Genomic DNA, 57381 nt, shown 5'->3' on the forward strand with positions numbered 1-57381 from the left:
CAACTACTGGGCGAACCGCCTCGTCTGCGAAGCCGCCGACCGCGCGATGCAGGTCCATGGCGGCATCGGCTACTCGCGCCATAAACCCTTCGAACATATCTACCGACACCACCGCCGCTATCGCATCACCGAAGGCGCCGAGGAAATACAGATGCGCAAAGTCGCCGCTTTCCTCTTCGGATATATGGGGCCGAGAAAAGAAACGTTGGGGATGCTGTGACGCGGCCCCGCACGCTCTACGACAAGATTTGGGATGCGCATGCCGTTGCCGAGGATGATGGCGAGACGCTTCTCTACATCGATCTGCACCTGCTGCACGAGGTGACCTCGCCGCAGGCCTTCGCCGGGCTCACGTCCGCCGGCCGTGCGGTGCGGCGGCCCGAGCGCGCGCTCGCGCTGTCCGACCATAATGTCCCGACGACGGGACAGAGGGCAGGCCCCGCGGGCGTTGCGGACGCCGAAGCACGCGCGCAGCTCGAAGCGCTGGTCGAGAATACGGGGCGCTTCGGGATCGAGAATTTCCCGATGGGCGATCCGCGCGGCGGCATCGTCCATGTCGTCGGGCCCGAGCAGGGGCGCTCGCAGCCGGGGATGACGATCGTCTGCGGCGACAGCCACACCTCGACCCACGGCGCTTTCGGGGCGCTCGCCTTCGGGATCGGGACGTCGGAGGTCGAACATGTGCTGGCGACGCAGACGATCCGTCAGCGCCGCTCGCGCAACATGCGCGTGACCGTCGACGGCGCGCTGACGCCGCATGTCCACGCCAAGGATCTCGCGCTTCATTTGCTCGGGATGATCGGCGTCGACGGCGCGGGAGGGCATGTCATCGAATATGCGGGCGACGCCGTGCGCGCTCTGTCGATGGAGGCGCGGATGACGCTCTGCAACCTCAGTATCGAGATGGGCGCGCGCGCTGGGCTGGTCGCGCCCGATGCGACGACGCTCGCCTATCTGAAGGGCCGTCCGGCCGCGCCGCGCGGCGAAGCATGGGAGGCGGCCGCGGCGCGCTGGGCGGCGCTGGCCAGCGACGCTGGCGCGGCATTCGACCGCGAACTGAAATTCGATGCGCGGGACGTGCGGCCGATGGTGAGCTGGGGGAACAACCCGTCGCAGGTCGTCGCGATCGACGGTCATATTCCCGATCCCGCGACGCTGGGCGATCCCGACGCGCGTGCCGCTGCGGCGCGGGCGCTCGCCTATATGGACCTGGCCCCCGGCGCGGCGATCGCCGGGCAGCGGCTCGACCGAATCTTCATCGGCAGCTGCACCAACAGCCGGATCGAGGATTTGCGCGTCGCCGCCGACATCGTGCGCGGCCGCCATGTCGCGCCGCACATCCGGGCGATGGTCGTGCCGGGATCGGGGCTGGTCAAAAGACAGGCCGAGGCGGAGGGCATTGCCGACACGCTGCGCGCCGCGGGGTTCGACTGGCGCGAGCCCGGCTGTTCGATGTGCGTCGGGATGAACGCCGACCGGCTCAACCCCGGCGAACGCTGCGCGGCGACCTCGAACCGCAATTTCGAAAATCGCCAGGGGCGCGGCGGACGCACCCATCTGATGAGCCCGGCGCTCGCGGCGGCGAGCGCGATAGCGGGATGTATCGCGTCGCCGGCGATGCTCGACTAGATCGCCGCCTCGAACCGCGCGATCGCGTCGGCGTGGCGCAGCGTGCGGTCGATATCGTCGAGCCCCTCCATCAAGATGCGGCGGTCGCCCGGATCGAAGTCGAAAGCGATCGTTTCGCCCGAGGCGAGGCGGATGCGCTGCGCTTCGAGATCGACCTCGATGGGCGCATATTGCGCCGCCTCGATCTCGCTGCGAAGCCGGGCGCAGTCTTCATCGGGCAAGCGAATCAGCAGCAGGCCGTTCTTGCGCGCATTGCCCGCGAAGATGTCGCCGAAACTCGGCGCGATGACGCAGCGGACCCCGAAGTCGGTGAGCGCCCACACCGCATGTTCGCGCGACGAACCGCAACCGAAATTGCGGTCGGCGACCAGAATCCGCGCATCGCGGCAGGCGGGCCGGTTGAGGATGAAATCCGCGCGTTCGCGGCCGTCCGTATCATAGCGCAACGCGCGGAACAGATGGCGGCCGAGCCCCGAACGCGTCAGCGCCTTCATATATTCGGCGGGAATGATCATGTCGGTGTCGACATTGGTGAGCGGCAAGGGCGCCGCGACCGCTTTCACCCGGATGAATTTTTGCACATCGCCTCCATTAACTTAGTATGCTAAGTATATTGATAAGCGAATCTTGTCCAACATTATCGCGGGGTTGGAACGGCGACGGGGCGGGAAGCGACGACGAAGATGGTTGCCGCGCGAACCTTCGCGTCCTAAGATTCAACCCGGCGCGGGGCGGGCACCCGACGCTGCGACAGGGGAGCAGGATTTTGGTCAAGAAAACAAAAGATTACCGGCATCCGGCCGAATATTATACCGATCCTGAAAACAGCATCGGCTACCTCGCGCGCGTCGTCTTCCGCTCCTTTTCGCGGTTGCTCGAACGCCGCACGCTGACGCACGACGTTTCGGCGGGGCAGTGGCGTTTCCTGCGCCAGCTGTGGCGCGAGGACGGGATTACCCAGCGCGAACTCAGCGAACGCGTCGGGATGCGCGAGCCGACCACCGTCGTCGCGCTGAAAGGGCTGGAAAAGGCGGGGCTGATCACGCGCAAGAAGACCGCCGACGACCGGCGCAAGACCTTCATCCATCTGACCCCGCACGCCAAGAAGCTCGAATTGATCCTCGCGCCGATGAACGCCGAGATTCACGAGATCGCCACCAAGGGCATGAGCGACGAGGAGGTCGAGGTGTTGCAGGGGCTGATGCGCCGCGTGATCGACAATCTCGCCGATGAAACGCGCAAGCTCGCGGTGCTTTCGGACATCAAGGCCTGACCGCTTGATCTTGCCGCGACCGGACAATAAGTTAGTATTCTAATCATATTGTCCGGGAGGAAAAATGACCAGCATCGCCGTCATCGTCGGGAGCATTCGCGAGGGATCCTATAACCGCGCGTTGGGCGAACTCGCCGCCGCCAGCCTCGAAGCGCAGGGCGCAAGCGTCACGCGCGTCGATCTCGCGACGTTCGACCTGCCGCTCTATTCGGCCGCGCTCGAGGCCGGTACCTTCCCGCCCGATGCGCTGAAACTCAAAACGCTGTTCGCCGCGCAAGACGGCCTGTTGTTCGTGTCGCCCGAATATAATGGTTCGCTTCCGCCGCTGCTCAAGAATGCGATCGACTGGGCGTCGCGGCCGACCGGCGACGAGAGCCTTGTCGCGCTCTCCGCCTATCGCGGCAAGGCGGCGGCGATCATGTCGGCGTCGATCAGCCCGTTCGGGGGGCTGCGCGGGCTGATGCATCTGCGCCAGATCCTGTCGACGATCCAGATGCTGGTGATCCCCGAACAGGTGCTCGTGCCGAATGCGCACGCGGCCTTTGCCGAGGACGGCAGTCTGAAGGAGCCGTTGCCCGCGTCGCTGGTGGATATGACCGCCGCGCGGCTGGTCGCGGTTGCGAAGGCGCTTGCAGCTTAGCGGTTGCGCGAAGTGGCCGGCGCGCGCACGATATTGTCGCCCCAATCGGCTTCAAGCGCTGCGAGCAGCGCGTCGAACTTGTCCTGCCCCAGCCGGTCGGCGATCTGCGCGGTGAGCGCGTCCATTGATCGCTGCGCATCCTTGCGCATGCGCGCGCCAAGGTCGGTCAGCGAGACGATCATGTGGCGGCGATCGTCGGGATCGACGTCGAGCCGAACGATGCCGAGCTTTACCATCTGGTTGATCGTGCTGTGGATCGCCTGCCGCGACACGCCGAGATTGCGCGCGATGTCCGACGGGCGCACGACGCCGCTGACGATATTGGTCATGATCATCGACTGCGGGCGATTGACGTCGGGCCAGCCATGATCGTGAAGCCGCGCCTGCAGTCCTTCGTCGAGCCAGCAGAAGCGTTGAAAAAGCGCGATGATAAGCTGGTTTGTGCGCATATGACGCTATGCTGTGCCCCTGTTGCCGGCGGGGTGCCGACGCGATCACGCTAGAAGAGCGATGCGGGCGAAGCAAGGCTGGCTGGCGTTGCAAAGGCAAAATACTTAGTATACTACCTATTGTAACGACAAGGGAGAGAGGGCCGCATGGACGGGTTGATGCAGAATGTGCCGCTGACGGTCGACCGGATCATCGACCATGCGGCGAACTGGCATGGCGCGCGCGAGGTGGTGTCGCGCGATGCCGAGGGACGCGTCACCCGCTCGACCTATGCCGACATTCATGCCGATGCGAAGCGCGTGTCGAATGCGCTCGCCGCCGAAGGGATCAAGCCCGGCGACCGCGTTGCGACGATGGCGTGGAACGGATCGCGGCACCTCGCGGCATGGTATGGCGCGGCGGGCATGGGCGCGGTGCTCCACACGCTCAACCCGCGGCTGTTCCTCGAACAGATCGCCTATATCGCGAACCATGCCGGCGACCGGCTTCTGATCGCCGACCCGGCGACCGCCGATCTGGTGGAAGAGTTGCTGCCACTAGTCCCGTCGATCGAGAAGGTGATCTTCTTTTGCGACCGCGCTTCGCTCCCCGACACCAGCTTTCCGGCGGCCGCGTTCGACGATTGGATCGCCGGCCAGCCCGCCGAATATGATTGGGGCGGCTTCGACGAGAATGCCGCGTGCGGGCTGTGCTACACCAGCGGCACGACGGGCAATCCGAAGGGCGTGCTTTATTCGCACCGCTCCAACTATATCCACGCGCTGATGACGCTCCAGCGCGATGCGCTCGCCTTGTCGGCGCGCGATACGGTGCTCCTCGTTGTGCCGATGTATCACGCCAATGCGTGGGGCGTCGTCTATTCGGCGCCGGCGGTCGGCGCGAAGCTCGTGCTGCCCGGGCAGCGGATGGACGGCGAATCGATCTATAATCTGATCGAAGAGGAAGGCGTGACTTACTCTGCCGCGGTGCCGACGGTGTGGCAGATGCTGCTCACCTATATGCAGGAGAATGGGAAGCGTTTCACGACGCTCGAGCGCGTGACGATCGGCGGTTCGGCGTGCCCCGAATCGATCATCCGCGCCTTTCGCGACGATTATGGCGTCGATGTCATCCAGGGCTGGGGCATGACCGAGACCTCGCCGCTCGGCACGGTGTCGGTGCCCAATGCGTCGGTCGACGCGAAATCCGATGACGAGCAGATGGCGTATAAGCTGAAGCAGGGGCGGCTGCTCTGCGGGCTCGAAATGAAGCTGATAGACGATGCCGGCAATCGCCTGCCGCACGACGGCAAGACCCCCGGGCGGCTGATGATCAAGGGGCCGACGATCGCGGGCGCCTATTATGGCGGCGAGGGTGGCGAGGTGCTCGACGACGAGGGCTTTTTCGACACCGGCGACGTCAGCACGATCGACGCCGAAGGCTATATGCAGATCACCGACCGCGCCAAGGATGTCGTGAAGTCGGGCGGCGAGTGGATCAGCTCGATCGAGATCGAGAATATCGCGATGGGGCACGAGGCGGTCGCCAACGCCGCGGTCGTCGGTATCGCGCATCCCAAATGGGACGAGCGGCCGATCCTTCTCTGTCAGCTCAAGCCTGGCTGCGCAGCCTCGGCCGACGATCTGAAATCCTTTCTCGACGGCAAGATCGCGCGCTGGTGGATGCCCGACGACGTGCTGTTCGTCGATGAAATCCCGCTCGGCCCGACGGGCAAGATCGACAAGAAGGCGATCCGTGCGGGGCTGGAGGGGTATAAATTGCCTTTCGAAGTCATCCGCTGACACAATCGACAATTAGGAGAGACGATGATGGACCCGAATGGGATCGAAGGATTGGACGCGCAATTTATCGGGCGCGTGTCGCCGACCGCGCCGCGCATTCAGGCGGGCGGGCGTCCGTGCCAGGGCATCTACTGGACCGAAAGCGGCAAGCGGCCGAAGGTCGCGATCATCGCGACGCATTACAACGTCGATTTCTCCGAACATTATATCGCGCCTTATTTCGCGCGCCAGGGCTTCGGCTTCCTCGGCTGGAACACGCGCTATCGCGGGGTCGAGGATCAGTTCCTGCTCGAACATGCGGTGCTCGATATCGGCGTCGGCATGAAGTGGCTGAAAGAGGAAGCGGGTGTCGAGCAGATCGTCATCCTCGGCAATTCGGGCGGCGGCTCGCTGATGGGCGCCTATCAGGCCGAGGCGATCGCGCCGACCTTGACCGACCGCCTGCCGTCGGTCGGGCAGGATGCGATCGCGCAACTCGTCAAAGGCGACCTCTATATCAGCTTCAACGCGCATCAGGGGCGTCCCGAAGTGCTCACCGACTGGATGGATGCGTCGGTGATCGACGAGAATGATCCGGTCGCCACCGACCCCGAACTCGACCCGTTCAACCCCGACAACGGTCCGCCCTATTCGGAAGATTTCATCGCCAAATATCGTGCCGCCCAGCGCGCGCGCAACCAGCGGATCACCGATTGGGCGAAGGCCGAACTGAAGCGCCTCAACGAGGCCGGCATCCCCGACCGTATCTTCCCGATGTTTCGCTGCTGGGGCGATATCCGCTGCGTCGACCCCGCGATCGACCCGTCGGATCGCAAGCCCAATTGGTGCTATCGCGGCGATCCCGCCATCGCCAACCGCACGCCGAGCATCGGGCGCGCGAATACGATCAAGACCTGGCTCAACATGTGGAGCCTCGAAACCTCGCCGTGCCAGGGGCAGCCGCACCTCGCCAAGCACGACACGCCCGCGCTGGTCGTGCAGGGCACCGCCGACACCGGCGTTTTTCCGAGCGACGCGCGCAAGATCTTCGATTTCCTTGGGAGCGGTGACAAGAAGCTCGAACTCATCCCCGGCGCGCATTATTTCGAGGACTCGATCGAAGAGCGCCAGAATGCCGCCGACCTTGTCGGCGCATGGATTCGGGAGAAGCTGTGAGGTGGCGACAGACGCCGACATCGTCGCGGACCTGCGCGCCGCCGGGCTGGTGGGCGAGGGCGATGTCGTCCTCGAACCGCTGACCGGCGGCGTGTCGTGCGACGTGTGGAAGGTTGAGACGCCGTCCGGGCCGATCGTCGTCAAGCGCCCGCTGCCGCAGCTTCGCGTCGCCGCCGAATGGCATGCGCCGGTCGAGCGCGGGACGAGCGAGGTGCGCTGGCTGCGGCGGGCCCGGGGCGTGGACGCGCGCATCGCACCCGAAGTGCTCGCCGAACTGCCCGGCCATGCTTTCGCGATGCGCTTTCTTCCCGGTTGCCCTGTGTGGAAGGATGAGCTGATGGCGGGGCGCGTCGACCGCGCTTTCGCTGCACAGGTCGGGACCGGCATCGCCGCGGTCCACGCCGAGACCGCGCACAAGGACGGCGACCGCGCCGATTTTCCCAACGACGAGATGTTCCGCGCGCTGCGCGTCGATCCCTTCCTGCTCTACGTTGCGCAGCACGACGCCGAACTCGCGCCCGCGCTGACCGCGCTCGCTGCCGACCTGTCGGGGCGCAAGATCGCGCTCGTCCATGGCGACGTCAGCCCCAAGAATATCCTCGTCAGCGGCGATGGCCCGGTGTTCCTCGACGCCGAATGCGCCGTCTATGGCGACCCGGCTTTCGATCTGGCCTTCTGCACGACGCACCTGTTGCTGAAAGCGGTGTGGTCGGGCGATGCCCGAATGAACGAGGCGGCGACTGCGCTCGTTGTCGCCTATCGCGCCGGTATCGATTGGGAGGATGCCGACGGTCTGCTGCTCCGCACGGGCAAGCTCACCGCGACGCTGCTCCTCGCGCGCGTCGAGGGCAAATCGCCCGCACCCTATCTTACCGACCCCGAACACAAGCGCATCGTGCGCGATCAGGCGCGCGTGCTCATCCTCGCGCCGCAACCGATCGACGCGCTCGTCGCCAACTGGAAAAGGAAGTTTGCATGACCTCGCGTATCGCCTCCGTCACCGGCCGCCAGCTTTGGGATTCGCGCGGCCGGCCCACCGTCGAGGCCGAGGTCGTGCTCGAATCGGGCGCGGTCGGGCGTGCGATCGCGCCTGCCGGCGCCTCGCGCGGCGCGCATGAGGCGATCGACCTGCGCGATGGCGGCGAAGCGTTCGGCGGCTTCGGTGTCAACCGCGCGGTCGCGGGGATCGGGTCGGAGATTGCGGGCGCGATCGCCGGGATGGACGCGCGCGATCAGGCGGCGGTCGACGCGGCGCTGTGCGACCTCGACGGTTCGCCGAACAAGGCGCGGCTCGGCGCGAACGCCATCGTCGCGGTGTCGATGGCGGTGCTTCATGCCGCCGCTGCCGATGCGCGCGAGCCGCTGTGGCGCTATCTCGCGGGCGGGCGCAAGGTGCGCGTCCCGCTACCCGAGATCCAGATTTTCGGCGGCGGAGCGCACGCGGGACGGCGCACCGACGTGCAGGATTTCATGGTGATGTGCCCGAAAGCGGGCAGCTTTCGCCGCGCACTCGAGATCACCGACGATGTCTATCGCGCCGCGGGCAGGCTGATGGAGGCGAAGGGACCGCTGTCGGGCGTCGCCGACGAGGGCGGCTGGTGGCCCAACTTCGCGTCGAACGAAGACGCGCTCGATACGCTGACCAAGGCGATCGAGGCGAGCGGGCACCGCGCGGGCGAGGAGGTGTTTATCTCGCTCGACATCGCCGCGAACGAGCTCGGCGATGCGGGCGGCTATGATCTCGCGCTCGACGACGGACGGCTGTCGGGCGAGGAAATGGCGGCGCGGATCGTCGAATGGGCGAAACGCTATCCGATCCTATCGATCGAGGACCCCGCCGGGCAGGACGACTGGACGACGATGGCGGCGGTGACCGCGGCGATCGGCGATACGGTCCAGATCATCGGCGACGATGTGCTCGTCACCAATGCCGAACGCGTCGCCCGCGCGGGCGAGGCGGCGGTGTGCAACGCGGCGCTGATCAAGGTCAATCAGGTCGGCACAGTTACCGAGGCGAAGGCGGCGCTCGATGCGGCGGTGGCGCGCGGCTGGGGGGCGATCGTCTCGGCGCGTTCGGGCGAGAGCGAGGACGTCACCATCGCGCATCTCGCGACCGGCTGGGACGCGGGGCAATTGAAGGTCGGCAGCTTCACGCGGTCGGAACGCATGGCGAAGTGGAACGAGATGCTGCGGATCGAGGAAGCGATGGGTGCCGATGCCGAATTCGCGGGCTTTTCGGCCTTCGCGGGTTCGATCGGCCGGGTCGCGGCATGATCGTCCTCCACGCCCGCCCGAGCCCGGGTTTCCGCGAAGCGGTCGATGCGATCTTCGGACCCGGCGTGGTCGTCCATGTCGATGAAGCCGCGCCGCTCGACGCGGTAGCGCCCGACATCACCGCGCTGCTTCATGTGCTGACTCCGGTGACGGGCGATTTCATCGCTTCGGCGCCGAAACTGAAGCTGATCCAGAAACTCGGCGTCGGGGTGAACACCATCGCGCTCGACGCTGCCCGCGGGCATAAGGTCGCGGTGTGCAACATGCCCGGCACCAACAGCCAGGCGGTCGCCGAAATGGCGCTGTCGCTGATGATGGCGGTGCTGCGGCGGACCTGCTTCTTCGACGCCCGCACGCGCGGAGGCGAAGGGTGGACTGCCGATCCGTCCGAGCTGGACAGTGTTGGCGAGATCGGCGGTCGCACGGTCGGTCTTGTCGGCTTCGGCAATTCGGCACAACTGCTGGCGCCGGTGCTAGCGGCGCTGGGGGCAAAGGTCGTGTATACCGCGCGCGGTGCGCGCGAAGTGCCATATGAATATTGGCCGCTCGACCGGCTGCTCGCCAAAAGCGACATCGTCTCGCTGCACATCCCGCTCACCGATGAAACCCGGTCGTCGATCGACCCCTTCGCGATGAAGAAGGGCGCGGTGCTCGTGAACACCGCGCGCGGCGAACTCGTCGATCAGGCGCGGCTGGTCGAGGCGCTGACCTCGGGCCACTTGCGCGGCGCGGGGCTCGACGTCTTCGCCGAAGAACCGCTGTCGCGCGGCAACCCGTTGCTCGGGCTGCCGAATGCGGTGCTCGCGCCGCATATCGCGTGGCTCACCCCCGAAACGCTCGTGCGCAGTCTGACCGTCGCGCATGAAAATTGCCGCCGCCTTGCCGCGGGCGAAACCCTTCTTCATCAGGTGGTCTAATGTCGCTTCCTATCGTCCTCATAACCGGCCAGCTTTTGACCGACGCCGTCTGGCAGCCGCTGCTTGACGCCTGGCCTGACCGCGAAATCATCGTTGCCGACAACCGGAGCGACGACACGATCGCTGGCTTCGCGCAGCGCCTGCTCGACAACGCCCCGCCGAAGTTCGTGCTGGTGGGTCACGCGATGGGCGGCTTCGTCGCTTTCGAGGTGATGCGCCGGGCGCCCGAGCGCGTCGCGAAGCTTGCCTTGATTTCGACGCTCGCCTCGGCCGACGGTCCGGCGCAGACCGCGCGGCGGCAGGGCTATATCGACCTTGTCGAGAGCGGCAATTTCGATCAGGTCGTCGAGGAACGCCTCCCGATCCTGTTTCCCGAGCAGAAGCGTGGCGACGCCCGCCTGCTCGGCATCGCGCGGGCGATGGCGGCGGACACCGGCGCCGATACCTTTCTCGCGCAGCAACGCGCGATCATGGCGCGCATCGACAGCCGCCCGCGGTTGGGTGAGATCGCGGTGCCGACCTTGCTGATCTGGGGCGAGAAGGACGGGATCACCAGCCGCGCGCATCATGACGAGATTGCGGAGGCGATTCCGGGCGCGCGGTTGGAGGTGATCGCGGGCGCCGGGCATCTGCCCACGGTCGAGGCGCCCGAGGCGGTGGTGCCGTTGCTGACGGCGTTCATCGACGAATAATTGGCATAAACAAAATTCCGTTCGCCCTGAGCTTGTCGAAGGGCCGTCCTTCTTTCAGCGACAGAAGGAAGAACGGTGCTTCGACAAGCTCAGCACGAACGGATTTGGGCTTAGGATATTATTTCAGTTCCGCCCGCACCAGCGCGGTCCCGTCGACCATCGCCTTCAGCTTGGCCTGCGAATGCTCGCGGCTGTGATATTTCATACCGCAGTCGGGCGCGATCCACAGGCGTTCGGCATCGACATAGCGCAGCGCCTCGCGGATGCGGTCCGCGACGACTTCGGGGGTCTCAACCTCCGGAATCGACAGGTCGAGCACGCCGTACATGATCGTCTTGGTCGGCAGCTCGGCGAGGATCGAGGGGTCGAGCCCCGGTTGCGCCGCTTCGACCGAGATCACGTCGATCGCCGAGGCTTCGAGTTCGGCGAGGAAATCATAAGCCTTGGGTTTCGGCCCCGTCGCCCCCGCGCCGTGATGCACCATCGCGTAACCGAAGCAGATGTGCAGCGCGGTCGTCCCGCCGACGCCGTCCAATGCGCGATTGATCGCCTCGATCGCATAGCTGTTCGCCTCGGCGGCGCGTGCCTGCAGATAGGGTTCGTCGAGCTGGACGACGTCGACTCCGGCGGCGAACAGGTCCTTCACCTCGGCATTGACCGCGTCGGCATAATCCATCGCGAGCGCGCGCGCGTCGGGATAATAGCCATTTTCGGCCTGCTGCGTCATCGTGAAGGGACCGGGCAGGGTAAGCTTCACCGGCTTGGTCGAATGACGGCGCAGGAACGCCGCATCCTGCGCCTCGATCGGCGCAACGCGGCGGATCGGGCCCGAGACGAGCGGCACCGGATTCGCGTTGCCGGTCCGGTCGATCGCCGTGCCATGTTTCTCGCGGTCAATCCCCGACAGCGCGGTCGCAAGGCGGTTCGAATAGCTTTCACGCCGCATCTCGCCGTCGCCGACGATGTCGATGCCGAGCTCCTCCTGATCGCGGATCGCCATCAAGGTCGCGGCCTCCTGCGCGTCGGCGAGCCAGGGTTCGGGAATGCGCCACAGCGTCTCGGCACGCACGCGCGGGGGCAGGCTGGCCTTCAGCGCCAAGCGGTCGATCAGCCAGTCAGGCTGGGGGTAGCTTCCGACGATCGTCGTCGGCAATATGGGGTGGTCGAACAAGGCCAATCCTCTCGATTTTTGGGCTGGCCAAACATTTGCTTAGTATTCTATCTAATTCAAGTCGAAACGACGGTTGGGAGAGCAAAATGATCGATCTGGAGGCCATCCGGACGCTGGCGGACATTCCGGCGGCACAGGCGAAAATGCGGGGACAGGCGACCGCGGTGAAATTCGGAGGCCGCGAGACGAGCTTCGCGCAGCTCGATGCGCGGTCGAACCGCGTGGCGCACGCGCTGGCCGCTTCGGGCATTGTGCCCGGCGACCGCGTATCGGCGCTGACCAAGAACCACGATGGCTGGTATCCGCTCTTCTTCGGCACCGCGCGCGCGCGCGCCTGTTTCGCGCCGATCAACTGCCGTCTCGCGCCCGCCGAGATCGGCTTCATCCTCGGCGATGCCGGGCCGAAGCTGCTCTTCGTCGGCGAGGATTTCTTCGATTGCGCGCTCGCCGCGGTCGCCGGCCTCGCGGCTCCGCCGCGCCTCATCGCGCTTTATGGCGAGCATCCGGCGTTCGAGCCGTTCGACGCCTGGCTCGGCGATGCCTCCGAAGCGTCGCTCGCCGACCCGCCTGAGCTCACCGACGATGTGCTCCAGCTCTACACCAGCGGCACGACCGGCTTGCCTAAGGGCGTCGTGCTGACGAATGCCAATTACCGCACCTTCCTCGAAGCCGCGACCGAGGTCGACGGCTTCGCCTATGGCGAGGACGAAACGGTTATGATCGTCATGCCGCTGTTCCACGTCGCGGGCACGAACGTTAGTTTCTCGGGGCTCGCGCAAGGCGGACGGCTGGTGCTGGTGAAGGATTTTACAGCTCCCGACGCGGTGCGGATGTTGCGCGAGGAAGATGTCGCGCACGCCTTCCTCGCCCCCGCGATGATCCAGATGATGCTGCTCCAGCCCGGCGCGAACGACGGCGCCTATCCGGCGCTCAAGTCGATCGCCTATGGCGCCTCGCCGATCGCCGAGGATGTGCTGCGCCGCGCGCGCGCGACCTTCGGCTGCGATTTCGTGCAATTCTACGGCATGACCGAGTCCGCCGGCGGTGGCTCCTATCTCTCGCCCGCCGCGCACGATCTGCCGGGCAAGCTTACTTCGTGCGGCAAACCGTGGCCGGGCGCCGCGATGGCTATCCTCGATGGCGAGGGGCGCGAACTCGGCGAGGGCGAGATCGGCGAGATCGCGATCCGCGGCGGCATCGTGATGAAGCAATATTGGAACCGCGCCGCGGCGACCGAAGAGACGCTCGCGGGCGGCTGGCTCCACACCGGCGACGTCGGCTATCGCGACGCCGATGGTTTCTATTACGTCCACGATCGCATCAAGGACATGATCGTGTCGGGGGGCGAGAATGTCTATCCGGCCGAGGTCGAAAGCGCGATCATGGGCTGCCCCGGCGTCGCCGACGTCGCGGTGATCGGAGTGCCCGACGACAAATGGGGCGAGGGCGTGAAGGCGCTGATCGTCCCCGCCGCGGGTGCGTCGCTCGACCCCGCCGACGTGATCGCCTGGGCGCGCGAGCGGATCGCGGCGTATAAGGTTCCCAAAAGCATCGAGTTCATCGACGCGCTGCCGCGCAATCCGTCGGGCAAGGTGCTTCGCCGCGAACTCCGCGCGCCCTATTGGGAAGGGCGCGACCGCGCGGTGGGGTAGAACGTCCGCGTTGGGGGTTCCCAACCTTCGTCATCCCGGACTTGATCCGGGATCCATTCCTCCGGCGCTGGCGTGAATGGATCCCGGATCAAGTCCGGGATGACGATGAAGGGCACGGCGGCTTCTGGCCCAAAAATGCCATTTTCGCCCTCCAAAAAGAACCCGGCCAAAGGCCGGGTCCAGGAGGAGTTCCCAGTGGTGTCTTCGGGAATGTCTATTCGGCGGGCACCGGGGTCCGGCCGACGATGAAGCCTTCGCGTTTCGTGCCGTCGGCCTGCACCGGATCGTGCGCGACGTCGCGCTCGTCGAAGATCTTGGTCCACGCCGCGAATTCGAGGCAGACGCCGTCGGGGTCGAAGAAATAGACCGAGCGCACGAACACGCCGGGGTGCATTTCGGCCGACGATTGCGTCGGGCTGTCGTCGTGGTTCAGCACGGGCGTCACCTCGATGCCCTTCTCGATCAGCCGGTTGTAATAATCGTCGAACTTGTCGGCGCGAACGTTGATCGCGATATGGTTCATCGACCCGTGCGCCGACACGAAGCTGCCCTTCGTCGGCAGCGCGGCGGGCGCCGAGATGCCCGGAACCGCTTCGGGGGCGTCGGGGAACCAGAAGAAGGCGAGGCTGTCGCCATTGCCGATGTCGAAGAAGAAATGCTGGCCGCGCCCGCCGGGCAGGTCGATCGTCTTGGTGAGTGGCATGCCGAGCTTGTCGCGGTAGAATTCGACCGTCTTCGCCATATCCTTGCACACGAGCGCGAGGTGGTTGACCCCGCAAAATTCGAATTCGCTATTTTCTGCAGCCATCATCCGTCTCCTTAGTTTGCGGCGGCGCTGGGGCGGCTCTTCGTCCGCTCGAACCAGCCGAGAATATTCGTGTTGGCGGGGTCGATCGGCTGGCCGACCGAGGCGCCGAAATCGAGGAATGCGAACAGCATGATGTCGGCGAGCGTGAAAGCGTCGCCCGCGATGAATTCGCGCCCGGCGATCTGCGCGTCGAGCCAGCTTATCCCGTCCTGCGCGGTCGCTTTCAGCCCTTCGGCCGCTTCGGGCAGGCAGCGCAGCCGCGCTTCGAACAAAGGCAGCCCTTCGGAGAAGCGGAAGCCGTTGGTCAGCGGCTCGCAAATCTTGAGGTCGATGCGGCGTGCCCACATGCGGGTATTTGCGCGTTCCTCGGGCGTCGAGCCGATCAGCGTGGGTTCGGGAAAGCGTTCGTCGAGATATTCGCAGATCGCGGTGATTTCGCAGAGAAAGCTGCCGTCGTCGAGTTCGAGCGCGGGCGTCTGGCCGGCGGGGTTCACATCGACATTATAGGGCGCACGCCGGTTCTCGCCGCCGCGCAGGTCGACGGTGACCTCGGGGATCTCGATACCCTTTTCGGCCATGAACAGCTTCACGACGCGCGGGTTGGGGCCGACGCTATTATAGAATTTCATCCTGTCCTCTCACCGAGTCTTTTATCATTTTCGCGATCAATCGTCAATTAAGTTGACGATTATGAAGTTGCAGCCCCGAACGCGGCCAGCGGACGCGATACAGCGTCCCCGTCGTCGACGCCGTAATATAGGCATCGCGGTGATCGGCGCCGCCGAAGGCGATGTTGGTGATACCGACATCGGGGAGCGGGACGAACTCCGATCCGCCGCCATCGGGGTCGAAGATCGTGATCCCGCCTTCGACCATCGTGCCGACGCAGATGCGGCCGCTTTGCTCGACCGCGAGGCTGTCGAGCAGGCGAAAGGCGGGCGGCGTGCCGACCAAACGGCCGGGCGCCCACGGCGGCGGCGGGGCGAGTTCGCCCGGCGCGACGATGTCCATCGCCCAGACGCGCGCGGTCATCGTCTCGCTGACATAGAGCGTCGTGCCGTCGGGCGACAGGCCGATGCCGTTCGGGCCCATCATGTCGGCGCGCTGGCGGCTGATCCGCGACCCGTCGGCGGCGGCATAGAAGATCGCGCCATGGTCGCGGCCGCTGTCCCGCACCTGTCCATGATCGGTGAACCAGAAGCCTCCGTCTGCATCGAAGACGATGTCGTTCGGCCCCTTGAGGCGCTCGCCCTCGAAGCTGTCGTAAAGCGTGGTCATCGCGCCGGTCGTCAGGTCGACGCGCTGGATCGACCCACCGGGTTCGGCGTTCGCGGCATGGCCGGGAAAGAGCAGGCCGCCCGCCTCGATCCACTCGAACCCGCCATTGTTGCAGACATAGGCCGCGCCATCGGGCCCGATCGCCAGCCCGTTCGGGCCGCCGCCAAGTTCGGCCACGACCGACAGGCTGCCGTCGGGCAGGGCGCGGGTCAGCGTCCCGCGCGCGATCTCGACGAGCAGCACCGATCCGTCGGCCATCGGCACCGGGCCTTCGGGAAAGCGAAGGCCTGTCGCGACGACTTGCGGCTCGCCGTAGCCGCTCATCAGCCGTTCGCAGGCCGCGGCGCGCTGAGGAAGTCGGCGGCGCTGAAGCCTTCGGGTGCGGCGATCTCGACGATCGGGTCCTCACGCGCGTCATATTCCATGCGCAGCGCGCGCGTGATCACCGCGTGCATGTCATAGAGGCAGGTGATGTAGGTGAATTCGAAAATCTGCTCGTCGTTCCAGAAGGTCTTAAGCTTGTCGAATATCTCGAGCGGCACGCGGCCCCCAGCCTGGCTCAGGCAGTCGGCGTAGGCGAGCACCGCGCGTTCCTGCTCGTCATAGCAATCGGCGACCTGCCAGTGCGCGATGGCGGCGATCTTCTCTTCGCTGACGCCGAGGCCGCGGAGCGACTTGCAATGCTGCGAGAAGACGAACTGGCTGCCCTTGACCCAGCCGGCACGCGTCTGGCCGAGTTCGCGCAACACCGGGTCGATCGTACGCGCGGGGTTGCGGTAGACGGCGAAGCCCTTGACCGCATGTTCGAAGATGTCGGGTGACAGCGCGAACACCGTCCACCAGTCGCCGGGCGTGCCGGTCGCGGTGCCGGGCTCGGCGACGGGGTCGCGATCGCCGAACAGGCGGTTGTAGTAAGCAAGGACGGTCTCGTCGGTGACTTCCGAGCGGGGAACCTGGCGCAGGACGGGCATGGGTGACTCCTCAGGCGTTCGCGAATTTGCGGAATTCGGCGACGTGCGCGCTGTCGAAATATTCGTCGAGGCGCGTGATCTTGCCATTTTCGACCTTGCAGATGATCGCGCAGGGCAGGCGGACTTCGCCGTCGTCGTGGACGCGGCGACCCTTCAAAACATGTTGCTGCACGAAGCCGCCGGGAAAGGTGGTGAGCTGGCGGTCGGCATATGCGCGGTCCTTGATCCGCGCGACCATGCCGGTCAGCGTCTGCGCGGTCTGTGCCGGCGTCACGATCGCCTCGTCGGTGTTGTGCCATATCTCGGCATCGGGCGTGAAGCTGTTCTGCATCGTCTCGATGTCGCCTTGCTCGATCGCGTCGAAAAAACGCGTCGCCATCGCGCGGATGTCGTCCTGCTCTGCCATGTCTCTCTCCTTAAACCTTGGCGCCGAACATGCGGCCGCCGTTGGCCGCGATCAGCCCGTCGATGTCGTCGCCCTTGTACGCCGGATCGGCCGAGGGGCCGAAGGACGCCAGCATATCCCGCGTCACCAGCTCGGCCATCGCCTTCCATTCGGGATGGGTGAAGATCCAGTAATCGCCGGCTTCGATCGCCTGCACGACGCGCGCGCCGATCCTGTCCGGCGCCATGCCGCCCGCGAGCACGCCCTGCATCGCCTGGCTCGTCGCCGCCGCCTTGCCGACCTCGACCTCCACGGGGCGCAGCTCGCGCGTCGTCTCGACGATGCGCGTCGCCGACATGCCGGGCATCAGCACCGAAATGTCGACGCAGGTTTCGGCCAGCTCGTTGCGCAGCGCCATCGCGATGCCGAGCGTCGCATATTTGGAGCTGATATAGGCGACTGAGATCGGCGGCGGCACGATCGCGACCATCGACGAGGTGATGACGAGATGGCTCGGCTCGCCGGACGCCTTCATGTCGCCGAGGAAGGTTCGGCAGGCGTAGAGATGCGCATGCGCGTTGACCGCATAGTTCCAGCGCCAGACGTCGGTGTCATATTGCTCGAACGGCCCCGATCCGCCGCCGACCCCGGCGTTGCTGAACAGGATGCGGACGGGGGCGAAGTCGCGCGCCTTCGCGCCGGCCTCGGCCCAGCTCTCTTCGCTGGTGACGTCGAGCTGGAGGCCAACCGCGTCGGCGCCGTCGCCGCGCAGCGTGGCTGCCGCCGCCTCGGCCCCCGCGCCGTCGATGTCGGCGAGGATGACCGATGCGCCCTTCGCCGCGAGCGCCTTGGCGGTCGCGAATCCCAGTCCGCTCGCACCGCCGGTGATGAAGGCGGTCTTGCCTGCGACGTCGGTCATTCGGCGAAATCCTTCTCAAGATAACGCGTCATGCGATACTGGGCGAGGCCGGCGGCGGCGGCGAAGGGTATCAGCGCCATCAGCGCCCAACGCAGGCTGTCGTCGCCATAGGCGGGCTTCAAGCTATCGCTGACGACCCCGGCGAACAGCGGGCCGAGCCCGAGGCCGATGATGTTGAACATCAGCATCAGCACCGCGGCGGCGGTCGCCCGGCTGCGCGGCGGGGTCAGATTCTGCACGAGCGCGAGTGCGGGGGCGACATAGGCGGTGCACGCCGCCATCGGGATGAGCATGAGCGCGAGCGAGAGCTGCCATGTGTCGACGAGTAGCGCGGCGATGAAGGTCGGGATCAGGACCGCGGTGGCGAGCGCGGGGATCGTCCCGTAGGCGCGCGCCGAATGTTTTGCGCGGTGGCTGACGAGCCAGCCGCCGCCGAGAATGCCGATACCGAAGGTAATGCCGGCGGCCGGGCCGAAATAAGTCGCCATTGCTTCCAACGGCATCTTCTGCGTCCGCATCAGGAACGCCGGAATCCAGTTGAGCATGCCATAGCTCACGAAGGCGGCGAGCCCGCTGCCGATCATGACCATGCGCAAAGACGGGCGGCGGATGAACATCGCGAGGCTCTGGCTGAAGGGCAGCGCCTCATCGGCCGGCTTATGCGCGTCCATCGCTCCGCGTGCGGGCTCGCGAACGAGCCAGATCAAAAGCGGCGCGACGAGGATGCCGACGATGCCGATGACGATGAAGGCGTTGCGCCAGCCGATATTCGCGGCCGCCCACGCGCCGAAGGTCGCGCCGACGAACACGCCGAACGGGCCGTTGAGTGTGAACAGACCGATTGCGAGCGGGCGCCGGGCCGGCGGATAATAATCGGCGATCACCGAAAGCGAGGGCGCCGTGCCGCCGGCTTCGCCCGCGCCGACGCCGAAACGCATCAAGGCCAATTGCCAGAAGTTCGAGACCATGCCGCATGCGGCGGTGAAACCGCTCCACACGATACAGGCGATGCCGATCAGCTTCACCCGGTTCCAGCGGTCGGCGATCATCGCCACCGGCACCCCGGCGGCGGCATAGAAGAGCGCGAACGCAAAGCCCGTGAGCAGCCCGAATTGCGTGTCGCTGAAATCCATTTCGGCGCGGATCGGCTCGACGAGCACCGACAGAAGCTGGCGGTCGACGAAGTTGATCGTGCCGACGACGAACAGCATCGCGAGCGCGACGTTGCGGCGGAGCGCATGGCCGTTACCCGGCGCTGCGGTGCCTGCACTGAAGGCGGTGGCCTCGGTCATAACTCTCCCCAAAACGCACGAGTCTTCTCGTTCGAAAAATACTTAGGTATTTAAGTTTATCTGTCAATGTGCTTTACGGTAACGACAAGATGGCCGGGAGAGAAGAGATGGATATCAAGGGCAAGCGCGCGATCGTCACAGGCTCGGCAGGCGGCATCGGCCGTGCGACGGCGGTGATGCTGGCCGAGCGCGGCGCGCCGGCAATCGCGCTTGTCGATGTCAACGAGGCCGGGCTCGCCGAGACCGCGCGGCTGGTCGAGGCGCATGGCGCGCAGGCGAGCGTGCACCGGCTCGACCTCTCCGACATTCCCGCGACCGAGGCCTGGTTCCGCGCCCATGGCGACGTCGACATCTTGCACAATAATGCCGGTGTGGTGTCTGGGCTGCCGCAATTTCCCGACGTCGATGCCGCGCGTATCCGCTGGATCATCGATGTCAACATCACCTCGCTCGTCGCGGCGACGCAGATCGCGGTGCAGGCGATGAAGAAGCGCGGCGGCGGGGTGATTATCAACACCGTGTCGACCGTCGCGCTCGGAACGGGCTTCTACGACGCGATGTATGCGACGACCAAAGCGGCGGTGATGATGTTCACGCGCTGCTGCGCGCCTTTGAAGGAGGAGTGCAACGTCCGCGTCGCGGGCATGCTGCCGGGGCTGGTCGACACGCCGATCCTCGATACGACGGGTGCGGGCGGCAAGTCCGAGTGGATGAAGACGGTGCTCGCGAACAACGAGGCGTGCCGGCCCGAAGATATTGCGGGCGGCGTCATCAAATTGATCGAGGACGACAGTCTCGCGGGCGGCGACTGGGTCGCGGTGCGGCGGCTGGACGGCAAGGTCGAATATCAGTGGGGCCGCGCCGACACGGTCTAGCGCGTCGGCGCTTCCAGCATATTCCTGCCGAACAAATTCGACCATTGCTCCTCAGTCAGCACCGGGCGGGCGCTCGACAGGTTCGTCGCGTTCTTGACGTCGGTTCCCGCGATCACCGCGGGGCGCTCGCCGATACGCGCGAACCAGTCGGCGACGGCGGGATATTCGTCGAGCGTCAGCCCGATCGCGCGGATCGCGCGCGTCCACGGCCAGCAGGCGATGTCGGCGACCGAATATTCCTTGGCGAGATAGCCGGCTTCGGCGAGCCGCCCGTTGAGGACGTGGAGCAGGCGGAGCGTCTCGTTGCGATAGCGTTCGACCGGATAGGCTTGCCCCTCGGGCGCATAGCGGATGAAATGATGCGCCTGACCCTGCATCGGGCCAAAGCTCGCCATCTGCCACATCAGCCATTGCTGGGCCTGGCTGCGCCGGCGCGGGTCGGCCGGAAGCAGTTGCCCGCTCTTCTCGGCAAGATAGAGCAGGATCGCCCCGCTCTCGAACACCGGCAGCGGTGCGCCGCCGCCGACCGGATCATGGTCGACGATCGCGGGCAGGCGGCCGTTCGGATTGATACGGCGATATTCGGGGGTAAGATGGTCGCCGTCGAGCATGTTCATCGCGAGAAGCTGGTGCGGCAGACCCACCTCTTCGAGCATGATCGACACCTTGTGGCCGTTGGGCGTGGGCGTGAAATAGACGTCGATCATGTCGCGGTTCACCCGTTCAAACAGGTCACGACCGCGGCCGCCGCTTCCCTGTCGAGGAAAGCTTGGGCCGCGGCCGATCCCTGGGACATCATATCGAACCTAGAACTTGATCCCGGCCTCGACCGAAATATTGCGGGTCGGTTCGAGATAGAGGATCGCGCGCGGTACCGGCGTGATCGGGAAAGGCAGGTTGAACGCGCTACCGATCGTCTTCTGGTTCGTCAGATTCTTGCCGACGAGCGCGACGTGCCAGCGGTCGTCCTGATCGGCGAGCTGGACGCGCAGATCGAGCTTCACATAGCCGTTCTGGACGCCGAAGATCGGGCTCTGGTTGTCCGAGTTGAAATATTTCGACCGGCCGGCGGCGACGCCGGTGATGTCGAGCTTCAGATTGTCCGACATGTCGAAGCGTCCATGCGCCGTGACGCTGCCCGTCCACTTCGACGCATAGGCGACCGGATAGCCCGCGAGATTGTTCGTCGCCGGGGTGCAAGTGGCCGGCTGCGAGGCGAGGCAGGCCGCGCCCGGATAATCGTCATATTTGATGTCCGAATAGGCGGCCGACGCGCTGATGTCGAAATTGGGAATGGGGAAGACGCTGAGTGATCCCTCGATGCCCTTCGACGTCGCGCTCGCCGCGTTGCCGGTCAGATAGCTCGACGTCGCGGGCTGGTAGACCGACACCTGCAGATCCTTGAACTGCGTGTGATAGGCCGAAACGTTCGCGACGACCTTGCCGTCGAACAGGGTCGACTTGATGCCCGCCTCGAAATTCTCCGACTGTTCGGGTTCGAAGGTGAAGGTGCTGTCGACGGTGCCGAGCGTGTTCGAGACGAAGCCGCCCGATTTCGACCCGCGGCCCCATGTCGCATAGAGCATGACGCGCGGAGCGACGTCATATTGCACGGTGACCGAGGGATCGACATTGCCTTCGCTGATCGATCCGTCGGCATTGGTGATCGGGCGCAGCGCGAAGGGCTGTCCATTGAGCCCGTCCGACGCATAGGCGAGGGTAGTGCGGAACGAACCGTCCTTCTTGGTGTGGGTATAGCGCAGGCTGCCGATGACGCGGAGCGCGTCGGTCGCGTTGAGCGTGCCCTGTCCGAACACCGACCAGCTTTCGGCCTTCTGCCTGAAGATGCTGTCGATGCGAGCGAGATAGGGCCCGTCATAAATCGGAATGCGCGGATCGGTCGGCGTCGCGCCGGGAATGGTCAGAAACAGGTCGGGAAGGTTGAAGCCCTGATACTGCTCCAACGTGTAATTCGACTTGTCGTAGTAAGCGCCGCCGATGAATTCGAAGGTCTCGCCGACCGGCGACAGGATGCGGATTTCCTGCGAGAATTGGTCGAAGCGTTCGGGGAAGGCGTTATAGACCGAATTGGCCGTGAAGGCGCCGCCGCTGTTCGGGATCGTCTGATCGAAACCGTTGACGATCTTCGACTTGAACCAGCTGTAGCCGGTGACCGAAGTCAGCGTGAAATCGCCGAGCGCGAGGTTGCCGACGCCCGAAATCATCACCGACTTGTTCTTGTTGCCTTCGTCGCCGAGCGCCGAGCGTTCGAGATAACGATCGGTCTGCGGATCCTGGTCGCTGGTCAGCGGGCTCGACACGGTGATGCCGCCGATGACCGTCCGCTTCCCATATTCGACCTTCGCAGTGTAGTCGAAATTGTCCGACGGTTCCCACTTCAGCGTCAGGCGCAGTAGCTGCGACTTGATTTCGGGATCGTCGTGATCGGTGGCGCGGTTATAGATATAGCCGTCCTGATTGACGATCTTGTACGCGAAGCGCGCGCCGAGCGTGTCGGTGATCGGTCCCGACAGATAGCCCGAAAAGTCGGTGCCCTTATGGTCGAAATTATAGAGGCCGGTGATCGCGCCCTCGAAGTCTTTGGTCGGCCCCGCCGACACGACGCTGACCGCGCCCGCCGCGGTGTTCTTGCCGAACAGCGCGCCCTGCGGACCGCGCAGCACCTCGACACGTTCGAGGTCGAAGAAGGGGGCCTGCGCCTGCCGGTTGCGGCCGGCATAGATACCGTCGACATAGAGCGAGACCGACTGGTCGAAGGCGAAATTCGCCGGCGGCGAGCCGAAACCGCGGATATAGATGACGTCGTTGCCGGCGGTCGACTGGACGAAGACGTTCGGCGTGTAATTCATCACCGCCTTGATGTCGCTCGTATTGAATTCGGCGAGCTTGGCGCCGCTGACGACCTCCATCGAGATCGGCACGTCCTGCAGGCTCTGCTCGCGTTTCTGCGCGGTGACGATGATTTCGTTGGCGCTGCTGTCGTCGACTTCAGCCGTATCGACGGGCGCCGCGTCGGCGGGCGCTGCCTGTGCGAATGCCGGTGCGGCACCCGCGAGCATCGCGATCCCCGCGACGCCGGACAGCAGAAACTGGTTGCGAGCCTTCATATTCACCCTCCCATTGAGTGTAGTGTCGCCGGTTCCGGAAGCTTCTCCGATCCGTCAATCTGATTGACCCTTAGTATACTAATCGTTTTATGCTTGTCCATAGGCAGGAAGAGGATTCGCATCATGAACGAAGAAAACCGGCAGGCGGCGCTCGCAACCCGTCACCTATGCACCGTCGAGTTCGAAGTCGGCGGCGGGCTGATCGGAATAGGCGCCTCGCCGTTCGGCGACCAGCGGCTCGGCTATATCAGCGGGGGGCGCTTTTTCGGGCTACGGATCAACGGGATAGTCTTGTCGGGTGGCGGCAACTGGTCGCGTAGCGGGCGGCTCGGCGACAATGCCTCGGTCGGCACCTTCGATGCGCGCGCGGTGTGGCAGACCGATGACGGTGACCTCATCTATCTGAGCTACACCGGGCGCAATATCATCCCCGACGATGTGCGCGCGACCTTCGCCGATCCCGCCGTGCCCGACGCAGACCCGTCGCGCTATTATCTGCGAATCGCGCCGGTGTTCGAAACCGCGAGCGTTAAATATGGCTGGCTCAACGGCGTGCTCGCGGTCGGCGTCGGCGAACGCACCGACTTCGGCGTGCGGCATGTGATCCACGAGGTGCTGTGAGATGATCGACCTCCACTATTCGGCGACCCCGAACGGGCAGAAGATCGCGATCATGCTCGAGGAAATCGGCGAGCCCTACCGGATCATTCCCTATGACATTTTCGATGGCGACCAGCTGACCGCCGCGTTCGGGCGCATCAATCCGAACCATAAGCTACCCGCGATCGTCGATCAGGATCCGGAAGGCGGCGGTGACCCGGTGACGGTGTTCGAGTCGGGTGCGATTCTGCAATATCTGGCTGAGAAGAGCGGGCGCTTCCTGCCGGCATCGGGCGCCGCGCGAGCGGCGACCTTGTCGTGGCTGACGTGGCAGGTTGCGGGGCTGGGGCCGATGGGCGGGCAGGCGAGCCATTTTCTCCGCTATGCTCCAGCGGGGCAGGATTATGCGGTCGACCGCTACACGAAAGAGCTGAAGCGCCTGCTCACCGTCCTCGAAAAGCGGCTGGAGAAGAGCGTCTATGTTGCGGGCGACGACTATACGATCGCCGACATGGCGATCTGGCCCGGCCGCGCATCGGCGTTCGTGATGGGCATGGGCCTTGACGAATGGCCCGCGATGCATGGCTGGTTCGAACGGATAAACGAGCGCCCTGCGGTGGTACGCGCGATGACGCGCGAGGATCTGAAGGCGCCGGCGAAATATGTCGGACGACACCAAAAGCTCGATGACAAGGAATGGTCGAACATGTTCGGCGAGGCGAACCACGCGGCAGTGAAGAGCGATTGAGGTTAAGAGGTCCGGTTCAGACCGGAAGCGGACGTTCCTTCATCGTCATCCCGGACTTGATCCGGGATCCATAGCTGCGCCGTCGTCGTGGATCCCGGATCAAGTCCGGGATGACGAAGCGAGGGTAGTTTGCCGTCCGCTCCCCACCCCAAAGCCGACAATCCGCCTCAACGCTTCGCGTGCTGGCGGTCGCCCCACAGGATGGCGCGGTGCTCGTCGGTAAACCCCGTCAGCCCGCCCTCGATCGTCTCGGCGCGTGCAACGCCGGCCTTCATCCCTTCGGCGACCGCCGGGCGTGTGAGCATCGCGGCGCCCCAGCGGTCGACGTTCGGGAAACGCCCGGCCTTTTCGATCAACTGGCGGCGCAGATAGGGCAGGGTCGCCATATCGGCGATCGTATAATCGTCGCCCGCGAGCCACTCGGCTTCGCCAAGGCGTTTGTCGATTACCATCATCAGCCGGTCGACCTCGCGGCTGTAGCGCTCGATGGCATATTCATGCCGGTCCTTGGCATAATGGGTGAAATGCGCTTCCTGCCCGAACATCGGGCCGACCCCCGACACCTGGAACATCAGCCATTGCCAGCAGACCGCGCGCTTCACCGGATCGGTGGGCAGAAAACGACCGGTCTTCTCGGCCAGATAGAGCAGGATCGCGCCGGTTTCCCACAATATGAAACCCGGACCGTCGGGCCCTTCGTCGTCGACGACGACCGGGGTCTTGTTGTTCGGGTTGAGCGCCAGAAATTCTGGGGTCAGCTGGTCGCCCGCGAGGATGTCGATATACTCTAGCCGCCAGTCAAGCCCCATTTCGAGGAGCGCGATCGCGATCTTGCGCGCATTGGGCGTGGGACCGCCATAGAGCGTGATCATCGCGTCAAGTCTCCCGCCCTAGCCAGCGCTTGAGCACGTCGGCGCTATCCTGTCCGACAGTTAGCGGGGCAGGGCGGCGGACGCCGCCGGGCGTTGCCGACAGCTTCGGGAACACCCCCTGCATCGTGACTTCGCCGAACTCCTCGTCGGCGACCGTCACCAGCGCGTCGCGCGCAGCGAAATGCGGGTCGGCGAGCATGTCCTCGGCGTCGAAGACACGGCCCGCGGGCACGCCGGCCTCGACCATCTTCGCTTCGAGTTCGTCGATCGTCAGCGTGCTCGTCCATTCGCCGATCAGCGCGTCGAGCTCCTCCTGCCGCGCACCGCGCGCGCGGTGGGTCGCATAGCGTTCGTCGCTTGCGAGTTCGGGCTGGCCCATCGCGGCGGCGAGGCGCGCGAAGACGCCGTCCTGATTGGCGCCGATCAGATATTCGCCGTCCTTGCACGGATAGACGTTCGAGGGCGCGATGGCGGGCAGCGTCGATCCGGTGCGCTGCCGCTTGGTGCCGCTCGCCGAATAGTCGGACACGGTCGATTCCATCACCTGCAGCACCGCCTCATACAGCGCCGAATCGACGATCTGCCCTTCGCCGGTCTTGCTGCGGTGATGGAGCGCGGCGAGCGCGCCCATGCAGCCGTAGGTGGCGGCGAGCGTGTCGCCGATCGATACACCCATGCGCGCAGGGGGAAGGTCGGGATAGCCGACGATGCCGCGCCAGCCGCCCATCGCTTCGCCGATACCGCCGAAACCCGCACGCGCCGAATAAGGGCCCGTCTGGCCGTAACCCGACACGCGAACGACGATCAGCCCCGGGTTCGTTTTGCGCAGCTCGGCGGGGTCGAGGTTCCATTTCTCGAGCGTGCCGGGGCGGAAATTCTCGATCAATATGTCGGCTTTGGCGATCAGTTCGCGCGCGAGCGCCTGGCCTTCTTCCGCACGCAGGTCGACCGCGACCGAATATTTGTTGCGCGCGATCACACGCCACCAGCTCGGCTTGTCGCCCTGGCCCCAGTTGCGCATCTGGTCGCCGGTCACCGGCGGTTCGAGCTTGACGATCTCGGCGCCCATGTCGCCGAGAAGCTGCCCGCAGAATGGGCCGGCGATCAGCTGCCCCATCTCGACCACCCTGATGCCCTCCAGCGCGCCCACGCTGCCCGTATCGCTCATATCATTCCTTTCGCGGCCGACTCTGGTAAGACGACCTGCCTCGCCCATGGCCTTTGTATACTTAGAATGCTATGTAATTTTCAACCTGCTAAATGATTCAGGGTGTCGAGGGCACAAGATGTTGAATAATAATATGGTTGAACTGGTCGAGGTCGGCCCGCGCGACGGGCTGCAGAATGAGGCGGCGATCGTTTCGACCGCCGACAAGCTCGAACTCGTCCGCCGCGCTATCGATTATGGTGTGCGCCGCATCGAGGTGACGAGCTTCGTCAATCCGAAGAAGGTGCCGCAGCTTGCCGACGCCGAAGACCTCGTCGCCATGCTGCCCGAGCGCGACGATGTGACCTATATCGGGCTCGTCCTCAACCGCCGCGGCGCCGAGCGCGCGCTCGCGACGGGCCGGATCAACGAACTCGGCGCGGTGTGCGTGACCAGCGATACGTTCGGCATCCGCAATCAGGGGCAAAGCTCGGACGAATCGCTCGCCGCGGCGATGGAGATCGTTGCGCTGGCCAAAGAAGCCGGGCGCAGCGGGCAGATCACGATCGCCACCGCCTTCGGCTGCCCGTTCGAGGGGTGGGTCGCGATCGACCGCGTCGTCGAGATGGCGAAGCGCGCCGCCGATGCTTCCCCACGCGAAATCGCGCTGGCCGACACGATCGGCGTCGGCGTGCCGGCGCAGGTTTCCGAGATGGTCGGTCGCGTGCGCGAGGCGGTCGGCGATATCCCCGTGCGCGCGCATTTTCACAACACGCGCGGCACCGGCATCGCCAATGTCTGGGCCGCTGTGCAGGCGGGCGCCTCGACGATCGACGCGTCGCTGGGCGGGCTCGGCGGCTGCCCCTTTGCCCCGGGGGCAGCGGGTAATGTCGCGACCGAGGACGTCCTTTATATGCTCGAAAAAAGCGGGGTCGCGGCGGGTCTGGATTTGCCGAAGATCGTTGAGGCGGCCGAATGGCTGACCGGCGTCATGGGCCGCCCCTTGGCCGCTATGGTCAGCAAGGCGCCCGCCTTTCCCTAAAAGGTCGCGAGCAGCGCCATCACGACGCCGCCGACGACGAGCAGCAGCCCGACGATTTCGTGCCAGCGTACCGGTTCGCGCAGATAGAAATGCGCGAAGCCGATCGTGAACACGACCTCGACCTGCCCCACGATCCGCACCAGCGCCGCAGGCGCCGCCGCAAAGCCGATATACCAGCAGGCCGAACCGAGCGCCGACAACAGCCCGACCTGGCTCGAATTGCGCCAGGTTCGGAATATGGCGCGCAGCGTATCGCGGTCGCGCAGAACGACCCAGAGGAGATGCAATCCGGTCTGAATCGCCATCACGACGACGAGCGTGACGAGCGCCGAGCCGATCAGGTCGACCTCTTCGAGCTCGGCGGTCGCGAGCTTCACCGCGATCGCTGCGAGCGCGAACATCGACCCCGCGCCGAGGCCGCACAGTGCCGCGGGCTGGCCGAGCGCACGTCCGATCTCGCGCACGGTAATCCCGCGCGCCGCCAAAGCGAGCACCAGCACCCCCGCAACGCCTGCCACGATCCCGATCCACGCGAGCAATGGCAATCGCTCGCCGAGGAAGAGCGCGGTGACGAGCGCCGCCTGCACCGCCTCGGTCTTGGAAAAGGCGGTGCCGACGACGAAACCGCGATGCCCGAAGGCCATGATGAGCAGGATCGTTCCCGCCATCTGCGTGATCGCCCCGGCGACGGCGAAGCCCGCGAAGGCGCCGCCGAACGCCGGCACCGCATCGCCCCGCATCGTCAGCCAGATCGCCGCGAAGCACAGCGCGAAAGGCAGCCCATAGAGATAGCGCACCAGCCCCGCGCCGCTGATGCTCAGCTCGGCGCGCAGCCGCTGTTGCAGCGCGGTGCGCCAGGCCTGGAACAGCCCGCCAAACAGCGACGCGGGAAGCCAGATCGGATTCACGCTGTCCCCCCGCGCCGCGCCATATCCTCGATTCGTCCCAGGCTTTGCATCGCCGTCTCATGCGATACTTTTATTGCTAAGTATATGGAGCAATCGCCCGCGATGTCATTGCTCGGGCCGACCTGCCACACCAATCAGCTAGACCCGCGCCGCTCGGCGCTGCACAACCGAGGCGGGAGAGCAAATGACACACACCGACCAACAGCCGCGCCCCGCCGGTCCGGCCTTCTGACATGGCCATCCTCGACCTTCCGCTCCGCGAAGAGCAACGCATGCTTCGGGAAAGCGTACAGCGTTTCCTCGCCGACACGCCGCGCCCCGGCTGGCGCGACCTGTCGGGCGCGCTCGGCCTTGCCGGCATCGCATTGCCCGAAAGCGTCGGCGGTTTCGGTGGCGGCGCGGTCGATATCGCGCTCGTGATGGCCGAATTGGGTCCGGCGCTCGCGGGCGCCGACTGGCTATCGCATGTTGCGGCGACGGTGCTCCTCGCGCGCGTTGCGCCCGGGCATCCGGCGCTCGGCGATCTGTCGGCGGGTAGCCGTCGCATCGCGATCATCTGCACTGCCTCGACCGCGGCGATGCCCGTTGTCGACGGCGGGCTGGTTCGCGGCAGCGCGACGCTGGTCGCGGGCGCGGCGGAGGCCGACCTGCTGCTCCTCGCGAGCGACGACGCCCTGCTGCTCGTCGCGGCCGATGGCGACAAGGTCGAACAGCGCCATCGCATCATGCACGACGGCAGCGTGTCGGCCGATCTGGCCTTCACGCTCCAGCAGGGCGATGCGGTCCTGCTTGCGGACGGCGACGAAGCGCGGGCGCTGGCCGATTATGCGAACGATCTGATTCTGGCCGGGCGCTGCGCGGAGGCGGTCGGGCTGATGCAGCGGATGATCGCCGACAGTGTCGACTATCTGGGCCAGCGCAAGCAGTTCGGAACCGCGATCGGCCGCTTCCAGTCGCTGCGCCATCGCGGGGCCGACATGCAACTCGCGATGATGAAGGCGGCCGCGCTCACCGAGGTGGCGATCGTCGCGGTCGATCAGGGCGGCCCCGACCGGGCGCAGGCGGTCAGCGCGGCATGTATCGAGGTCGGGGACGCGGTCCGGATCGTCGGCGAAAGTGCGGTGCAGATCCATGGCGCGATGGGGCTGACCGAGGAACTGAGTCTGGGTGGCCATTTCAAACGTGCGCTCGCGATTGTGGCGGCATTCGGCCCGCGCGCTGGTCATCTGGCGCGTTTTGCCGAGGCGTCCTAACCCAGCATCGTCCGCGCGATCAGGTCGCGCTGGATTTCGTTAGACCCCGCATAGATGCTCGCCGCGCGATCGTTGAGGTAGCGCGGCACCGCGACCGCCAGCTCGGCGGGCGTCTGTCCGTCGGCGTCGGCCCATGCGGCATGGCCCGCGACCTCGCACGCCAGCGTGTCGATGCGCTGTGCCGTTTCCGTCCCGAGTATCTTGAGCGCCGAGGCGTAGAGCGCCGGACTGCCGCCGACGCCGCGCATTGCTTTCAGCTCGAGTGCCTGCAATGCTTTCAGCGTCACCGCTTCGCGGTCGAGCTGCGCGCGCAGCACCGGATCGATGTCATCGCGCGCGCGCAGCCGTTCGAGGCGGCCGATCAGCCCCGGCGCATATTTGCCGCCGCGTTCGAAAGTCAGCAGATGCTTGGCGACCGACCAGCCCTCATTCTCGCCGCCGAGCCGGTTCGCCCGCGGCACGCGGACATCGTCGAAAAACACCTGGTTGAGTTCGTGATCGCCCGCGAGCGTGCGGATCGGTTCGACCGTGATGCCCGGCGCCTTCATGTCGAGCAGCAGGAAGCTGATTCCCGCCTGCGACTTGCCTTCGTTCGACGTGCGGACGAGCGCGAACATGCGGTTCGCGAAATGCGCGTGCGTCGTCCATATCTTCGATCCGTTGAGGACATAATCGTCGCCGTCGGGTGTCGCGCGCAGTTGCAGCGCGGCAAGGTCCGACCCCGCGCCGGGCTCCGAAAAGCCCTGGCACCAATAATCCTCGCCCGACAATATGCGCGGCAGATAATGGGCGCGCTGTTCGGGGCTGCCATAATGCATGATCACCGGCGCGACCATTTTGAGCCCCATCGGCGCGAGGTTCGGCGCCCCCGCCAGCGCGCATTCGGCGGCGAAGATATAGCGTTCGATCTCGTTCCAGCCGGGACCGCCGAACTCGGCGGGCCAGTCGGGCGCCGCCCAGCCGCGCGCTTGGAGGATGCGCTGCCAGGGCAGCGACACGTCGGGATCGATGAAGACGCTCGTCGCGCGTGCCGCCGCCAGGCGGATGTCATCGGGCAGATGCGCGGCCAGGAAGGCGCGAACCTCGTCGCGAAAGGCGATCAGCGCCGGATCGTTCAGCATGTCCATGGCCGCAGCTTTGACCCCTGCGCGATGCCGGGCCAAGCTGGCACCTGCATCAGGCCGCGCGCGCGCCGACGAAGCCGAGCCCCGCGGCGATCTGGATCGACTGCGCGCGCCCCGTCGCGCCGAGCTTCGCCGCGGCGTTGCGCAGGTGGAAACGCACCGTCGATACCGACAGCGACAGGATGATACCGATCTCGCCGTCGGTCTTGCCCGCCGCCGCCCAGCGCAGGCACTGCACCTCGCGCCGGGTCAGCGTCTGCGGCACGGTGGCGTTGCGCGGCCGGCCGCGCGCTTCGTTATGCGTCGCGACCAGCTTGACCGCGAGATTGTGCAGATGCCCGGCCTGCTCGGCAAAGATCGCCTCGACTCCGACGGGCTCGCGCGAGCACCAGAAGACCGCGCCGACCAGCCCGCGCGGCAGATGCACCGGCGCGATGATCGCTTCGCCGAAATTGGGGGTGTTGCGCGCCTGCGAACAGTCGACCTCGTCGAGCAAATGGGTGGGCCGCCAGGTGCGAAGGCGGCCGTCGCTGTAGTAAAAGGGTTCGCCGACCAGCCGCGCGGCGGTCAGGAAGGCGATGTGCAACGCCAGTTTGCGGTCGCGCCAATAGGCGTAATTCGGATCGACCCAGCGAAAGCTCGTTTCGGCATAGGGGCGACCCTCGGCGTCGCTCATCGGCTCGGGATCGCCCAGATCGGCTTGCGCCGCGACATAGGGCAGGCCGATCGCGTCGCCGGCCGCTTGCACGGCGGCGATCAGCCCCGGCATTTCCGACCAGCATTCCGCCCTCTCGTCGATCACCCGCTTGTCCCTCCGCTCCCTGACACAGGTGTCAGCTTGTTCGCGCGGCCGCAATCCCTTGTTCTGTCACGGTCCGGTTTCGCGCGACGCTCGCACATCGACGAGCTCCGCGACAAGCTGTTTGAGGGAGGATGAGTGATGAAGGCAATGCGTATTTTCTGGAGCGCGGGTACGGCGATCGGCCTCGTTGTCGCGGCACCGGCCTTTGCGGCGGAGGAAACGGCACCCGACAGCGTCGCGGCCGAAGGCGACATCATCGTCACCGCTCAGCGCCGCGCCGAATCGATGAACGATATCGGCATGGCGATCCAGGCGGTCGATGCCGAAACGCTCGAAAATCTGCGCGTCACCGACATGCGCGACCTGACGACGGTGGCGCCCAGCTTCACCGTGTCGCAAAGCTATCAGGGCGTGCCGACCTATACGTTGCGCGGGATCGGTTTCAACACGATCAACCTCTCCTCGACCTCGACCGTCGGGACCTATGTGGACGAGGTCGCTTACGCCTATCCGATCATGAACACCGGCCCGGTGATGGACCTCGAACGCGTCGAAGTGCTGAAAGGACCGCAGGGCACGCTTTACGGCCGCAACACGACCGCGGGCCTGATCAACTTCATCACCGCCAAGCCGACCGACAGTTTCGAGGGCAGCATCAAGGCCGATCTCGGCAATTACCAGACCTGGAATATCGGCGGGCATATCTCGGGCCCGCTTGGTGAAGGCATCGCGGCGCGCATCGCCTTTCGCAGCGAGAATAGCGACAAGGGCTGGCAGGTCAGCAACACGCGGGGCGAACGGCTTGGCGAGGTCGACAAGCTCGGCGTTCGCGGCTCGCTAGCGTTCGATCCTGCGCCCGGCACGCATTTCGACCTGTCGGTGACATGGTGGCGCAACAGGTCGGATACCGTCGCGGGGCAGGGGATCGGCTTCACGCCCGCGACCGATCCCGTCACCGGCACCAGCAACTCGCGCTTCTTCAACGCGCCCGGGCTCGCCGACTATCTCGCGAACAATTTCCCGACCAAGGCCAGCCAGGCCGATTGGGCACCCGAAGCGGCGCGCTCGGCGGACATCGGCACCGGGCTCGGCCTCGATGGTCCGCTCGCCGAGGACAATCGCTTCTGGGGGCTCAAGCTGCGCTGGGATCAGGATCTGGGCGACACGATGAAGCTCGTCTCGCTCACCAGCTATAACGATTTCAAGCGCAACGCGCTCTCGGACTGGAGCGGCGCGCCGTTCGAAATTCTCCTCCAGAACACGGTGGGGCGGATCAAGAGCTTCGCGCAGGAACTGCATGTCGAAGGCGAGGCGGGGGCCGTGAACTGGCTCGTCGGCGCCTATTATGCGAACGACCGCATCATCGATTCGAACCGCACTTTGCTCGGCCAGAACGCCAATGTCGGGCTGATCCGCGGCGCGGGCGTGCCCTTGCTCGGGACGCCGTTCAATTCGGGCGGCTACACCCCGCTCGAACTATCGCAGGCGTTCCGCACCTACGAGGATTTCGGCCGCATCCGCACTAAGACGTGGAGCCTGTTCGGCAACGCCGATGCCGAACTGACCGAGCAACTGAAGCTGACCGTCGGGGTGCGCTATACCGAGGACAAGCAGCGCTACAACGGCTGTTCGCGCGACTTCAACGGCAATATGCTGCCCAACGTCAACGTCGTGAACCGCACGCTCTATTTCCAGACCTATGGCGTGCTCGCACCTGAAATCGCCGAGGGCCAGTGCAACACTTTCGATCCCGAGACGGGCACTTTTGGCGAGGTTCAGTCGCTGCTCGACGAAAACAATGTCGCATGGCGCGCCGCGCTCGACTGGTCGCCGAACGACGACACCTTGCTCTACGCCTCGGTCTCGCGCGGTTATAAGTCGGGGACGACGCCGATCAACGCCGCGAACCTAGCGCGCCAGAATGCGCCGGTGACGCAGGAGAAGCTCACCGCCTATGAGATCGGGGTGAAGGCGACGCTCGCCGATCGTCTGGTGCAGGCCAATCTCTCGGCCTTCTATTACGACTATCGCGACAAGCAGATCAGCACCTATTTCGCCGATCCGATCTACACCGCGCTCTCGCGCCTCGACAATGTCCCCGACAGCGAAGCTTACGGGGTCGAGGGTGAACTGACGATCCGCCCGGCGACGGGGCTGACCATCGCCGCCAACGCGCTCTATCTGAAGACGCGAATCAACGATTATGACGGCACCAACGCCGCGGGACAGCCCGAGAATTTCGACGGCGCCGAATTCATCTACAGCCCCGAATTTCAGGGCAGCGTGACGATCGCCTATGACACGCCGGTCAGCGATACGCTGAGCCTGACCGGCGCGGTCAGCGCGCGCTACCAGAGCCAGTCGAACACGATCTTCGAGGATCTCGATCTCTACAAGGTCGATGCCTATGGCACGGTCAATGCGAGCCTTGGCCTCAAGGATGAGAGCGGCTGGTCGGTCTCGCTGTGGGCGAAGAATCTGTTCGACAAATATTATTGGTCGGCGGTCGCCAGCAACGCCAATGTCGTCGTGCGCTTTGCCAATCAGCCGCGAACCTGGGGCCTCACTGTGGGTTATGACTTCTAGAAGGAGCGAATGACGGTGGTGCGTGCGCCGATGCAGGATGATTATCTGGGGACGGCGATCGACTTCGCCGCGCCCGTCGGCGAGCCCGCGCTTCTCGCGCCCGATAGCGTCCAGTGGCGCGTCTACAAGAATCCGATCGCGCTTGGCATCGGCGGCATCGCGGCGGTGCTGCTCGAATTTGCCGAGCCACGCATCCGGTCGGGGGTGTGGGATCATTCGACGTACAAGGCCGACCCGATCGGCCGTTCGCGCCGCACCGGGCTCGTCGCGATGCTCGCCTGCTATGGCCCCGCGAGCGCCGCGAAAGAGGTGATCGGCAAGGTCAACCGCATGCACGGCAAGGTGAAGGGCGAAACGCCGGCGGGCGACAGATATCGCGCGATGGATCCGGTGCTGCTCGACTGGGTCGCCGCGACCGCCTCTTATGGCTTCCTGATGGCCTATGACCGGTTCGTCCGTCCCGTCAGCGATGCCGACAAGGATCGCTTCATGGCCGACGGCGATGCGATCGGGCGCGAATTCGGGGCGCGGCATGCCCCGCCGACGGTGGCCACCTTCATGGAGATGATGGCCGAGCTCGAACCGCGCTTCGAGCCGCATCCGATCATCTTCGAATTCCTCGATATTATCCAGTCGGGCCGCGCCGCGCCGGGCGTGCCGCGATTCCTGCACCGCGCCATCGCGCGCGCGTCGGTATCGCTGCTGCCCGATCATATTCGCCGCAAGCTCGAACTTGGCCCGCGCTACGATCTGACGCGGCTCGACCGCACTGCGCTGCGCATCGCCGGCCGCCTCGCCGACCGCCACGTCGACCGGGCAGCGCCGCATTGTCAGGCGAGCGTCCGGCTCGGCCTGCCGCATGATTTCCTGTTCCGATCATCTGCCGAACAGCGGCGGCTGCTCGCGGCGGCTCCGCTCGCCGCCTAGGAACAGCGGTTGAAGCCCGCGCCGCGCACCGCGCGTCCCGGCGTCGCGCCGCTATGCTCGCCGTTCCGCAATACCGCGACGCCGTTGACGAACACGTCGCGCACCCCGACCGAATATTGGTGCGGCTTTTCGAAGGTCGAGCGGTCGCCCACCGTCGCCGGGTCGAAGACGACGACATCGGCATAATAGCCGGGTTTCAGCGCGCCACGATCCTTGATGCCCAAATTGGTCGCGGGCAGGGTGGTGAGCCGGTACACCGCCTGTTCGAGCGGGATCAATTTCTCGTCGCGGACATAGCGGCCGAGCAACCGCGCGAAATTACCGTAGGTGCGTGGGTGTGCGCCCGATTTGAGGAATACGCCCTCGGGCGCCTGCGACGCCGCGTCGGATCCGAAGCTCATCCACGGCAGCTGGATTTGCCTGCGGACATTGTCCTCGGACATCAGGAAATAGACGGTGCCCACGCGCGAGCCGTCCTCGACGACGAGGTCCATCGCGGTTTCCTCGGGCGACTTGCCGCGCATCTTCGCGACCTCGGCGAGCGTCTTGCCGGTGAGCGGTTTCAGTGCGTCATTCTTGAAGCCCGAGAGGATCATCTTGTCGGCACCCGCGCCGAAATAGAGATTTTCCCAGTCGCTGCCGGGCTTCTTCATTTCCTCGGCAACGCGCGCGCGGATCGCGGGGTCTTTCAACCGCTCGATCCACTTCTCGAGCCCGCCCGCCTGCACCCACGTCGGCATCGCCGCGTCGAGCCCCGTCGCGCCCGCAGTATAGGTGTACATGTCGGTCGTGATCTTCAGCCCGGCGGCGCGCGCATCCTCGACCTTCTTCACGATCGTGTCGAGCTTGCCCCAGTTGCTGCGCCCCGCCATCTTGAGGTGATAGATTTCGGCGGGCGCGCCCGAGCGGCGCGAAATTTCGATCAGCTCGTCGACGGCTTCCTCGATCCGGTCGCCTTCGGACCGCATATGGCTGATATAGATGCCGCCGCATTTCGCGGCCTCGCTCGTCAGCGCGACGAGTTCATCGGTTTCGGCGTAGGAGCCGGGCGCATAGATGATCGAGCTGCCGACCCCCATCGCGCCTTCGTTCATCGCCTGTCGCACCAGCGCGCGCATCCGGGCGAGCTGTTCGGGGTTCGGATCGACGTCGCCTTCGCCGAGTTCGTGCACGCGAACCGTCGCCGCGCCGACGAAGCTCGCGACATTGGTCGATACGCCGCGCTTTTCGAGCCAGCCCAAATAGTCGCCGAGCGTCGTCCACTCGATCGGATATTTGATGTCGCCCTGCCGCTCGGTTTCCTGCGCTTTCATCGTCGCGTTCATCGGCCCCATCGACCAGCCTTCGCCCATCACCTCGAGCGTCACGCCCTGCCGGATGTCGCTCTGACTCTTTGGATCGGCGATCAGCGATTCGGTCGCCCAGCTCAGCATGTTGATAAAGCCCGGCGCGACCGCCATGCCTTTCGCCGCGACCTCGCGCTCCGCCGTGCCCGCGACCTTGCCGACCGCGACGATGCGGTCGTCCTTGATCGCGACATCGCCGACGACGGGCGGCTTGCCCGACCCGTCGTAAAGCGTGCCGCCGCGAATGATCAGATCATAGGCCGGCGTCTGTGCCGCTGCGGAGGCCGAAACGAGCATCGAGCTGCACAGCAGCAAAAGCGAGGGTGCAAAGCGCCGGTGCGATCTCATTTTTTTCTCCCGTTTCGAGTATTTTATCCGTGAAGGCTCATCAGCGAATCCATCAGCCCGTCGTCGGCGCTCGAACAGACGCCGAGGACGAGGGCTTCCTCGAAGCCGTCGGCGACGACGTAAGCGTGGCCCATCGACGAATCGATATAGATGCCCTGACCGACGTCGAGCGTGACGGGATCGTAGAATTCGCTGTGCACCTCGATCCGCCCTTCGAGGACATAGATGAATTCCTCGCCCTGATGGCGGACGAGCTCGCCGAACTCGCGCGCGCTATGCGCGCGGATGCGCGTCAGGATCGGGATCATCCGCTTCTGGCGCAAATCGGTGCAGAGATAGTGATAGTCGTAATTGTCGGTCGTGACTCGCGCGGCGCGTTCGATCGCCGCGATGCTGCGGCGCCCGGTGACGCGCGGCGCGGTGTCCTCCTCATCCTCGGCGAAGAGGTCCGACATGCGAATCTGGAGTCGCTGGCTCAGCTGCTGGAGCTTGTCGTAGCTCAGCGTCAGCCGGTCATGTTCGACCTTCGACAGCGTCGATACGGGAATGCCCGACTTGGCGCTCATTTCCTTGAGCGTCCAGCCGTTGCGCGCGCGAATGCCCTTCATCACCGCGCCGAGCGTCGGCGGGGGCGCACGGTCCGCCATCAGTTTTTCCAATCCCCGTTTGACAATTTTCTAATCAGGATCATTATGTCCCTATCGGGCTAACAGAAGTTAGTCCTTGGTAAGGGGTCGCGCGACTTGCCGCAAGGTGTGACAGGACGCGCCAGACAATAAGGGGAGAGCGATGCGTTTCATCCGTAAGGCGATGATCGGGCTGGCGGCCTTTGCCGCGCTGCCGCTGGCGGCGCAGGGGCCGGTGCCGGCGCCCGCCGCAAAGAAGACCGAAGCGACCGTGCCGGCCGCAAAGACACCGGCAGCGCCCGCCCCGCTCGATCCCAAGGACCTCGAAGCCTGGATGGATGGCTATCTGCCCTATGCGCTCGAACGGGGGCGCATTCCGGGTGCGGTCGTCGTCGTCGTGCGCGGCGGAGAGGTCGTGCTCCAGAAAGGCTATGGCTATTCCGACGTCGCGAAGCGTGCCCCCGTCCTGCCCGAAACCACGCTTTTCCGCCCCGGATCGGTGTCGAAGCTTTTCACCTGGACCGCGGTGATGCAGCAGGTCGAGGCGGGCAAGATCGACCTCGACAAGGACGTCAACGCCTATCTCGATTTCAAGATTCCGCCCTATGAGGGCAAGCCGGTGACGATGCGCAACATCATGACGCACACCGCGGGCTTCGAGGAATCGGTGCGCCACCTGATCAGCAGCGATCCGAAGGCGGTGATGACGCTCAAGAAACAGATGCCGCTCGCGCTGCCCGAACGCGTTTTCGCGCCCGGCACGACGCCCGCCTATTCCAATTATGCGACCGCGCTCGCGGGCTATATCGTCGAGCGCGTCAGCGGCGAAAATTTCGACAATTATATCGAAAACCACATCTTCAAGCCGCTCGGCATGACGCATTCGTCGTTCCGCCAGCCGCTCCCCGCGCGCCTCGTGCCACATATGTCGAAGGGCTATCCCGACATTACCGGGAAGCCCGAGCCGTTCGAAATGGTGATCCCCGCGCCCGCGGGCAGCCTGTCGTCGAGCGGCGCCGACATGGCGAAGTTCATGATCGCGCACCTCAATGACGGTGCGGGGCTGATGAAGCCCGAAACCGCGAAGATGATGCACGATTTCAAGGCGCCCGGCGTCGGCCCGCTCAACAGCATGGCGCTCGGCTTCTACGAACAATGGGTCAACGGCCAGCGCGCGATCGCGCATGGCGGCGATACCGTCTGGTTCCACTCCTACCTCTGGCTGTTCCCCGATGCCGACACCGGCGTCTTCGTGTCGATGAACAGCGCGGGCAAGGACGGCGCGGCGGGCGCGGTGCGCAGCGCGCTCTTCCACAAATTCGCCGATCGCTATCTGCCGGGTCCGCCCGAAAAGCCGGCGCAGGTCGATGCGAAGACCGCCGCGCAGCACGCGCAGATGATGGTCGGCAATTATATCAGCAGCCGCGGCTCCTTCACCAATTTCATGAGCTTGTTCGGCCTGCTCGGCCAAGCGACCATCGGGCTGACCGACGATGGCAAGATCACGCTCCCCGCGCTCGACGGTCTCGGCGCCGGCGCGCGCGACTGGGTCGAGGTCGAACCCTTCGTATGGCGCGACACCGGCACCGGCGAACGCCTTGCCGCAGAGGTCGAGGACGGCCGCGTCGTGCGTTGGAGCATCGATGCCGGATCGCCCTTCATGGTGTTCGAACCCGCACCCGCCAGCGTCAATGCCGCATGGCTCAACCCCGCGCTGCTCCTCGCCTTCGGCATCATCCTGCTCGCGGCGCTGGCGTGGCCGGTGCGGGTGCTGGTGCGCCGGAGCTTCAAGGCCGAGTTCGCGCTGCAGGGCCAGTCGCTGCGCGCCTATCGCTTGAGCCGTTTCTTCGCTTGGCTTGCGCTCGGCGCGCTTGCCGGGTGGATCGGGCTGATCGCGGCCTTCTCGGCCGACATCGGCAGCATCGGCGGTCCGCTCGACTGGCTGATCCACCTGCAGCGCATCCTGACCCCGCTCGCCGCCTTCGGCCTGCTCGCGACGGCCGGCTGGCACCTGTGGCTCGGCATCCAGGACAAGCGCCGCTGGACGATGAAGCTCGGCGCGGTGCTCTTGATCCTCGCCGCGCTGATACTCGTCTGGGTGACGCTCGTCTTCCACCTCTATGGCTTCGGAATGGTCTATTGATGGCAACGCAAAATACCCGGGAATTGACGCTCGACCTTCGGGTCGAGCGTTTTCCCTATCACCAGCCGTTCCGCATTTCGGGGCATGTCTTCACCGAAACCGCTCTGCTCGTCGCCGAGATTTCGGACGGTACGCATGTCGGGCGCGGCGAGGGGGCCGGGGTCTATTATCTTGGCGACGATATCGACCATATGCTGTCCGAGGCGACGCGCGTTCGCGGTGCGATCGAGGACGGGGCAACGCGCGAGGAATTGCAGCAACTGCTGCCCCCCGGCGGCGCGCGCAACGCGCTAGACTGCGCCTATTGGGATCTCGAGGCGAAGCGAGCGGGCCGGCCGGTCTGGGAACTTGCCGGGCTGAACCGGCCCAAGCCGCTGCGCTCGACGCTGACACTCGGCGCCGACAGCCCCGAAACCATGGCGAAGGCGGCGCTGGCGATCGATCCGCAGGCGCCGATCAAGGTCAAACTGACCGGCGACCTCGACGAGGATATATTGCGCGTCGCGGCGATCCGTGCCGCGCGGCCTGGCGCGTGGATCGGCGTCGATGCCAATCAAGGCTATGACAGCGCGACGCTCGCTGGCTTGCTGCCCGCGCTTGTCGAGCATGGCGTCGCACAACTCGAACAACCGCTGGGGCGCGGGCGCGAGGCCGATCTCGACGGGCTCAAACGGCCGTTGCCCTTCGCCGCCGACGAAAGCGCGCTCTCGCTCGCCGACACGGCATCGCTCGTCGGACGCTTCGACATCGTGAATATCAAGCTCGATAAATGCGGCGGGCTGACCGAGGGCCTCGCGATCGCGCGGCAGGCGAAGACGCTCGGGCTCGACGTGATGGTCGGCAATATGATGGGCACCAGCCTGTCGATGGCGCCTTCGTTCCTTGTCGGTCAGCTCTGCGACATCGTCGATCTCGACGGCCCGACCTTCCTCGCGCGCGACCGCGTGCCCGGCGTCGAATATCGCGGCGGGATGATCGATTGCCCGGCAGAAATTTGGGGTTCGTGACGATTTGATGTCCTAAATGGGTTGACAATTTTCCGATTAGGACAATAGTCGGCAAATAAGATTATCAAAGGTGGAGGATGGAATGACCGGGTCGTTCCGTATGACGCGCCGCGCGACACTCGCGGGCGCGGTGGGGGCCGTTTTGTCGGCGCCGATGATCGGCCGCGGGGCCTATGCGTTCGCCGCGGCGCCGGCGAAAGTCTATTCGCGCCGCGCGATCGACCTCGTCGCCTCGTCGCTCGTCATCGACATGCTCGCGCCGCTCAAGATCACCATGTCGCCCGACTATGTCGCGCACCGGTTGACCGACGCCGAGGCGGCCGAGTTCCGGGCATCGGGCATCACCGGTTTCCATCAAGCCTATGGCCTCGGCGGCCCCGATGCGAAGGCCCAGGCGCTCGAATATCTGGCTGGGTGGCAGGGCTTCGCCGGGCGCAACAGTCATGTCTTCACGCTCGTCGATGGCGTCGCCGATCTCGATCGCGCCAAGACCGATAAGAAATGCGCGGTTATCATGGGCATCCAGAATGCCGAGCATTTCGAAAAGGTCGAGGATGTCGCGCTGTTCCGCCGCCTTGGTCTGCGCTGCGCGCAGCTCACCTATAACAGCCAGAACCGGATCGGCTCGGGCAGCACCGAGCGCGTCGACGGCGGCGTTAGCGACTATGGCGCGGCGATCATCGCCGAGATGGAAAAGCACAAGATGCTCGTCGACGTCTCGCATTGCGGCGACCAGACGACGTTAGACGCGATCGAAATCGCCAAGGGGCCGATCGCGATCACCCACAGCAACGCTCGCGCGCTCGTCGACCATCCACGCGTCAAGACCGACGCGGCGATCAAGGCGCTCGCCGCGAAGGGCGGGGTGATGGGCATCACCGGGGTGCGCATGTTCGTCCGCACGAGCGATCCGACCAACGTCGGGCATATGGCCGACCATATCGACCATGTCGCGAAACTCGTCGGGGTCGATCATGTCGGCATCGGCTCCGACGCCGACCTTCACGGCTATGACGATATGATCCCGGCCGAATATGCCGCGCTCAAGGGCAGCTACAAGGGCAGCTACGCCTTTCGCGACAAGATCGACATCGACGGTTTCGACCATCCATTGAAGACCTTCGACCTCGTCGAGGAACTCATTCGCCGCAATTATTCGAACGATAACATCCGGGCCGTGCTTGGTGGCAATTTCCGCCGCCTGCTCGCCCAAGTCTGGGGGTAAGACGATGAACAAGGGACTTTTCGTTGCAGCAAGCATGGTCGCGGTGATCGCCGCGATGCCCGCGCAGGCGCAAGAAGCGGCCGCGATCGAAGCCGCGGGCGAGATCGTCGTGACCGCGCAGAAGCGCGTACAGAACGTTCAGGACGTGCCGATCTCGATCGCCGTGGTCAGCGGTGAGGAATTGCAGGAACAGGGTTCGGCCTCGCTGGTCGACTATGCGGGCTATGTTCCCGGCATGAACGTCAGCAACGGCGGCACGCCGGGCCAGACGACGATCACGCTGCGCGGCGTCGCACCATTGAACGCCAGCCAGACGGTCGGCATCTATCTCGACGATGCACCGGTCGGATCGAGCGCGCTGTACAACCGCGCCGGGCAATTCACCATCGACCTGATGCCCTATGACCTCGAACGCATCGAGGTGCTCAAGGGCCCGCAGGGCACGCTCTATGGCGCCAGCTCGATCGGCGGCCTCGTCAAATATGTGACCGTCCAGCCCGACACGCGCGAATTCAAGGTGCGCGCGGGCGTCGAGGGCTTCGCGATCAAGGACGCTGGCAGCCTTGGCTGGGGCGGGCAGGTCTATGCCAATGCGCCGATTGTCACCGACACGCTCGCGATTTCGGGCAGTTTCGCGTGGCGCAAGACGCCGGGCTGGGTCGACAGCGTCAACAATGCGGGGCTCAAGGACCAGAACGACTATGAACAGCGCGGCGGCCGCGCGGCGCTGTTGTGGCAGCCGACGCCCGAACTCAGCATCAAGCTCGCGGGTATCTGGCAGTCGCTCGATTCGGACGGCAACGGCCTTTATGCGGCCGATCTCGACGGAAACCGGCTCGGCAACGGCCATTCGTTCAACAATTATGTGCCCGAATCCTATGACGTCGATCTCGACTATTATTCGGCGACGATCGACTATGATTTCGGCGCCGCAACGCTGACCTCGGCGACCACCTACAGCAAGACGCAGAGCCGGCAGTTGCAGGATGCGAGCTATGCGTTCGGCGTGCTCTTCCCGCTCCTCACGGAGGGCGCGATTCCGCCAGGCATCACGCCCTTCTCGCTCGACCTCGGACTCAAGAAATGGACGCAGGAAGTCCGTCTCGCCTCGCCGAGCGACGGGCGGTTCGAATGGATGATCGGCGGTTTCTTCACCGACGAGGAAACGAGCAATGCCCAGCTCGTACGCTCGTTCGACATGGACGGCAATGCCATCCCGGGCCTCGACCCGCTCGCGATCGTCGGCCTGCCCGCGACCTACAAGGAATATGCGATCTTCGGCAACGCGACCTTCAAGCTGAGCGAGCAGTTCGAAGTGACCGGCGGTCTCCGCTGGGCGCGCAACGAACAGACGTTCACCCAGATCAGCGAAGGCGCGATCGTTCCCAGCGCCAATGATCCGGGTGAATCGGCCGAAAGCGTCTGGACCTTCTCGGTCAGCCCGCAATTCCACTTGAGCGAGGATGCGATGCTCTACGCGCGCGTCGCGACGGGCTACCGCCCCGGCGGCCCGAACGTCATCGTGCCCAACGTCCCGCCGAGTGTCGATGCCGATCGCATGACCAATTATGAGGTCGGGCTGAAGGCCGATTTCGCCGACCGCATGGTGTCGGTCGATGCAGCATTTTTCTGGATGGACTGGACCGACATCCAGGTCACACGCGCCTTCGGCGGTGTGTCGGGCGGTGCCAACGGCGGCAAGGCGACGAGCAAGGGTTTCGAGGGCAGCCTCGCGCTGCGCCCGGCGCCCGGCCTGACGATCAGCGCCACCGGCAGCTACACCGACGCAAGCCTCAGCGAGGATGTGCCGGAGATCAGCGGCGTGAAAGGCGACCGTCTGCCCGCAGTGCCCAAGTTCAGCGGCGCGCTGCGCGCCGATTACGAGTTCGAGCTGGGTGGCGGCAACCGGGGCAGCTTTGGTGCGGGCGTCCGCCATGCGAGCAACCGGCTGTCGCTGGTCGAGAGCGATCCGCTCGTTGCGCGTGCGAAGGCCTATACCTCGGTCGATCTCAACGCGTCGGTGACCTTCGATGATCACTGGACGCTGCGCGCCTATGCGCGCAACCTGCTCGACAACAAGGGCGAGATGGCGCGTTCGACGCTGGCCGACGGGCTCAATCGGCCAAGCTTCCTCGCGATCTCGCCGTTGCAGCCGCGCACGATCGGCGTCGCGCTCGACATGGCTTTCTGAGCGAATTGGAGTTGGACAAGATGAACGCGCCCATCGGCAGACTGGCCGAAAGCCTGACGCTGCCGCAACCCTATCTGCTGTTCCTCGGCGACACGACCGAGGCGGGCTATGCCAAGACCGCCTTCGGCCTCGCCGACTGGGCGGCCGATCGCTGCGTCGGCGAATATGGGATCGGCGCCTGCTCGGTCAGCGCCGGCCTGCCGCGGCTGTCCCCCGCCGAGGCGCGCGCCGCGGGGGCGCAGTCGCTGGTGATCGGCGTCGCGAACCAGGGCGGCGTGATCGGTGACGCTTGGGTCGCCGTGCTCGTCGAGGCGATGGAGGCGGGGCTCGACATCGTCAGCGGCCTACACACCCGGCTCACGAGCATCCCCGCGCTCGTCGAGGCGGCGCGGCGCACCGGCCAGCGGCTGATCGACGTTCGCACCCCGCCGCCGTCGATCCCGATCGCCACCGGGCGCAAGCGGAGCGGCAAAAGATTGCTCACCGTCGGCACCGATTGCGCGCTCGGCAAGAAATATACCGCGCTGGCGCTGCACCGCGCTTTCGTCCAGCGCGGGATCGACGCCGATTTCCGCGCGACCGGTCAGACGGGGATCATGATCGCGGGCGGCGGCATGCCGATGGACGCGGTGGTTTCGGATTTCGAGGCCGGGGCGGCCGAAATATTGAGTCCCGATGCGCCGGAAAACCATTGGGATCTCGTCGAGGGGCAAGGGTCGATCTTCAACCCCGCCTATGCCGCGGTGTCGCTCGGCCTGCTGCATGGCAGCCAGCCCGATGTCTTCGTCGTCTGCCACGACCCGGCGCGTAAGGTAATCCTCGGCATGGAGAGCTTCGCGCTGCCTAGCATCGAGGAGGTGATCGACCTGACAATCCGCCTCGGCAGCCGGACCAATCCCGCGATCCGCTGCGGCGGCGTGAGCCTCAACACCTCGGCTTACGACGCCGATGCGGCTGAGGCGCTGATGGCGGCCGAACGGCAGCGCCTCGGCCTGCCGGTCACCGACCCGATCCGCGGCGGTGCGTCGTTCGACGCGCTCGTGGACAATATTCTCGCATGAGTGTGGGCGAGACGGGCAGCAAGTCGAGCTGGTTCCAGCGCTTCCTGCTGCCCGGTTTCGCATTGAAGGCCGTCATCATCGGTGGCGGCTATGCCACGGGGCGCGAACTGGCCGAATATTTCGTGCCGTCGGGGCCTTGGGGCGGGCTCTCCGCCATGCTGCTCGCGACGCTGATCTGGAGCGTTGTCGCCGCGCTGACCTTTGCGCTCGCGCGCCGGATGCGGGCCTATGATTATCGCAGCTTCTTCGAAGGGCTGCTCGGCCCCGCCTGGATTGCGTTCGAGGTCGCCTATCTGATCTTCGTCGTGCTGATTCTCGCGGTGTTCGGTGCGGCTGCGGGGGCGATCGGCGCGGCAACCTTCGGCTGGCCCGAGCTTGCGGGCTCGGTGCTGCTCGCGCTCGCCATCCTCGGTTTCACTGCCTTCGGCACCGCGCTGGTCGAGACCTTGTTCAAATATGCTTCGATGCTGATCTACGCGGTCTACGCGCTGTTCCTCGTCTTTGCGCTCGCCAGCTTCGGCGGATTGATCGCGAGTGGCTTCGCGAATGCCCCACCGCCTTCGGGGAACTGGGTGGCGGGCGGCATCACCTATGCGAGCTACAATATCGTCGGGGCGGTCGTCATCCTGCCCGTCCTCCGTCACCTGACGAGCCAGCGCGACGCGGTGGTCGCCGGGCTGATCGCCGGGCCGCTGACGATGCTGCCCGCGATCCTCTTTTTCGTCGCGATGATGGCTTTCTATCCCGCGATCGGCGGCGAGACGCTGCCGTCCGATTTCCTGCTGCGCCAGATGGCGGTGCCGGGATTCCATGTGCTGTTCCAGCTGATGATCTTCGCCGCGCTGCTCGAAAGCGGCGTCGGCGCGATTCATGCGATCAACGAGCGCGTGTCCGGCGTCGTCGAGGCGCGCGGACGCCCGCCGCTCGGCACCGGCGCGCGCGCGGCGATCGGTGGCGCGGTGCTCGTCGGCTGCATGTTCGTCGCGGCGCGCGTCGGCCTCGTCGACCTGATCGCCAGCGGATACCGCTTCCTTGCGTGGCTGTTCCTCACGGTCTTTCTGCTGCCGCTCGTCACGATCGGCACCTGGCGCCTGCTGCGCCCCGCACCCGCTCCCCATATGGAGGCTTTGCCATGAAACGCTTGCTTGCCCTGTCGCTGATGCTGTCGGTCGCCGTACCGGCGTGGGCCGAACCGCCCGCCGACATTGGCGAAAGCGTCGAGGCGCTGCGCAAGAAAGTCGGGGCGGCGGGCGTTTCGATCGCGATCGTCGAGGATGGCAAGACGACGCTGTCGCGCGGCTGGGGCGTGCGCAAGCTCGGCGAGCGCGCGCCCGTCGACGCGCAGACGATCTTTCAGACCGGTTCGACCGGCAAGGCGATGACCGCCGCGGCGCTCGCGGTGCTGGTCGACGAAGGCAAGATCGGCTGGGACGATCCGGTCATCAAACATATGCCGTGGTTCCGTATGTACGACCCGTGGGTTACGCGCGAGATAACGATCCGCGACCTGCTCGTCCACCGCAGCGGGCTCGGGCTGGGGCAGGGCGATCTGATGTTCGTGCCGCGCACCCATCTGACGCGCAAGCAAACGGTCGAACGCGTCGCTTACCTCAAACCCAAGACGAGTTTTCGCTCGGCCTATGCCTATGACAATATCCTCTATGCCGTCGCGGGCCAGCTGATCGAGGAGGTTACCGGGCAGACGTGGGAGGATTTCATTCGCGCGCGCGTGCTGCGTGCGGGCGGCATGAAGAATGCGACGAGCGACAGCGAGGATCGCTTTCGCATTCCCAACCGGTCATGGCCGCACGCGCGGCTGTCGGGGGCGCTGCGTGGGCTAGGCCCGCAACAGGCGCTGAATGAACGCGACGAACTCGGCCGCAACGGGGCGCCCGCAGGCGGGCTCGCATTGAGTGCCAATGACATGGCGGCCTGGCTCAAGATTCAGCTCGCGCACGGCGCGCTGCCGAACGGGAAACGGTTGTTCAGCGAGAAGCAGGCCGCCGAAATGTGGACGCCGGTGACGCCGGTGCCGATCACGCCGCTGCCCGACGCGCTCAAGCCCGCGCAGCCGACGCAGCAGGCCTATGCGCTCGGCTGGAACGTGCAGGATTATCGCGGCCACCGCATCATCCAGCACGGCGGCGGCGTCTTCGGGTCGATCACGCGCGTCGTGATGATCCCCGATAAAAATGTCGGCTTCGCAATCATGCTGAACAGCGAGGACAGCGGCATGCTCCTCGGCCTCGCTTACGATCTGCTCGACCATTATCTGGACCAGCCCGACTATGGCTGGATTCAGAAATGGGAGGATTGGTATCAGGCGCGGCTCGCGGGCGGGGTCGAGTTTCTGAAACAGTCGAAGGCATCGCCGGCGCAGAGCGGTCCCTCGCTCGCGCTGGCGGGCTATGCCGGGCGTTACCGCGATCCCTGGTACGGCGACGTCGTCGTGGGGTCGGGCGTGGACGGCCTGACGATCGACTTCACCTCGACCCCGCGGATGGCGGGGCGGCTCAAGCATTGGCAATATGACAGCTTCGTCACCGAGTTCGACGACCCCGCGATCGAGCCCGCCTATGTCACCTTCGCGCTCGATGCCGACGGCAAGGTGACGGGCGTGACGATGAAGGCGGTGAGCCAGATCGCCGACTTCAGCTGGGATTATCACGATCTCGATTTGAAACCCGTGGAGGACAAGAAGTGAAACGTCTCGCAATCCTGCTGACCGCAACGGCGCTGACCGCCTGTTCGACGGGCGAAGAGAAACCGAAAGCCCCCGAAGCCCCGCTGCACAGCCGGATGCTCGTGCTCGACACCCACCTCGACACGCCGCTCCATTTCGAGCGTGCGGGCTGGAGCTTCGCCGATCGCCACGCGCTCGCCGACGATATGGCGCAGCTCGACATTCCGCGGATGAAGGACGGCAATCTCGATGGCGGCTTCTTCGCCATCTATACCGAGCAAGGCCCGCTGACCGCGAAGGGTTACGCCGATGCGCTCGCCTTTGCGCGGGGGCGCTCGGATCTGATCGACAATACCATCGCCAAATATCCCGACGCCATCGCTCCCGCGCGGACCGCCGCCGACGCATTGCGGCTGAACAGGGAAGGCAAGCTCATCGCCTTCAAGTCGATGGAGAACAGCTATCCGCTCGGCGTGGATCTGTCGCTGCTGCAGGAGTTCTACGACAAGGGGCTGCGCCTCGCCGGGCCGGTGCATTCGAAGGATAATCAATTCGCCGACAGCGCGACGGGCGAAGGGCGCTGGAAGGGGCTGAGCCCGCTCGGCAAACAATGGGTGGCGGAGATGAACCGCCTCGGCATCGTCATCGACGCGAGCCATTCGTCCGACGCGGCGTTCGACCAGATGCTCGAACTGTCGAAATATCCGATCCTGCTCTCGCACTCGAGCCTGCGCTCGGCCTACGACCATCCGCGCAATCTCGACGAGGGGCGGCTGAAGGCGCTCGCAGCGAAGGGCGGCGCGATGTGCATTTCGACGATCTTCATGTCGGAAATGAACATGACGCCCGCGCGCGGCGAATTGTTCGGCAAATATGAGCGGATCGGGTCGCTGCCCGCCGCCGAGCAGGCCGATCTTAATCGCCAGTGGCGCGAACTCGACAAGAGCGAGCCGTTATGGGCGGCCGATTTCGACGCTTATATGAAGATGGTGCTGCGCGCGATCGAGGTCGGCGGCGTCGATCATATCTGCTTCGGCGCCGACTGGGACGGCGGCGGCGGCCTGCCGGGCATCGAGGATATTTCCACGCTGCCCAAGGTGACCGAACGGCTGAAGGCCGCGGGCTATTCGGACGCCGACATCGAAAAAATGTGGAGTGGCAACATCTTCCGCATCCTCGCGGCGCAGGGGAAATAGGCGGGGGTCAGCCGCGGAACCGCTTGGGATCGATCCCGAGCTTCGTCATCTTGTCGTAGAGCGTCTTTCGCGGCACTCCCAGCCGCGCCATCGTTTCGGCGATATGGCCGCGCGTCTGCGCCAGCGTGTCGTGGATGATCGTCGCCTCGAACCGGCGCACCCGCTCGGCGAGCGGCGCGTCGGCGGGCATCGCCGCGCGGCCGGGGTCCGACGGCAGGTCGAGCACGACGCTATAGGCGAAATTCTTGAGCTCGCGGACATTGCCAGGCCAGTCATGTTCGACCAGGTGGCGGCGCACCGCATCGTCGATCCGGAACCCCGCCAGCCCCATCTTCGCCGCGGCTTCGTCGAGGAAGAAGGCGAAGGTTTGCGGAATGTCCGACCGCCGCTCGCGTAGCGGCGGGATGCGCAGCTTCACGACGTGCAGCCGGTAATAGAGATCTTCGCGGAAATCGCCGCCGCGCACCGCGTCCATCAGGTCGGTCTTGGTCGCCGCGACGACGCGCAGATCGACGGGCTCGGGCGCGCTGGCGCCGAGCGGCTGCACCTCGCGCTCCTCGATCACGCGCAGCAGTTTCGCCTGCACCGCGGGGTGCATCGTGTCGATCTCGTCGAGGAACAATGTCCCGCGATGCGCGCCGCGGATGCGCCCGGCTTGTCCCAGCTTGCCCGTCGCGCGGTCGATCAGATCGCTGCCGAACAGTTCGGCCTCGGCCAGTTCCTGCGGCAGCGCGGCGCAATTGACCGCGACGAGCGACGCCGCGCTCCGCCGGCTCTGCCGGTGAAGCATATGCGCGACCAGTTCCTTCCCCGTTCCTGTCTCGCCCTCGATCAACACGTCGATGTCGGCCTGTGCAAGCTGCGCGATCGTCTCGCGCAGCCGCACCATCGCCGGGCTTTCGCCGATCAACGGGCTGTCGATCGCTGCGGCGGCTGCGGTCAGCCGGCGGTTGTCGAGGATCAGCGCGCGGTGCGCGAGCGCGCGGCGGACGACGCCGACCAGATGATCGGCGGCAAAGGGCTTGGCGAGGAAGTCGAAAGCGCCGTCGTGCAGCGCGCGCACCGCCATCGAGACGTCGGCATGGCCGGTGATCAGCACGACCGGAATGTCGGGATCGATCGCATGGATCGCCGCGCGCAGTTCGAGCCCATCCATCCCCGGCATGCGGATGTCGGTGACGACGGCCCCTGGAAAATCGGCGGTGATCCGCGGCAGCACGCTGTGGGCGTCGGGAAACGCTTCCGCCGTCAGCCCGGCAAGGTCGAGCGTCTGGACATTCGCCTCGCGCAGCGCCGCATCGTCGTCGACGAAGAAGATCGTCTGCTCGCCGGTGAAGAAACTCATGCCCGCCTCAGCGTCAGGCGGAAGCCCGCGCCGCCGAGCGGCGAGGGAATGAGCGTCAGCGTGCCGCCGAACCCGTTCATGATGTCGCTGGCGATCGCCAGCCCCAACCCCAGCCCGTCGGGCCGCCCGGTGACGAAGGGCGTGAACAGCTGCGGCAATATGTCGGCGGGAACGCCGGGGCCATTGTCGCAAATGTCGATCAGCACCGGGCCATTGCCATGCGCGCGGAGCGTCACGCGCCCCCCCTCGATGCCGCGCACCGCCTCGGCGGCATTTTGCAGCAGGTTGATCAGCACTTGTTCCAGCCGCACGCGGTCGGCGTGGACCGCGATGGCGGACTCCTCTACGCTTACGTCAAGCGCGACGCCCTGCGCGCGCAACCGGTCGCCGATCAGCAGCAAGGCCCCGTCGATCGCCGATTGCAGCGGAACAGGGCCAAGCGGTGCGGGCGCACGGCGCGCGAAATTGCGAAGCTCGCCGGTGATCGCGCCGACGCGTGCGGTCAGCTCGACGATATGGTCCAAATTGCCGCGCGCCTTGCCCGCCTGCTCGCGGTCGAGATAGGCGCGGGCGTTTTCGGCGAAGGTGCGGATCGCGGCGACCGGCTGGTTGATCTCGTGCGCGACGCCGGCGGTGATCTGCCCGATCGAGCCGAGCCGGCTCGCCTGCGCCAGCTCCTCGCGCGCGGCGCGATAGCGGCGGTCGGTTTCGGCCTGTCGCTCCGATGCGTGCCGCAATTCGTCGTTGGCGGTGCTGAGATCGCGCGTGCGCGCGGCGACCTCGCGCTCGAGCGCCTCATGCGCGGCCTGCCGCATCGTCTGCCGCTCGACGAGGCGGAGCAGCGTGACGATCGCCGCGCCGACGAGGATGAGCAGGATCAGGAAGACGACCCGCGCGGTCGCGCCGGCGCTGGCGCGCGCGGGCCCGGCAGGCTGGAGCAGGCGGAGCGTGCTGCCGGGAAGCGACACGCGCTCGTCGGCCTGGCGGAACAGATTGTCGCCGATACGAAGATCGCCGCCGGCGCGTTCGACCGGCAAGGGAGCCAGCCGCGCCTCGCCATAGCTGCGCGTTGCGCGCAGCCGCCGCTGCGCTTCGGGCGAGAGCGGCACGAACGAGCGGAAGCGCCAGCGCGGGTCGCTGCTCATCACGACGATCCCGGCGGCGTCGGTCACCAGCGTCGTCGCGGCGGAATCGGCCCAGCGTGCCTCGAGCTTGTCGAATTCGACCTTGAGCACGATCACGCCGAGCAGGCGCCCGTCGACGGTGACGCGGCGCGCGAGATAGAGGCCCGGGCGCCCGCTGACCGTCCCCAGCGCAAACAGTTCGGCCTCGCCGCGTTGCATCGCGCCCTGGAAATAGGGACGAAAGCGGTAATTCTCGCCGACGAAGCTCGTCGGTGCGCGCCAGTTGCTCGCCGCGATCGTCCTGCCGCCGGCATCGAGGACATAGATCACCGTGGCATCGGTGCGCGCCGCAAGCTGTTCGAGTTCGCGGTCGAGGCGGCGCGAGGCCGCGTCGCTCTTGTCGGCGAGCGCCGCACGCACGTCGGGAAATTCGGTGAGGACGCGGGGCAGCAGGCGGAATTTCTGTAATTCGCTTTCGAGCAGGCTCGCATGCGCGCGCGCATTCTGGCGGGCCTCCAGATCGGCCTGCGCGCTCGCGCGATCGGTCGCCCATTGGGCCAGCGCGAATCCGGCGACCAGCAGGATGGCGAGCCCGATCGCCGCGGCGACGAGCAGGCGCCGACGGTTGGCTTGGGGGCCGATCAGAGTCGAATCGCGCGGCGACCGCATGTGCGGATTATTGCACAAATATTCTATTGCGTATGCGGAAAATTGCACAATCAGCCTATGCCGGTAAAGCCAACTATTAGTAAAATCCATATATAACAAAAGATTAAGTCTGTCCTATGTCTTGTTTGACCCTCTTTCAGCCCTGCCCCTAGATTGGCGGAAAGGCCGCCGAACGGCCGCAAGCTGCGCCGATGGGCGCAAGAATGGGGAGAGGCTGGTGGCAGCCACGATCGATCTAACCGCGACACAAGCGCCGCCGAACCCTCGGCCGTGGTGGACGCATCTCTACGTCCAGGTGCTCGGCGCGATCCTCGCCGGCGTGCTGCTCGGCCATTATTGGCCGTCGGTCGCGACCGAGTTCAAGCCGCTCGGCGACGGTTTCATCAAGCTCGTCAAGATGATCATCGCGCCGGTGATCTTCCTGACCGTCGCGACGGGCATCGCCTCGATCGGCGGCGAGACAAGGGCGCTCGGCCGCGTGGTCGGCAAGACCTTCGCCTATTTCCTCTTCTTTTCGACGCTCGCGCTGATCGTCGGGCTGGTGGTCGCCAATGTGATCCAGCCGGGCGCGGGCATGAACATCGACCCGGCGACGCTCGATGCCGGGGCGGTCGCGCAATATGAGGCGAAGGCGCACGAAGCGACGCTCACCGCCTTCCTGCTCGAAATCATTCCGACCACTTTCGTCTCGTCGCTGACCGAAGGGTCGATCCTGCAGGCGCTGTTCGCCGCGATCCTCTTCGGCCTCGCGCTGTCGCACGCGGGCGAGCCGGGGCGGCAGGTGCTGGGCCTGCTCGAAAAAGTCTCGGTCGTCTTCTTCGGCCTCGTCGGCATGCTGATGAAATTCGCGCCGATCGGCGCGTTCGGCGCGATGGCCTTTACGATCGGTCGCTATGGCGTCGAATCGCTCGCCAACCTCGGCCTGCTGATCGCGACCTTCTATCTGACCTCGCTATTCTTCGTGATCGTCATCCTCGGCGCGGTCGCGCGGCTTTGTGGCTTCTCGATCTTCAGCCTGATCGCCTATCTCAAGGCCGAACTGCTGCTCGTGCTCGGCACCTCGTCGTCGGAAGCGGCCTTGCCCAGCCTCATCCAGAAGCTCGAACAGGCGGGCTGCGCCAAGCCGATCGTCGGCCTCGTCGTGCCGACCGGCTACAGCTTCAACCTCGACGGCACCAACATCTACATGACGCTCGCGGCGCTGTTCATCGCGCAGGCGGTCGGCGTCGATCTCAGCCTCGGCGACCAGATCGCGCTGCTGCTCGTCGCGATGGTCAGCTCGAAAGGCGCGGCGGGGGTCACCGGCGCGGGGTTCATCACGCTCGCCGCGACGCTGTCGATCGTGCCGTCGGTGCCCGTCGCGGGGCTCGCGCTGATCCTCGGCATCGACCGCTTCATGAGCGAGTGCCGCGCGCTCACCAATTTCATCGGTAACGCGCTCGCGGCGATCGTCGTCGCGGGATGGGAAAAGGCGCTCGACCGCGATGCGCTCCACCGCGCGCTCGGCGGCGAGCCCGCGCCGCTCGCCGCGCAGCCGATCGAAACCGACGCCGATTGACCGGACAATGATATGATATGGGGAGTGAGACAATGAATTCGACCAAAGCCCGCTGGGCCCGCCACAGCAGCCGCACCGTGCTGATGCTCGCCGGCATCGGCGCTTTCGCCGCTCCGCTCGCCGCGCAGGAAGCGCCGGCCGAGGCCACCGCCGCCGCGCCGACGGGCGAAGAAGCGATCGTCGTCACCGGCAGCCGCATCGCGCGCGAAACCTATGACACGCCGGCGCCGGTGATCGGCGTCACGTCCGAAGATCTGCTAGAAGCCGGCGACAGCGAACTCAGCGAAACGCTCGCCGACCTGCCGCAGCTGTCGTCGGCGACCAATGATTCGACGGTCACCGGCAACACGCAGAATTCGGGCCTCAGCTCGATTGAACTGCGCAACTTGGGCTCGAACCGCACGCTCGTTCTCATCGACGGCCGCCGCACCGTGTCGAACTCGGGGATCAGCAACCTCGTCAGCCTGTCGACGATCCCCAGCGATTTCATCGACCGCGTCGAGGTCATCACCGGCGGCACCTCGTCGGTCTATGGCTCGGACGCCGTCGCCGGCGTCGTCAACATCATCACCAAGAAGAATGAGCGCGGCCTGACGTTGCGCGCCCGGACCGGCATCACGTCGGAGGGCGACGGGCAGGAACTCACGCTCGGCGCGACTTATGGCACGCGCTTTGCCGACGGCCGCGGCTATTTCCTCGTCAGCGGCACCTATGACCGCGACTGGGGCATCCGCGCGGTCGATCGCGAATGGGCGGTGCGGCCCGTCTCCTACGGCTATGATTTCGAAAACGGAATCAACGAGTTCGAGGGGGTTTATATCAACGCCGACGGCGCGCCCGCGAGCGGGTCGCGCCCCGCGTCCGAATTCCCGCCGCTGATGATGAGCGACCTCAGCAGCTTCATTCCCGGCGGTGTCTTTTCGGGCGCCAGCTCGGCGCGCGACCGCTTCTACCGGAACGGGGTGCTCGTCGAGCGCGGGCCCGACCCCGTCACCGGCGAACCCGTCACCGGCAGCGGCGGCGGGGCAAGCAGCCCGGGCAACGTCGGATATTTCCTGCCCAATCGTGACGGCTACAACCAGCGCACCGGCCGCTCGCTGATCCTCGCGCGCAAACGCTATCTCGGCGCGGCCAAGCTCGAATATGAATTCTCGGACGCGATCGAAGCCTTCGCGCAGCTGCAATATTCCCGGATTACTTCAGGAGAAACGCGCGAATCGGTGGGCATAGGCTGGGATTCGACTTATCCGCTGACCGACCCCGTCACCGGCGTCACCACCGAGATCGAATATGGCAAGATTCCGTGCCGCCGCGCCAGCGGTTCGGGCTCGGGCCCGTGCAATCCCTTCGTCCCGGCCGAAATCCGTGCCGACGCCCCGTCGACCGGCGCCGGCATCGCCTGGGATCGCCGCTTCGACGAGGTCGGCGGCCAGATCACCGAAAACAAGCGCGAGACGATCCGAAGCTGGGCCGGCCTGCGCGGCAAGATTTCGGACAGCTGGAACTGGGAAGCGAGCTTCGGCTACGGCCAGTACAAGCAGGACCAGTGGCGCCGGAACGAGATCAACGGCGTCCATCTGACGCAGGCGCTCAACGCCGAAATGGGTCCGGACGGACCGCAATGCGCCGACGCCGACGCGCGCGCCGCGGGCTGCGTCGCGATCGACCTGTTCGGCGAGGGGGCGATCACTCCCGACATGGCCGCCTGGATTCGCGCCGACCTGCATCAGGAACTGACGATCCGCCAATATACCGGCCAGGCCTTCGTCACCGGCGAACTGTTCCAGCTTCCCGCCGGCCCGGTCGGTGCCGCCTTCGGCGTCGATTACCGCAAGGACAGCCAGGAACTCACCGGCGACCTCCTGTCGCAGACGGGTGGCACGACGGGCAATGCCGTACCCAATTTCGGCGGCTCGATCCGCGCGCTCGAGGGCTATGGCGAAGTCAGCGTGCCGCTGCTCCGCGATGCGCCGGGCGCCTATCTCTTGAGCGTCGATGCCTCGGCGCGTGTCGCCGACTATAATATCGACAATGTCGGCACCGTGTTCAGCTGGCGCGGCGGCGTGCAATATGCGCCGATCCCCGACATCCGCTTCCGCGCGCAATTCGCCCGCGCCCAGCGCGCACCCGACATCGCCGAGCTTTATTCGCCGCCGCGCGGCAATTTCGAGGCCGCGAACGATCTGTGCGATGGCGTGACCCCGGCGACGACGGGGCGTATCGCCGCCAATTGCCGCCTCGACCCAGGCATTCAGGCGCTGTTCGCGCAGCAGGCGGCCGACGGCGCGACGCAGCAATATTCGCAGGCGGGTAACAACCTCTACAGCCCCAATGGCGGCAACCTCGACCTCAAGGAGGAGACCGCCGACACGCTGACGCTCGGCGCCGTGATCGCGCCGCGCTTCGTGCCCGGGCTGACGATCGCGGTCGATTATTACGACATCCGCATCAAGGATGCGATCGACGCCTATTCGAACCGCGACATCCAGCTCCAATGCTACGACACCGACGTGCCGCAGGCTGACAACCCCTTCTGTGCCGACATCACGCGCAACGCGAATAACGGCCAGATCGTCGAGCTGGTCCAGCGGCAGGTCAACTTCGCGCGCTTCGACACGCAGGGGATCGACGTCGCCTTCAACTATCGCTTCCGCCTCGACGACGCGCTCGGCATCCCCGGCCGCTTCGACCTGCGCTACGACGGCACGCATGTGTTGAAGCAAAAGGTGCAGTTCCAGGGGGTCGACGGGACGGTCACCAACGATCTTGCCGGCGATCTCGCCGAAGGCAGCTTCAAATATCGCGCGCGCGGTTCGCTGAGCTGGAAGCTCGACAATTTCCGCATCCGCTGGACGACCACCTATTATGGCAAGATCAACGACAGCAATTCGCTCGCCGATCAATATGCCGCGCTGCTCGAAACCAATCCGAATGCCGAGGTGCCGGTCTTCCTCAATATCGGCGACGTGTGGGAACATGACCTGTTCCTGTCGTTCGACCTCGATACGGGCGGCAAGGAATTCCGCCTCTATGGCGGGGTGAACAACCTGTTCAATTCGGTCAGCCCCTTCCTGCCGAGCGGAACCGAGAGCGGGCGCTTGACCAACCAGAATGGTGTCTATGATATCGCCGGACGCCGCTTCTATGTCGGCGCGACGGTGAAATTCTGATGGGAAATGCAATGCAAAGAGCTTCGGGGCTTCGATCCACTGGACCCCTGAAGGCCATGTCGGGAGCGGTGCTGTTGGCGCTGGTAGGGTGCGCGCCCGGCCAGGCGGTCGCCAGCACTGCCCCGCATGGTGAAGCCGCCGCATCCGCGGCCGAGCCCAAGGCGGCACCGAAAACCATCCTCTTCATCGGCAACAGCTTCACGCAGGGCGCGCATTCGGCGGCGCGCAACTGGCGCGCGGGCTCGGTGACCGATCTCAACAAGGCGGGCTATGGCGGCGTGCCCGCGCTGTTCAAGCTGTTCACCGAACAGGCGGGGCTCGACTATCGCGTCAGCCTCGAGACGCAGGGCGGAAAGACGCTCGGCTTTCATTATGACGAGCGGCGCGCGC

General features: G+C 65.5%; 50 protein-coding genes (1 of these 50 only partly in view). 29 read left to right on the plus strand and 21 right to left on the minus strand.

The window, feature by feature from the left end; all coding sequences use genetic code 11:
- Positions 1-220, plus strand: a 220-nt coding sequence (locus tag VFG17_RS13415) for an acyl-CoA dehydrogenase family protein (RefSeq protein ID WP_325029893.1), incomplete at its 5' end; no start/stop codon positions are given.
- On the plus strand, positions 217-1629 hold the full coding sequence (gene leuC / locus VFG17_RS13420; protein ID WP_325029894.1) for a 3-isopropylmalate dehydratase large subunit: 1413 nt from the start codon (positions 217-219) through the stop codon (positions 1627-1629). The genes VFG17_RS13415 and leuC, both read left to right, overlap by 4 nt.
- Here leuC and leuD read toward each other — a convergent pair.
- Positions 1626-2210: a 3-isopropylmalate dehydratase small subunit gene (gene leuD / locus VFG17_RS13425; protein WP_325029895.1), complete on the minus strand. Its 585-nt coding sequence runs from the start codon at positions 2208-2210 to the stop codon at positions 1626-1628. The genes leuC and leuD overlap by 4 nt on opposite strands.
- Positions 2211-2395: 185 nt before the next feature.
- Between leuD and VFG17_RS13430 the strand changes: the two genes are divergently transcribed.
- Together VFG17_RS13430 and VFG17_RS13435 are read left to right on the plus strand one after the other, a co-directional pair.
- A complete protein-coding gene (locus tag VFG17_RS13430) occupies positions 2396-2902 on the plus strand; it encodes a MarR family winged helix-turn-helix transcriptional regulator (RefSeq protein ID WP_037553978.1) in 507 nt (168 codons plus the stop codon).
- A 64-nt stretch (positions 2903-2966) separates the two neighbouring features.
- On the plus strand, positions 2967-3542 hold the full coding sequence (locus VFG17_RS13435; RefSeq protein ID WP_325029896.1) for an NAD(P)H-dependent oxidoreductase: 576 nt from the start codon (positions 2967-2969) through the stop codon (positions 3540-3542).
- On the opposite strand, the gene VFG17_RS13440 is transcribed toward VFG17_RS13435, so the two are convergent.
- Positions 3539-3991, minus strand: a complete 453-nt coding sequence (locus VFG17_RS13440) for a MarR family winged helix-turn-helix transcriptional regulator (RefSeq protein WP_325029897.1) — start codon at positions 3989-3991, stop codon at positions 3539-3541. The genes VFG17_RS13435 and VFG17_RS13440 overlap by 4 nt on opposite strands.
- A 147-nt stretch (positions 3992-4138) precedes the next feature.
- Here VFG17_RS13440 and VFG17_RS13445 point away from each other — a divergent pair, with 147 nt between their 5' ends.
- The 6 genes from VFG17_RS13445 to VFG17_RS13470 are packed head-to-tail and all read left to right on the plus strand — an operon-like array spanning position 4139 to position 10811.
- Positions 4139-5773, plus strand: coding sequence for a long-chain-fatty-acid--CoA ligase (locus VFG17_RS13445; protein ID WP_325029898.1), 1635 nt, complete (start codon positions 4139-4141; stop codon positions 5771-5773).
- Between the two features lie 24 nt (positions 5774-5797).
- On the plus strand, positions 5798-6928 hold the full coding sequence (locus tag VFG17_RS13450; RefSeq protein WP_325029899.1) for an alpha/beta hydrolase: 1131 nt from the start codon (positions 5798-5800) through the stop codon (positions 6926-6928).
- Between the two features lies 1 nt (position 6929).
- On the plus strand, positions 6930-7907 hold the full coding sequence (locus tag VFG17_RS13455; protein ID WP_325029900.1) for a phosphotransferase family protein: 978 nt from the start codon (positions 6930-6932) through the stop codon (positions 7905-7907).
- On the plus strand, positions 7904-9202 hold the full coding sequence (eno, locus tag VFG17_RS13460; protein WP_325029901.1) for a phosphopyruvate hydratase: 1299 nt from the start codon (positions 7904-7906) through the stop codon (positions 9200-9202). The genes VFG17_RS13455 and eno overlap by 4 nt, the downstream gene beginning before the upstream one ends.
- A complete protein-coding gene (locus VFG17_RS13465) occupies positions 9199-10119 on the plus strand; it encodes an NAD(P)-dependent oxidoreductase (protein ID WP_325029902.1) in 921 nt (306 codons plus the stop codon). The genes eno and VFG17_RS13465 overlap by 4 nt, the downstream gene beginning before the upstream one ends.
- Complete coding sequence (locus VFG17_RS13470; protein ID WP_325029903.1) at positions 10119-10811, plus strand: alpha/beta fold hydrolase; 693 nt, start codon at positions 10119-10121, stop codon at positions 10809-10811. Before VFG17_RS13465 ends, VFG17_RS13470 begins: the two co-directional genes overlap by 1 nt.
- 118 nt (positions 10812-10929) lie before the next feature.
- On the opposite strand, the gene VFG17_RS13475 is transcribed toward VFG17_RS13470, so the two are convergent.
- The gene (locus VFG17_RS13475) at positions 10930-11988 is read right to left on the minus strand and encodes a 5-methyltetrahydropteroyltriglutamate--homocysteine methyltransferase (protein ID WP_414712953.1); all 1059 of its coding nucleotides are present in this window, start codon (positions 11986-11988) and stop codon (positions 10930-10932) included.
- A gap of 80 nt (positions 11989-12068) precedes the next feature.
- Here VFG17_RS13475 and VFG17_RS13480 point away from each other — a divergent pair, with 80 nt between their 5' ends.
- Positions 12069-13634 (plus strand): long-chain-fatty-acid--CoA ligase, encoded by a 1566-nt coding sequence (locus VFG17_RS13480; RefSeq protein WP_325029905.1) that lies wholly within the window; start codon positions 12069-12071, stop codon positions 13632-13634.
- A 214-nt stretch (positions 13635-13848) separates the two neighbouring features.
- Here the strand turns inward: VFG17_RS13480 and VFG17_RS13485 are convergent, their stop codons facing one another.
- The 7 genes from VFG17_RS13485 to VFG17_RS13515 are packed head-to-tail and all read right to left on the minus strand — an operon-like array spanning position 13849 to position 19287.
- Positions 13849-14442 carry a VOC family protein gene (locus VFG17_RS13485; RefSeq protein ID WP_325029906.1) on the minus strand — a complete coding sequence of 198 codons (594 nt, stop codon included), beginning with the start codon at positions 14440-14442 and terminating at the stop codon, positions 13849-13851.
- Between the two features lie 11 nt (positions 14443-14453).
- Positions 14454-15071 carry a glutathione S-transferase gene (locus VFG17_RS13490; protein WP_325029907.1) on the minus strand — a complete coding sequence of 206 codons (618 nt, stop codon included), beginning with the start codon at positions 15069-15071 and terminating at the stop codon, positions 14454-14456.
- A gap of 43 nt (positions 15072-15114) precedes the next feature.
- Positions 15115-16044 (minus strand): SMP-30/gluconolactonase/LRE family protein, encoded by a 930-nt coding sequence (locus VFG17_RS13495; RefSeq protein WP_325029908.1) that lies wholly within the window; start codon positions 16042-16044, stop codon positions 15115-15117.
- Complete coding sequence (locus tag VFG17_RS13500) at positions 16044-16691, minus strand: carboxymuconolactone decarboxylase family protein (protein WP_295319588.1); 648 nt, start codon at positions 16689-16691, stop codon at positions 16044-16046. The genes VFG17_RS13495 and VFG17_RS13500 overlap by 1 nt, the downstream gene beginning before the upstream one ends.
- 10 nt (positions 16692-16701) lie before the next feature.
- Entirely contained in the window at positions 16702-17097 is a 396-nt protein-coding gene (locus tag VFG17_RS13505) for a nuclear transport factor 2 family protein (protein ID WP_325029909.1), read from the minus strand.
- 10 nt (positions 17098-17107) lie between these two features.
- Positions 17108-17995 (minus strand): SDR family NAD(P)-dependent oxidoreductase, encoded by an 888-nt coding sequence (locus VFG17_RS13510; protein ID WP_325029910.1) that lies wholly within the window; start codon positions 17993-17995, stop codon positions 17108-17110.
- Entirely contained in the window at positions 17992-19287 is a 1296-nt protein-coding gene (locus tag VFG17_RS13515) for an MFS transporter (protein WP_325029911.1), read from the minus strand. The genes VFG17_RS13510 and VFG17_RS13515 overlap by 4 nt, the downstream gene beginning before the upstream one ends.
- Positions 19288-19394: 107 nt before the next feature.
- Here VFG17_RS13515 and VFG17_RS13520 point away from each other — a divergent pair, with 107 nt between their 5' ends.
- The gene (locus VFG17_RS13520; protein WP_325029912.1) at positions 19395-20162 is read left to right on the plus strand and encodes an SDR family oxidoreductase; all 768 of its coding nucleotides are present in this window, start codon (positions 19395-19397) and stop codon (positions 20160-20162) included.
- On the opposite strand, the gene VFG17_RS13525 is transcribed toward VFG17_RS13520, so the two are convergent.
- Together VFG17_RS13525 and VFG17_RS13530 are read right to left on the minus strand one after the other, a co-directional pair.
- Complete coding sequence (locus VFG17_RS13525; protein WP_325029913.1) at positions 20159-20869, minus strand: glutathione S-transferase N-terminal domain-containing protein; 711 nt, start codon at positions 20867-20869, stop codon at positions 20159-20161. The genes VFG17_RS13520 and VFG17_RS13525 overlap by 4 nt on opposite strands.
- Positions 20870-20968: 99 nt before the next feature.
- Positions 20969-23290 carry a TonB-dependent receptor gene (locus VFG17_RS13530; RefSeq protein WP_325029914.1) on the minus strand — a complete coding sequence of 774 codons (2322 nt, stop codon included), beginning with the start codon at positions 23288-23290 and terminating at the stop codon, positions 20969-20971.
- A gap of 123 nt (positions 23291-23413) precedes the next feature.
- On the opposite strand from VFG17_RS13530, the gene VFG17_RS13535 reads away from it, so the two are divergent.
- Together VFG17_RS13535 and VFG17_RS13540 are read left to right on the plus strand one after the other, a co-directional pair.
- Complete coding sequence (locus VFG17_RS13535) at positions 23414-23911, plus strand: DUF3237 domain-containing protein (protein ID WP_325029915.1); 498 nt, start codon at positions 23414-23416, stop codon at positions 23909-23911.
- Between the two features lies 1 nt (position 23912).
- Positions 23913-24638: a glutathione binding-like protein gene (locus tag VFG17_RS13540; RefSeq protein WP_325029916.1), complete on the plus strand. Its 726-nt coding sequence runs from the start codon at positions 23913-23915 to the stop codon at positions 24636-24638.
- Between the two features lie 167 nt (positions 24639-24805).
- Here the strand turns inward: VFG17_RS13540 and VFG17_RS13545 are convergent, their stop codons facing one another.
- Positions 24806-25510, minus strand: coding sequence for a glutathione S-transferase family protein (locus VFG17_RS13545; RefSeq protein ID WP_325029917.1), 705 nt, complete (start codon positions 25508-25510; stop codon positions 24806-24808).
- 4 nt (positions 25511-25514) lie between these two features.
- Positions 25515-26678, minus strand: coding sequence for a CoA transferase (locus VFG17_RS13550; protein WP_325029918.1), 1164 nt, complete (start codon positions 26676-26678; stop codon positions 25515-25517).
- 118 nt (positions 26679-26796) lie between these two features.
- Between VFG17_RS13550 and VFG17_RS13555 the strand changes: the two genes are divergently transcribed.
- Entirely contained in the window at positions 26797-27699 is a 903-nt protein-coding gene (locus VFG17_RS13555; protein ID WP_325029919.1) for a hydroxymethylglutaryl-CoA lyase, read from the plus strand.
- Here VFG17_RS13555 and VFG17_RS13560 read toward each other — a convergent pair.
- The gene (locus VFG17_RS13560; protein ID WP_325029920.1) at positions 27696-28607 is read right to left on the minus strand and encodes an EamA family transporter; all 912 of its coding nucleotides are present in this window, start codon (positions 28605-28607) and stop codon (positions 27696-27698) included. The two genes, VFG17_RS13555 and VFG17_RS13560, sit on opposite strands and share 4 nt — an antisense overlap.
- 272 nt (positions 28608-28879) lie before the next feature.
- On the opposite strand from VFG17_RS13560, the gene VFG17_RS13565 reads away from it, so the two are divergent.
- Positions 28880-29860 carry an acyl-CoA dehydrogenase family protein gene (locus VFG17_RS13565; protein ID WP_325029921.1) on the plus strand — a complete coding sequence of 327 codons (981 nt, stop codon included), beginning with the start codon at positions 28880-28882 and terminating at the stop codon, positions 29858-29860.
- Here VFG17_RS13565 and VFG17_RS13570 read toward each other — a convergent pair.
- The gene (locus VFG17_RS13570) at positions 29857-30987 is read right to left on the minus strand and encodes an acyl-CoA dehydrogenase family protein (protein WP_325029922.1); all 1131 of its coding nucleotides are present in this window, start codon (positions 30985-30987) and stop codon (positions 29857-29859) included. The two genes, VFG17_RS13565 and VFG17_RS13570, sit on opposite strands and share 4 nt — an antisense overlap.
- 49 nt (positions 30988-31036) lie before the next feature.
- Positions 31037-31786: a helix-turn-helix transcriptional regulator gene (locus VFG17_RS13575; RefSeq protein ID WP_325029923.1), complete on the minus strand. Its 750-nt coding sequence runs from the start codon at positions 31784-31786 to the stop codon at positions 31037-31039.
- 138 nt (positions 31787-31924) lie between these two features.
- Between VFG17_RS13575 and VFG17_RS13580 the strand changes: the two genes are divergently transcribed.
- Both VFG17_RS13580 and VFG17_RS13585 read left to right on the plus strand, forming a co-directional pair.
- Complete coding sequence (locus VFG17_RS13580; protein ID WP_325029924.1) at positions 31925-34372, plus strand: TonB-dependent receptor; 2448 nt, start codon at positions 31925-31927, stop codon at positions 34370-34372.
- A 9-nt stretch (positions 34373-34381) separates the two neighbouring features.
- Positions 34382-35299, plus strand: coding sequence for an oxygenase MpaB family protein (locus tag VFG17_RS13585; protein ID WP_325029925.1), 918 nt, complete (start codon positions 34382-34384; stop codon positions 35297-35299).
- Here the strand turns inward: VFG17_RS13585 and VFG17_RS13590 are convergent.
- Entirely contained in the window at positions 35296-36993 is a 1698-nt protein-coding gene (locus tag VFG17_RS13590) for a D-aminoacylase (protein WP_325029926.1), read from the minus strand. The genes VFG17_RS13585 and VFG17_RS13590 overlap by 4 nt on opposite strands.
- Before the next feature lie 23 nt (positions 36994-37016).
- Positions 37017-37640 carry an XRE family transcriptional regulator gene (locus tag VFG17_RS13595; RefSeq protein WP_325029927.1) on the minus strand — a complete coding sequence of 208 codons (624 nt, stop codon included), beginning with the start codon at positions 37638-37640 and terminating at the stop codon, positions 37017-37019.
- Between the two features lie 142 nt (positions 37641-37782).
- Here VFG17_RS13595 and VFG17_RS13600 point away from each other — a divergent pair, with 142 nt between their 5' ends.
- From VFG17_RS13600 to VFG17_RS13635, 8 genes are all read left to right on the plus strand, one after another.
- Positions 37783-39762: a serine hydrolase domain-containing protein gene (locus VFG17_RS13600; RefSeq protein ID WP_325029928.1), complete on the plus strand. Its 1980-nt coding sequence runs from the start codon at positions 37783-37785 to the stop codon at positions 39760-39762.
- On the plus strand, positions 39762-40769 hold the full coding sequence (locus VFG17_RS13605; RefSeq protein ID WP_325029929.1) for a dipeptide epimerase: 1008 nt from the start codon (positions 39762-39764) through the stop codon (positions 40767-40769). Before VFG17_RS13600 ends, VFG17_RS13605 begins: the two co-directional genes overlap by 1 nt.
- 82 nt (positions 40770-40851) lie before the next feature.
- Positions 40852-41994: a dipeptidase gene (locus VFG17_RS13610; RefSeq protein ID WP_325029930.1), complete on the plus strand. Its 1143-nt coding sequence runs from the start codon at positions 40852-40854 to the stop codon at positions 41992-41994.
- 4 nt (positions 41995-41998) lie between these two features.
- Complete coding sequence (locus VFG17_RS13615) at positions 41999-44185, plus strand: TonB-dependent receptor (RefSeq protein ID WP_325029931.1); 2187 nt, start codon at positions 41999-42001, stop codon at positions 44183-44185.
- A 20-nt stretch (positions 44186-44205) separates the two neighbouring features.
- A complete protein-coding gene (locus tag VFG17_RS13620) occupies positions 44206-45246 on the plus strand; it encodes a DUF1611 domain-containing protein (protein ID WP_325029932.1) in 1041 nt (346 codons plus the stop codon).
- The gene (locus tag VFG17_RS13625) at positions 45243-46382 is read left to right on the plus strand and encodes a hypothetical protein (RefSeq protein WP_325029933.1); all 1140 of its coding nucleotides are present in this window, start codon (positions 45243-45245) and stop codon (positions 46380-46382) included. The genes VFG17_RS13620 and VFG17_RS13625 overlap by 4 nt, the downstream gene beginning before the upstream one ends.
- Entirely contained in the window at positions 46379-47950 is a 1572-nt protein-coding gene (locus tag VFG17_RS13630) for a serine hydrolase (protein ID WP_325029934.1), read from the plus strand. Before VFG17_RS13625 ends, VFG17_RS13630 begins: the two co-directional genes overlap by 4 nt.
- Positions 47947-49125 carry a dipeptidase gene (locus VFG17_RS13635; protein ID WP_325029935.1) on the plus strand — a complete coding sequence of 393 codons (1179 nt, stop codon included), beginning with the start codon at positions 47947-47949 and terminating at the stop codon, positions 49123-49125. Before VFG17_RS13630 ends, VFG17_RS13635 begins: the two co-directional genes overlap by 4 nt.
- A 7-nt stretch (positions 49126-49132) precedes the next feature.
- Here the strand turns inward: VFG17_RS13635 and VFG17_RS13640 are convergent, their stop codons facing one another.
- Together VFG17_RS13640 and VFG17_RS13645 are read right to left on the minus strand one after the other, a co-directional pair.
- Complete coding sequence (locus tag VFG17_RS13640) at positions 49133-50470, minus strand: sigma-54 dependent transcriptional regulator (protein ID WP_325029936.1); 1338 nt, start codon at positions 50468-50470, stop codon at positions 49133-49135.
- Positions 50467-52263, minus strand: coding sequence for a sensor histidine kinase (locus VFG17_RS13645; protein WP_325029937.1), 1797 nt, complete (start codon positions 52261-52263; stop codon positions 50467-50469). Before VFG17_RS13645 ends, VFG17_RS13640 begins: the two co-directional genes overlap by 4 nt.
- A 217-nt stretch (positions 52264-52480) precedes the next feature.
- Between VFG17_RS13645 and VFG17_RS13650 the strand changes: the two genes are divergently transcribed.
- The 3 genes in view from VFG17_RS13650 to VFG17_RS13660 are tightly spaced (at most 56 nt apart) and all read left to right on the plus strand, a layout consistent with a single transcriptional unit that may run on beyond the window.
- On the plus strand, positions 52481-53821 hold the full coding sequence (locus VFG17_RS13650) for a dicarboxylate/amino acid:cation symporter (protein WP_325029938.1): 1341 nt from the start codon (positions 52481-52483) through the stop codon (positions 53819-53821).
- 32 nt (positions 53822-53853) lie between these two features.
- The gene (locus tag VFG17_RS13655; protein ID WP_325029939.1) at positions 53854-56991 is read left to right on the plus strand and encodes a TonB-dependent receptor plug domain-containing protein; all 3138 of its coding nucleotides are present in this window, start codon (positions 53854-53856) and stop codon (positions 56989-56991) included.
- Positions 56992-57047: 56 nt separating this feature from the next.
- Positions 57048-57381, plus strand: partial view of a DUF4886 domain-containing protein gene (locus VFG17_RS13660; protein WP_414712954.1) — the 5' end (the start) only. The gene runs 575 nt beyond the window's last position; 334 of the gene's 909 nt are visible here — the first part of the coding sequence; it begins with the start codon at positions 57048-57050; its stop codon lies off the right edge, out of view.

Origin of the sequence: Sphingopyxis sp. (assembly GCF_035686825.1) — a bacterium.
Taxonomy (GTDB): Bacteria; Pseudomonadota; Alphaproteobacteria; order Sphingomonadales; family Sphingomonadaceae; genus Sphingopyxis.

What these genes read in the sequence shown, in the direction of transcription:
- VFG17_RS13590 (WP_325029926.1), bottom strand. Translation starts at nt 36,993, where the DNA reads ATGAGATCGCACCGGCGCTTTGCACCCTCGCTTTTGCTGCTGTGCAGC.
- VFG17_RS13625 (WP_325029933.1), top strand. Translation starts at nt 45,243, where the DNA reads ATGAGTGTGGGCGAGACGGGCAGCAAGTCGAGCTGGTTCCAGCGCTTC.
- VFG17_RS13550 (WP_325029918.1), bottom strand. Translation starts at nt 26,678, where the DNA reads ATGAGCGATACGGGCAGCGTGGGCGCGCTGGAGGGCATCAGGGTGGTC.
- VFG17_RS13500 (WP_295319588.1), bottom strand. Translation starts at nt 16,691, where the DNA reads ATGCCCGTCCTGCGCCAGGTTCCCCGCTCGGAAGTCACCGACGAGACC.
- eno (WP_325029901.1), top strand. Translation starts at nt 7,904, where the DNA reads ATGACCTCGCGTATCGCCTCCGTCACCGGCCGCCAGCTTTGGGATTCG.
- VFG17_RS13585 (WP_325029925.1), top strand. Translation starts at nt 34,382, where the DNA reads ATGACGGTGGTGCGTGCGCCGATGCAGGATGATTATCTGGGGACGGCG.
- VFG17_RS13610 (WP_325029930.1), top strand. Translation starts at nt 40,852, where the DNA reads ATGACCGGGTCGTTCCGTATGACGCGCCGCGCGACACTCGCGGGCGCG.
- VFG17_RS13490 (WP_325029907.1), bottom strand. Translation starts at nt 15,071, where the DNA reads ATGAAATTCTATAATAGCGTCGGCCCCAACCCGCGCGTCGTGAAGCTG.
- VFG17_RS13540 (WP_325029916.1), top strand. Translation starts at nt 23,913, where the DNA reads ATGATCGACCTCCACTATTCGGCGACCCCGAACGGGCAGAAGATCGCG.
- VFG17_RS13555 (WP_325029919.1), top strand. Translation starts at nt 26,797, where the DNA reads ATGTTGAATAATAATATGGTTGAACTGGTCGAGGTCGGCCCGCGCGAC.
- VFG17_RS13570 (WP_325029922.1), bottom strand. Translation starts at nt 30,987, where the DNA reads ATGGACATGCTGAACGATCCGGCGCTGATCGCCTTTCGCGACGAGGTT.
- VFG17_RS13620 (WP_325029932.1), top strand. Translation starts at nt 44,206, where the DNA reads ATGAACGCGCCCATCGGCAGACTGGCCGAAAGCCTGACGCTGCCGCAA.
- VFG17_RS13645 (WP_325029937.1), bottom strand. Translation starts at nt 52,263, where the DNA reads ATGCGGTCGCCGCGCGATTCGACTCTGATCGGCCCCCAAGCCAACCGT.
- VFG17_RS13525 (WP_325029913.1), bottom strand. Translation starts at nt 20,869, where the DNA reads ATGATCGACGTCTATTTCACGCCCACGCCCAACGGCCACAAGGTGTCG.
- VFG17_RS13520 (WP_325029912.1), top strand. Translation starts at nt 19,395, where the DNA reads ATGGATATCAAGGGCAAGCGCGCGATCGTCACAGGCTCGGCAGGCGGC.
- VFG17_RS13505 (WP_325029909.1), bottom strand. Translation starts at nt 17,097, where the DNA reads ATGGCAGAGCAGGACGACATCCGCGCGATGGCGACGCGTTTTTTCGAC.
- VFG17_RS13600 (WP_325029928.1), top strand. Translation starts at nt 37,783, where the DNA reads ATGCGTTTCATCCGTAAGGCGATGATCGGGCTGGCGGCCTTTGCCGCG.
- VFG17_RS13445 (WP_325029898.1), top strand. Translation starts at nt 4,139, where the DNA reads ATGGACGGGTTGATGCAGAATGTGCCGCTGACGGTCGACCGGATCATC.
- VFG17_RS13480 (WP_325029905.1), top strand. Translation starts at nt 12,069, where the DNA reads ATGATCGATCTGGAGGCCATCCGGACGCTGGCGGACATTCCGGCGGCA.
- VFG17_RS13580 (WP_325029924.1), top strand. Translation starts at nt 31,925, where the DNA reads ATGAAGGCAATGCGTATTTTCTGGAGCGCGGGTACGGCGATCGGCCTC.
- VFG17_RS13630 (WP_325029934.1), top strand. Translation starts at nt 46,379, where the DNA reads ATGAAACGCTTGCTTGCCCTGTCGCTGATGCTGTCGGTCGCCGTACCG.
- VFG17_RS13515 (WP_325029911.1), bottom strand. Translation starts at nt 19,287, where the DNA reads ATGACCGAGGCCACCGCCTTCAGTGCAGGCACCGCAGCGCCGGGTAAC.
- VFG17_RS13485 (WP_325029906.1), bottom strand. Translation starts at nt 14,442, where the DNA reads ATGGCTGCAGAAAATAGCGAATTCGAATTTTGCGGGGTCAACCACCTC.
- VFG17_RS13535 (WP_325029915.1), top strand. Translation starts at nt 23,414, where the DNA reads ATGAACGAAGAAAACCGGCAGGCGGCGCTCGCAACCCGTCACCTATGC.
- VFG17_RS13545 (WP_325029917.1), bottom strand. Translation starts at nt 25,510, where the DNA reads ATGATCACGCTCTATGGCGGTCCCACGCCCAATGCGCGCAAGATCGCG.
- VFG17_RS13450 (WP_325029899.1), top strand. Translation starts at nt 5,798, where the DNA reads ATGATGGACCCGAATGGGATCGAAGGATTGGACGCGCAATTTATCGGG.
- VFG17_RS13640 (WP_325029936.1), bottom strand. Translation starts at nt 50,470, where the DNA reads ATGAGTTTCTTCACCGGCGAGCAGACGATCTTCTTCGTCGACGACGAT.
- VFG17_RS13465 (WP_325029902.1), top strand. Translation starts at nt 9,199, where the DNA reads ATGATCGTCCTCCACGCCCGCCCGAGCCCGGGTTTCCGCGAAGCGGTC.
- VFG17_RS13470 (WP_325029903.1), top strand. Translation starts at nt 10,119, where the DNA reads ATGTCGCTTCCTATCGTCCTCATAACCGGCCAGCTTTTGACCGACGCC.
- VFG17_RS13510 (WP_325029910.1), bottom strand. Translation starts at nt 17,995, where the DNA reads ATGACCGACGTCGCAGGCAAGACCGCCTTCATCACCGGCGGTGCGAGC.
- VFG17_RS13655 (WP_325029939.1), top strand. Translation starts at nt 53,854, where the DNA reads ATGAATTCGACCAAAGCCCGCTGGGCCCGCCACAGCAGCCGCACCGTG.
- VFG17_RS13435 (WP_325029896.1), top strand. Translation starts at nt 2,967, where the DNA reads ATGACCAGCATCGCCGTCATCGTCGGGAGCATTCGCGAGGGATCCTAT.
- VFG17_RS13530 (WP_325029914.1), bottom strand. Translation starts at nt 23,290, where the DNA reads ATGAAGGCTCGCAACCAGTTTCTGCTGTCCGGCGTCGCGGGGATCGCG.
- VFG17_RS13605 (WP_325029929.1), top strand. Translation starts at nt 39,762, where the DNA reads ATGGCAACGCAAAATACCCGGGAATTGACGCTCGACCTTCGGGTCGAG.
- VFG17_RS13565 (WP_325029921.1), top strand. Translation starts at nt 28,880, where the DNA reads ATGCTTCGGGAAAGCGTACAGCGTTTCCTCGCCGACACGCCGCGCCCC.
- VFG17_RS13615 (WP_325029931.1), top strand. Translation starts at nt 41,999, where the DNA reads ATGAACAAGGGACTTTTCGTTGCAGCAAGCATGGTCGCGGTGATCGCC.
- VFG17_RS13595 (WP_325029927.1), bottom strand. Translation starts at nt 37,640, where the DNA reads ATGGCGGACCGTGCGCCCCCGCCGACGCTCGGCGCGGTGATGAAGGGC.
- VFG17_RS13440 (WP_325029897.1), bottom strand. Translation starts at nt 3,991, where the DNA reads ATGCGCACAAACCAGCTTATCATCGCGCTTTTTCAACGCTTCTGCTGG.
- VFG17_RS13495 (WP_325029908.1), bottom strand. Translation starts at nt 16,044, where the DNA reads ATGAGCGGCTACGGCGAGCCGCAAGTCGTCGCGACAGGCCTTCGCTTT.